The organism is Streptomyces sp. NPDC091682, from assembly GCF_044756625.1.
Classification (GTDB): domain Bacteria; phylum Actinomycetota; class Actinomycetes; order Streptomycetales; family Streptomycetaceae; genus Streptomyces.
Genome location: NZ_JBIVTH010000001.1, coordinates 1 through 54,892, shown reverse-complemented (window position 1 = coordinate 54,892; position 54,892 = coordinate 1). Strand labels below are relative to the sequence as shown.

Annotated in this window: 57 protein-coding genes and 1 rRNA gene (1 of these 58 cut by a window edge); 25 read left to right on the top strand and 33 right to left on the bottom strand. The window is 71.2% G+C overall.

Translation table 11 applies throughout. The features are described from left to right. Positions 1-312: the 5' portion of a class I SAM-dependent methyltransferase gene (locus ACIQK6_RS00290; protein ID WP_329100545.1), read on the bottom strand. The gene continues 618 nt to the left of window position 1, outside the view; the window shows 312 of its 930 coding nt (coding positions 1-312); its start codon is at positions 310-312; its stop codon lies beyond the left edge, outside the window. 110 nt (positions 313-422) lie between these two features. Between ACIQK6_RS00290 and ACIQK6_RS00285 the strand changes: the two genes are divergently transcribed. After that, positions 423-995: a hypothetical protein gene (locus ACIQK6_RS00285; RefSeq protein ID WP_329100544.1), complete on the top strand. Its 573-nt coding sequence runs from the start codon at positions 423-425 to the stop codon at positions 993-995. An 85-nt stretch (positions 996-1,080) separates the two neighbouring features. Here ACIQK6_RS00285 and ACIQK6_RS00280 read toward each other — a convergent pair whose 3' ends face one another. From ACIQK6_RS00280 to ACIQK6_RS00270, 3 genes are read right to left on the bottom strand one after another with little or no spacing between them, the layout of a single operon-like run. Then, positions 1,081-1,851, bottom strand: a complete 771-nt coding sequence (locus ACIQK6_RS00280; protein WP_329107808.1) for a putative protein N(5)-glutamine methyltransferase — start codon at positions 1,849-1,851, stop codon at positions 1,081-1,083. A gap of 57 nt (positions 1,852-1,908) precedes the next feature. Then, the gene (locus ACIQK6_RS00275; RefSeq protein WP_329100542.1) at positions 1,909-3,153 is read right to left on the bottom strand and encodes a GNAT family N-acetyltransferase; all 1,245 of its coding nucleotides are present in this window, start codon (positions 3,151-3,153) and stop codon (positions 1,909-1,911) included. Between the two features lie 59 nt (positions 3,154-3,212). Continuing rightward, positions 3,213-3,788: an AmfC protein gene (locus ACIQK6_RS00270; RefSeq protein ID WP_329100540.1), complete on the bottom strand. Its 576-nt coding sequence runs from the start codon at positions 3,786-3,788 to the stop codon at positions 3,213-3,215. Positions 3,789-3,923: 135 nt separating this feature from the next. Here ACIQK6_RS00270 and dtd point away from each other — a divergent pair, with 135 nt between their 5' ends. Beyond that, positions 3,924-4,349 (top strand): D-aminoacyl-tRNA deacylase, encoded by a 426-nt coding sequence (dtd, locus tag ACIQK6_RS00265; protein WP_030011201.1) that lies wholly within the window; start codon positions 3,924-3,926, stop codon positions 4,347-4,349. 12 nt (positions 4,350-4,361) lie between these two features. Here dtd and ACIQK6_RS00260 read toward each other — a convergent pair whose 3' ends face one another. The 13 genes from ACIQK6_RS00260 to ACIQK6_RS00200 form a co-directional block, all read right to left on the bottom strand. After that, the gene (locus ACIQK6_RS00260) at positions 4,362-5,336 is read right to left on the bottom strand and encodes a folate-binding protein (protein ID WP_329100538.1); all 975 of its coding nucleotides are present in this window, start codon (positions 5,334-5,336) and stop codon (positions 4,362-4,364) included. A 21-nt stretch (positions 5,337-5,357) separates the two neighbouring features. After that, positions 5,358-5,813 (bottom strand): Fur family transcriptional regulator, encoded by a 456-nt coding sequence (locus ACIQK6_RS00255; protein WP_328789840.1) that lies wholly within the window; start codon positions 5,811-5,813, stop codon positions 5,358-5,360. 117 nt (positions 5,814-5,930) lie between these two features. Further along, positions 5,931-6,503, bottom strand: a complete 573-nt coding sequence (locus tag ACIQK6_RS00250; RefSeq protein ID WP_030659031.1) for an FABP family protein — start codon at positions 6,501-6,503, stop codon at positions 5,931-5,933. A gap of 292 nt (positions 6,504-6,795) precedes the next feature. After that, entirely contained in the window at positions 6,796-7,887 is a 1,092-nt protein-coding gene (locus ACIQK6_RS00245) for a hypothetical protein (protein ID WP_329100534.1), read from the bottom strand. Further along, the gene (locus ACIQK6_RS00240; protein ID WP_402694035.1) at positions 7,884-8,804 is read right to left on the bottom strand and encodes a hypothetical protein; all 921 of its coding nucleotides are present in this window, start codon (positions 8,802-8,804) and stop codon (positions 7,884-7,886) included. The genes ACIQK6_RS00245 and ACIQK6_RS00240 overlap by 4 nt, the downstream gene beginning before the upstream one ends. Then, positions 8,801-9,589 carry a hypothetical protein gene (locus tag ACIQK6_RS00235; RefSeq protein WP_329100531.1) on the bottom strand — a complete coding sequence of 263 codons (789 nt, stop codon included), beginning with the start codon at positions 9,587-9,589 and terminating at the stop codon, positions 8,801-8,803. The genes ACIQK6_RS00240 and ACIQK6_RS00235 overlap by 4 nt, the downstream gene beginning before the upstream one ends. A gap of 113 nt (positions 9,590-9,702) precedes the next feature. After that, on the bottom strand, positions 9,703-9,966 hold the full coding sequence (locus ACIQK6_RS00230) for a DUF3099 domain-containing protein (RefSeq protein ID WP_402694034.1): 264 nt from the start codon (positions 9,964-9,966) through the stop codon (positions 9,703-9,705). Positions 9,967-10,102: 136 nt separating this feature from the next. After that, on the bottom strand, positions 10,103-10,393 hold the full coding sequence (locus ACIQK6_RS00225) for a DUF1416 domain-containing protein (RefSeq protein WP_030011783.1): 291 nt from the start codon (positions 10,391-10,393) through the stop codon (positions 10,103-10,105). A gap of 61 nt (positions 10,394-10,454) precedes the next feature. Then, positions 10,455-11,300: a sulfurtransferase gene (locus tag ACIQK6_RS00220; RefSeq protein ID WP_329100527.1), complete on the bottom strand. Its 846-nt coding sequence runs from the start codon at positions 11,298-11,300 to the stop codon at positions 10,455-10,457. A 176-nt stretch (positions 11,301-11,476) separates the two neighbouring features. Next, complete coding sequence (locus tag ACIQK6_RS00215) at positions 11,477-11,560, bottom strand: putative leader peptide (protein ID WP_350206375.1); 84 nt, start codon at positions 11,558-11,560, stop codon at positions 11,477-11,479. 161 nt (positions 11,561-11,721) lie between these two features. Further along, positions 11,722-12,435 (bottom strand): DUF2993 domain-containing protein, encoded by a 714-nt coding sequence (locus tag ACIQK6_RS00210; RefSeq protein ID WP_329100525.1) that lies wholly within the window; start codon positions 12,433-12,435, stop codon positions 11,722-11,724. Between the two features lie 63 nt (positions 12,436-12,498). Beyond that, positions 12,499-13,839: a hypothetical protein gene (locus ACIQK6_RS00205; protein WP_329100523.1), complete on the bottom strand. Its 1,341-nt coding sequence runs from the start codon at positions 13,837-13,839 to the stop codon at positions 12,499-12,501. A 10-nt stretch (positions 13,840-13,849) separates the two neighbouring features. After that, on the bottom strand, positions 13,850-14,104 hold the full coding sequence (locus ACIQK6_RS00200; RefSeq protein WP_030011762.1) for a MoaD/ThiS family protein: 255 nt from the start codon (positions 14,102-14,104) through the stop codon (positions 13,850-13,852). A 460-nt stretch (positions 14,105-14,564) separates the two neighbouring features. Between ACIQK6_RS00200 and ACIQK6_RS00195 the strand changes: the two genes are divergently transcribed. Then, positions 14,565-15,362: a response regulator transcription factor gene (locus ACIQK6_RS00195; protein ID WP_329100521.1), complete on the top strand. Its 798-nt coding sequence runs from the start codon at positions 14,565-14,567 to the stop codon at positions 15,360-15,362. 99 nt (positions 15,363-15,461) lie between these two features. Continuing rightward, positions 15,462-16,484, top strand: a complete 1,023-nt coding sequence (locus ACIQK6_RS00190) for a LacI family DNA-binding transcriptional regulator (RefSeq protein ID WP_329100519.1) — start codon at positions 15,462-15,464, stop codon at positions 16,482-16,484. A 7-nt stretch (positions 16,485-16,491) separates the two neighbouring features. On the opposite strand, the gene ACIQK6_RS00185 is transcribed toward ACIQK6_RS00190, so the two are convergent. Further along, a complete protein-coding gene (locus ACIQK6_RS00185; RefSeq protein WP_329100517.1) occupies positions 16,492-17,547 on the bottom strand; it encodes a MerR family transcriptional regulator in 1,056 nt (351 codons plus the stop codon). 141 nt (positions 17,548-17,688) lie between these two features. Here ACIQK6_RS00185 and ACIQK6_RS00180 point away from each other — a divergent pair, with 141 nt between their 5' ends. The 3 genes from ACIQK6_RS00180 (at position 17,689) to ACIQK6_RS00170 (ending at position 21,235) form a co-directional block, all read left to right on the top strand. After that, a complete protein-coding gene (locus ACIQK6_RS00180; protein ID WP_402694033.1) occupies positions 17,689-18,987 on the top strand; it encodes a S1C family serine protease in 1,299 nt (432 codons plus the stop codon). Positions 18,988-19,061: 74 nt separating this feature from the next. Then, complete coding sequence (locus tag ACIQK6_RS00175) at positions 19,062-19,793, top strand: response regulator transcription factor (RefSeq protein ID WP_329100513.1); 732 nt, start codon at positions 19,062-19,064, stop codon at positions 19,791-19,793. Continuing rightward, a complete protein-coding gene (locus ACIQK6_RS00170) occupies positions 19,790-21,235 on the top strand; it encodes a HAMP domain-containing sensor histidine kinase (RefSeq protein WP_329100512.1) in 1,446 nt (481 codons plus the stop codon). The genes ACIQK6_RS00175 and ACIQK6_RS00170 overlap by 4 nt, the downstream gene beginning before the upstream one ends. Here ACIQK6_RS00170 and ACIQK6_RS00165 read toward each other — a convergent pair. Together ACIQK6_RS00165 and ACIQK6_RS00160 are read right to left on the bottom strand one after the other, a co-directional pair. Continuing rightward, complete coding sequence (locus ACIQK6_RS00165) at positions 21,215-22,159, bottom strand: phosphatidylinositol-specific phospholipase C (protein ID WP_402694269.1); 945 nt, start codon at positions 22,157-22,159, stop codon at positions 21,215-21,217. The genes ACIQK6_RS00170 and ACIQK6_RS00165 overlap by 21 nt on opposite strands. Before the next feature lie 81 nt (positions 22,160-22,240). Further along, positions 22,241-22,810 (bottom strand): TetR/AcrR family transcriptional regulator, encoded by a 570-nt coding sequence (locus ACIQK6_RS00160; protein ID WP_329100510.1) that lies wholly within the window; start codon positions 22,808-22,810, stop codon positions 22,241-22,243. Between the two features lie 126 nt (positions 22,811-22,936). On the opposite strand from ACIQK6_RS00160, the gene ACIQK6_RS00155 reads away from it, so the two are divergent. Next, entirely contained in the window at positions 22,937-23,725 is a 789-nt protein-coding gene (locus ACIQK6_RS00155) for an alpha/beta fold hydrolase (protein WP_402694032.1), read from the top strand. A 98-nt stretch (positions 23,726-23,823) separates the two neighbouring features. Here ACIQK6_RS00155 and ACIQK6_RS00150 read toward each other — a convergent pair whose 3' ends face one another. Next, a complete protein-coding gene (locus ACIQK6_RS00150) occupies positions 23,824-25,641 on the bottom strand; it encodes a bifunctional metallophosphatase/5'-nucleotidase (protein WP_402694031.1) in 1,818 nt (605 codons plus the stop codon). Between the two features lie 170 nt (positions 25,642-25,811). On the opposite strand from ACIQK6_RS00150, the gene mshD reads away from it, so the two are divergent. The 7 genes from mshD to pstB all read left to right on the top strand — a co-directional run bounded on the left by mshD (position 25,812) and on the right by pstB (position 34,715). Beyond that, positions 25,812-26,738 carry a mycothiol synthase gene (gene mshD / locus ACIQK6_RS00145; RefSeq protein WP_329100503.1) on the top strand — a complete coding sequence of 309 codons (927 nt, stop codon included), beginning with the start codon at positions 25,812-25,814 and terminating at the stop codon, positions 26,736-26,738. A 377-nt stretch (positions 26,739-27,115) separates the two neighbouring features. Further along, positions 27,116-29,380, top strand: coding sequence for an RNA degradosome polyphosphate kinase (locus ACIQK6_RS00140; protein ID WP_329100501.1), 2,265 nt, complete (start codon positions 27,116-27,118; stop codon positions 29,378-29,380). Then, a complete protein-coding gene (locus ACIQK6_RS00135) occupies positions 29,361-30,326 on the top strand; it encodes a CHAD domain-containing protein (RefSeq protein WP_402694030.1) in 966 nt (321 codons plus the stop codon). Before ACIQK6_RS00140 ends, ACIQK6_RS00135 begins: the two co-directional genes overlap by 20 nt. Before the next feature lie 247 nt (positions 30,327-30,573). Continuing rightward, positions 30,574-31,710, top strand: a complete 1,137-nt coding sequence (gene pstS / locus ACIQK6_RS00130; RefSeq protein WP_402694029.1) for a phosphate ABC transporter substrate-binding protein PstS — start codon at positions 30,574-30,576, stop codon at positions 31,708-31,710. Between the two features lie 128 nt (positions 31,711-31,838). Next, complete coding sequence (gene pstC, locus ACIQK6_RS00125; protein WP_030009314.1) at positions 31,839-32,828, top strand: phosphate ABC transporter permease subunit PstC; 990 nt, start codon at positions 31,839-31,841, stop codon at positions 32,826-32,828. Continuing rightward, the gene (pstA, locus tag ACIQK6_RS00120; protein ID WP_329100496.1) at positions 32,828-33,910 is read left to right on the top strand and encodes a phosphate ABC transporter permease PstA; all 1,083 of its coding nucleotides are present in this window, start codon (positions 32,828-32,830) and stop codon (positions 33,908-33,910) included. The genes pstC and pstA overlap by 1 nt, the downstream gene beginning before the upstream one ends. Positions 33,911-33,938: 28 nt before the next feature. Further along, positions 33,939-34,715: a phosphate ABC transporter ATP-binding protein PstB gene (pstB, locus tag ACIQK6_RS00115; protein ID WP_402694028.1), complete on the top strand. Its 777-nt coding sequence runs from the start codon at positions 33,939-33,941 to the stop codon at positions 34,713-34,715. Positions 34,716-34,832: 117 nt separating this feature from the next. Here the strand turns inward: pstB and ACIQK6_RS00110 are convergent, their stop codons facing one another. Next, positions 34,833-35,831 (bottom strand): inorganic phosphate transporter, encoded by a 999-nt coding sequence (locus ACIQK6_RS00110; RefSeq protein ID WP_329100492.1) that lies wholly within the window; start codon positions 35,829-35,831, stop codon positions 34,833-34,835. 5 nt (positions 35,832-35,836) lie between these two features. Beyond that, positions 35,837-36,457: a DUF47 domain-containing protein gene (locus tag ACIQK6_RS00105; protein ID WP_307621268.1), complete on the bottom strand. Its 621-nt coding sequence runs from the start codon at positions 36,455-36,457 to the stop codon at positions 35,837-35,839. A 205-nt stretch (positions 36,458-36,662) separates the two neighbouring features. On the opposite strand from ACIQK6_RS00105, the gene ACIQK6_RS00100 reads away from it, so the two are divergent. Beyond that, positions 36,663-36,977 carry a metal-sensitive transcriptional regulator gene (locus ACIQK6_RS00100; RefSeq protein WP_301369574.1) on the top strand — a complete coding sequence of 105 codons (315 nt, stop codon included), beginning with the start codon at positions 36,663-36,665 and terminating at the stop codon, positions 36,975-36,977. Positions 36,978-37,041: 64 nt separating this feature from the next. Here the strand turns inward: ACIQK6_RS00100 and ACIQK6_RS00095 are convergent, their stop codons facing one another. Together ACIQK6_RS00095 and ACIQK6_RS00090 are read right to left on the bottom strand one after the other, a co-directional pair. Next, entirely contained in the window at positions 37,042-37,188 is a 147-nt protein-coding gene (locus ACIQK6_RS00095) for a hypothetical protein (protein ID WP_181382593.1), read from the bottom strand. A 182-nt stretch (positions 37,189-37,370) separates the two neighbouring features. Beyond that, positions 37,371-38,201 carry a hypothetical protein gene (locus ACIQK6_RS00090; protein WP_402694027.1) on the bottom strand — a complete coding sequence of 277 codons (831 nt, stop codon included), beginning with the start codon at positions 38,199-38,201 and terminating at the stop codon, positions 37,371-37,373. 405 nt (positions 38,202-38,606) lie between these two features. On the opposite strand from ACIQK6_RS00090, the gene ACIQK6_RS00085 reads away from it, so the two are divergent. Both ACIQK6_RS00085 and ACIQK6_RS00080 read left to right on the top strand, forming a co-directional pair. After that, positions 38,607-38,819, top strand: coding sequence for a hypothetical protein (locus ACIQK6_RS00085; protein WP_329100485.1), 213 nt, complete (start codon positions 38,607-38,609; stop codon positions 38,817-38,819). After that, complete coding sequence (locus ACIQK6_RS00080) at positions 38,819-38,956, top strand: hypothetical protein (protein ID WP_329100483.1); 138 nt, start codon at positions 38,819-38,821, stop codon at positions 38,954-38,956. Before ACIQK6_RS00085 ends, ACIQK6_RS00080 begins: the two co-directional genes overlap by 1 nt. 23 nt (positions 38,957-38,979) lie before the next feature. On the opposite strand, the gene ACIQK6_RS00075 is transcribed toward ACIQK6_RS00080, so the two are convergent. From ACIQK6_RS00075 to ACIQK6_RS00055, 5 genes are all read right to left on the bottom strand, one after another. Beyond that, the gene (locus tag ACIQK6_RS00075) at positions 38,980-39,708 is read right to left on the bottom strand and encodes a phosphatase PAP2 family protein (protein WP_329100481.1); all 729 of its coding nucleotides are present in this window, start codon (positions 39,706-39,708) and stop codon (positions 38,980-38,982) included. A gap of 205 nt (positions 39,709-39,913) precedes the next feature. Continuing rightward, on the bottom strand, positions 39,914-40,933 hold the full coding sequence (locus tag ACIQK6_RS00070; RefSeq protein WP_329100479.1) for a bifunctional lytic transglycosylase/C40 family peptidase: 1,020 nt from the start codon (positions 40,931-40,933) through the stop codon (positions 39,914-39,916). A 59-nt stretch (positions 40,934-40,992) separates the two neighbouring features. Continuing rightward, the gene (locus ACIQK6_RS00065; protein WP_329100477.1) at positions 40,993-42,750 is read right to left on the bottom strand and encodes a serine/threonine-protein kinase; all 1,758 of its coding nucleotides are present in this window, start codon (positions 42,748-42,750) and stop codon (positions 40,993-40,995) included. Positions 42,751-42,814: 64 nt separating this feature from the next. Then, positions 42,815-43,606, bottom strand: a complete 792-nt coding sequence (locus ACIQK6_RS00060; protein WP_329100474.1) for a thioesterase family protein — start codon at positions 43,604-43,606, stop codon at positions 42,815-42,817. A gap of 51 nt (positions 43,607-43,657) precedes the next feature. Then, the gene (locus ACIQK6_RS00055; RefSeq protein WP_266594954.1) at positions 43,658-44,266 is read right to left on the bottom strand and encodes a LysE family translocator; all 609 of its coding nucleotides are present in this window, start codon (positions 44,264-44,266) and stop codon (positions 43,658-43,660) included. A gap of 65 nt (positions 44,267-44,331) precedes the next feature. Here ACIQK6_RS00055 and ACIQK6_RS00050 point away from each other — a divergent pair, with 65 nt between their 5' ends. After that, the gene (locus tag ACIQK6_RS00050) at positions 44,332-45,174 is read left to right on the top strand and encodes a pentapeptide repeat-containing protein (RefSeq protein ID WP_402694026.1); all 843 of its coding nucleotides are present in this window, start codon (positions 44,332-44,334) and stop codon (positions 45,172-45,174) included. 174 nt (positions 45,175-45,348) lie between these two features. Here the strand turns inward: ACIQK6_RS00050 and ACIQK6_RS00045 are convergent, their stop codons facing one another. Then, complete coding sequence (locus tag ACIQK6_RS00045) at positions 45,349-46,503, bottom strand: alpha/beta fold hydrolase (RefSeq protein WP_402694025.1); 1,155 nt, start codon at positions 46,501-46,503, stop codon at positions 45,349-45,351. A 398-nt stretch (positions 46,504-46,901) separates the two neighbouring features. On the opposite strand from ACIQK6_RS00045, the gene ACIQK6_RS00040 reads away from it, so the two are divergent. From ACIQK6_RS00040 to ACIQK6_RS00015, 6 genes are all read left to right on the top strand, one after another. Further along, a complete protein-coding gene (locus tag ACIQK6_RS00040) occupies positions 46,902-47,210 on the top strand; it encodes a hypothetical protein (RefSeq protein WP_008742356.1) in 309 nt (102 codons plus the stop codon). Positions 47,211-47,312: 102 nt separating this feature from the next. Further along, complete coding sequence (locus ACIQK6_RS00035) at positions 47,313-48,149, top strand: hypothetical protein (RefSeq protein WP_402694024.1); 837 nt, start codon at positions 47,313-47,315, stop codon at positions 48,147-48,149. Next, positions 48,139-49,482 (top strand): hypothetical protein, encoded by a 1,344-nt coding sequence (locus tag ACIQK6_RS00030; RefSeq protein ID WP_402694023.1) that lies wholly within the window; start codon positions 48,139-48,141, stop codon positions 49,480-49,482. Before ACIQK6_RS00035 ends, ACIQK6_RS00030 begins: the two co-directional genes overlap by 11 nt. Next, a complete protein-coding gene (locus ACIQK6_RS00025) occupies positions 49,479-51,041 on the top strand; it encodes an SCO6880 family protein (protein ID WP_329100463.1) in 1,563 nt (520 codons plus the stop codon). Before ACIQK6_RS00030 ends, ACIQK6_RS00025 begins: the two co-directional genes overlap by 4 nt. Before the next feature lie 19 nt (positions 51,042-51,060). Further along, positions 51,061-52,479, top strand: a complete 1,419-nt coding sequence (locus ACIQK6_RS00020) for an ATP-binding protein (protein ID WP_402694022.1) — start codon at positions 51,061-51,063, stop codon at positions 52,477-52,479. Between the two features lie 2 nt (positions 52,480-52,481). Next, positions 52,482-53,981, top strand: a complete 1,500-nt coding sequence (locus ACIQK6_RS00015; RefSeq protein ID WP_402694021.1) for a type VI secretion protein — start codon at positions 52,482-52,484, stop codon at positions 53,979-53,981. Between the two features lie 91 nt (positions 53,982-54,072). On the opposite strand, the gene ACIQK6_RS00010 is transcribed toward ACIQK6_RS00015, so the two are convergent. After that, the gene (locus ACIQK6_RS00010; protein ID WP_402694020.1) at positions 54,073-54,663 is read right to left on the bottom strand and encodes a GNAT family N-acetyltransferase; all 591 of its coding nucleotides are present in this window, start codon (positions 54,661-54,663) and stop codon (positions 54,073-54,075) included. A 133-nt stretch (positions 54,664-54,796) separates the two neighbouring features. Further along, positions 54,797-54,892, bottom strand: a 5S ribosomal RNA gene (rrf, locus tag ACIQK6_RS00005); the annotation flags it as partial.

The window sequence follows — 54,892 nt, the reverse complement described above, 5'->3', positions numbered from 1 at the left end:
TCGCAGCGGGCCGGTGGCCGTCGCGCGGACGGCCTCGAAGAGCGGGCCGAGCACGTGGACGAGCCGCTCCCCGAGGCGCAGTTCCTCGCTGAGCCGCTGCAGTTCGGTGTGCACGCCGATCATGAGCCGGTCCACGGCGCGCGGGTCGAGCACGTCGTACGGGTCGGCGGGAAGCGCGGCGACGATGCGTGCGGCGCGCCGGTCCCCGGCCTCACGGAGCCTGCGCACGACGTCGCCCCGGTGCACGGGCAGGCGCGCTCCACTGCGCGGGTCCGTGACGGTGATCAGGTCGGATATTTCGAGGTGGAGCACGGTCGAGACCCTAGCCGCTGGCGCCCGGCCCCCACCGGTCCGCAACCACCGGCCACAGCCGCGGCGATACTCGGTGGATCCGGTCGGGCGGACGCCACAGGATGGGGCGCATGAATCCGTCGAACGTCCCGACCGGCCCGAACGTCCCGACCGCCCCGCACCGGGTGGAGTTCCTGCACCACCCCCACCCCGGTTACCCGCACCTCACCGCCTGGGGCATCCGCATCGACGACACCGACCTGCGCGTCCTCGTCGCGGAGGCGACGCGCGAGCTCTGGGACCAGGAGCTCGACGAGGACGACGACACCCCGCAGGAGCGCGAGGAGTTCCTGCTGGGCCACTTCGCCCCGCTGTACCTGGACGACGACGCCGACGCCGACGGCGCCCGGGCCCGGGCCCACTTCCTGGGCGAGGCGCCACCGGAGCTCCGCGACCGCTTCACCGGCGCCCTGTGCCTCCTGAGCTGCCCCTGCGGGATCGACGCCTGCAATCCCCTGCTCGCCACGGTCCGCGTCACGCAGAGCGAGGTCACCTGGTCCGGCTTCTACAAGATGAACCGGCCGCAGTGGGGCGAACTGCCCCTGGGCCCGTACGTCTTCGCGCGCCCGGCCTACGACGAGGCCCTCGCCGCGCCGGTCCCGCTCGCCGAGGACCCGCTCGCCCCGCTGCTCGGGAAGGACTAGCCCTACGGGGCCGAGGGCCGTACCTCCGGCAAGCAGCCGGAACGGGTCGACGCCGTGGAGGACCGCCGGAAGCCGGCGGGCCGCGTCAGGCCGTGCCGATGACCACCGTCGCGTACAGCTCCTCCGAGGTCACCGCGCGGACCGCGAGGCCCGCCGAGGTCAGGGCCGAGGCCGTCGACGGGGACTGGCGGGCGCTCGTCTCGATCAGCAGGCGGCCGCCCGGGGCCAGCCAGGGCAGGGCCCCCGCCGCCACCCGGCGGTGGATGTCCAGGCCGTCGGCCCCGCCGTCCAAGGAGACCAGCGGCTCGTGGTCCCGTGCCTCCGACGGCATGAGGACGATCTCCTCCGTCGGCACGTACGGGGCGTTGACCACCAGCACGTCCACCCGGCCGCGCAGCGAGGACGGGAGGGCCTCGTACAGGTCGCCCTCCCACACCCGGCCGCCGTACGGGGCCACGTTGCGCCGCGCGTACACCAGCGCCGCCGGGTCGATGTCCGCCGCGTGCAGCTCCACGCCGCCCGGCAGGTGCGCGGCCACCGCCGCGCCCAGGGCGCCGACCCCGCAGCACAGGTCCAGGACCACCGCGCCGGGCCGGGCCAGGGCCACCGCCTCCCGCACCAGGAACTCGGTGCGCCGGCGCGGTACGAAGGCTCCCGCGCCGACCTCCAGGCGCAGCCCGCAGAACTCCGCCCAGCCGACGACGTGTTCCAGCGGTTCACCGCCCACCCGGCGGGCCAGCAGCTCCGCCAGGTGGTCCGGGTCGGCGGCGGCCCCGGTCAGGAGCTCCGCCTCCTCCTCCGCGAAGACGCAGCCCGCCGCGCGCAGGGATTCCACAAGTGATGTCACAGGGTTCAGTGTCCTCGGTACTCGGTACTCGGTACTCGACTAGGGGCCCGCAGTCGTCCGGGGCGCTCAGAAGACGTCCGGGCACCACGGGCGGCGCGCCGTACGGAACACCGCGTCCGCCAGCACGGCCGCCCCCGGGCGTTCCTCCGTGACCCGTCCCAGCGCGGCCAGCCGCACCGCGGACGCGTCCCCCAGGTACAAGGAGCCCAGCTCGGCCACGTCCAGCCGCAGGTCAGGCGCCTCCTCGGTCCGCTCGCACGCACCGGTGCCCGCGTCCAGCCGGTAGCGGCCGGCCGCCGGCCCCCTCTCGTCCGCGACCTCCAGGACGAGCACCCCGGGCACCTCGTACGTCCGCGCGCCCAGCGCCCGTACGACGTCCAGCACCCGTACCCACATGAAGTCCGAGGCGGTGACGATCCGGGCCGAGCGCGGGTCGGGCAGCAGCTGCGGGGCGAGGTCGTCGGGGGCCCGGTAGCCGGTGCGGACCTTCAGCACCCAGTCGATCGAGCACAGGAACTGCCACAGCGCCCGCTCCGCCTGCGGAGTGACCGCCAGCAGGTCGCTGACCTGCACGGTGCTCTGCGGAACCTTCGCATCCGTCCAGTGGTCGTCGGCGCTGTAGACGGCGAGGCCGGCCACCTCCCCCTCCGCCGTCCGGTACACGGCGTGGAACTTCTCCTGATAAGTGCGGTACGACCACTGCTCCAGTCCGGTCTGCAGGCTCCACCAGCGCTCGTCCCGGTTCACGGCCCCGGGCGTGCGCGCCCGCAGCCGCTCGTGCAGCTCGGGCCCCACGCGCCGCAGCTCCTCCACGTCCACCAGCTCGATCCGGCCGCCGTCCACGGGCGCCGACAGCCGCCGGTCGAGCCCGGTGCGCGCGACGTCGATCTCCCACTCCACGAGGGAGGTGGCGGGCCCGAACCCGTACCGCCCGTAGATCGGGTACTCGGCGGCGATCAGCGTCGCGAGCGCGTCGCCGCGCGCCTTCGCCGCGGCGAACTCGGCGGCCATCATCCGGGTCAGCAGGCCCTGGCGGCGGTGGGTGGGCAGCACGCCCACGTTGGAGATCGCGGTGGCGCGGACGGCCGCCCCGCCCGGCACGGTCAGCTCCTGCGGGAAGGAACGCAGGGCGGCCACGCAGCGACCGCTGTCGGCGTCGAACGCCCCCTGCATCCGGGAGAAGTCGCAGTACTTGGCGCGCTGGGCTATGTCGGCCTCGGTCACCCGGTGGGTGGTCAGGAAACCGGTGTGCACGGCGCGCACCCAGTCGGGGAGTTCGGATTCGGCGATCGGCCGGACGTCAGCACTCATAACTGCCCACGCTAATCTCCCGGCCGCCGCCGGTCGCCCGAATTTTCCGCGCCCGTCCGCTACGCCAGCAGGTCGTCCACCTGCGCCTCTCCCTCCCGGTACCGCCGGGTGATCTCCGTACTGCAGTCGTCCACCGTGCGCTGGAGCTGCTGGCGGCGCCGCGAGACCTGCTGCTCGTAGCGCACCAACCGCCCCAGCCCGTCGTGCAGTTCGCCGTCCGTGCGGGCGCCCAGGTCAGAGAGCTCCACGTCGGCCAGCATCTCCGCGGCCAGCAGCCGGTACTCCTCGCTGTGCGGGGTGCCGAGCGTGACGTGCCGGGCGGAGGCGCTGCGGCTGGAGGGGGCGTCGGCGAGGATCACCGAGAGCCGGTCCACCACCGGCGCCTCGGGGTCCGTCCGCCGGGCCAGCTCCGCCCGCAGGATGTCGATGCGGCCCTGGAGCAGTCTGCGCACGTAGCTCAGATCGGCCTCGTCGCGCTGCGCGTCACGGCGCAGCGCGCGCAGTTCCGGTAGCCCGAGCGCGGTGGTCGGGCTCGGCGGCCCCTGCGTCTCGGCCGTGCGCTGCGCGGGCGGTCGTACCGCGGCAGCTGCGACGGAAGCGGGTGATGCAGGTACGGAGGTACCAGATGTATTCATACGAACGGGTCCGTCCCCTCGACCGGTGCGGCCACCCGCACCGCCTGCTTGCATCGTGCCACTCCCCGTAGCCCCCACGCAGTCCCACTCCACCCGATCGGCCCCGGACGGGTGCAAGCCTGATACACAGGTGGTATGCGAGCAGTGGTGCAGAGGGTGGACGGCGCGAGCGTCGTCGTGGGCGGCGAGACCGTGGGCGAGATCGTCGGCGAGGGGTTGTGCGTGCTGGTGGGGGTGACCCACGACGACACCCCGGAGAAGGCAGAACTGCTGGCCCGCAAACTGTGGTCCGTACGGATCCTGGAGGGCGAGAAGTCCTGCAGCGACAACGGCGCACCGCTGCTGGTGATCTCCCAGTTCACGCTCTACGGCGACGCCCGCAAGGGCCGCCGCCCCACCTGGAACGCGGCGGCCCCCGGCCCGGTGGCCGAGCCGCTGGTCGACGAGGTCGTGGCGCAGTTGCGCGCGCTGGGTGCGACGGTGGAGACGGGCCGGTTCGGAGCGGACATGCGGGTCTCGCTGACCAACCACGGCCCGTTCACCATCGTCATCGACATCTGACGGCGGCGGCGGTCAGGGGGCTACGACGACCTCCTGCGCGGCGGCCGTCTTCCCGGCCAGCAGCGGCGCGTCGACCGGCACGTTCCGCTTGACCAGCGCGAGCGCGATCGGACCCAGCTCGTGGTGACGGACGGCCGTGGTCACGAAGCCCAGCTGACGGCCCTCCTCCCCGTCCGCGGCGAGCCGCACCGGCGTGCCGTGCGCCGGGAGCAGCACCTCCGAGCCGTCCAGGTGCAAGAAGACCAGGCGGCGCGGGGGCTTCCCCAGGTTGTGGACGCGGGCGACCGTCTCCTGGCCGCGGTAGCAGCCCTTCTGCAGGTGCACGGCGGTACCGATCCAGCCCAGCTCGTGCGGGATGGTGCGGTGGTCGGTCTCCTGGCCGAGCCGCGGCCGGTGCGCCTCGACGCGCAGGGCCTCGTACGCGAGCAGGCCCGCGGCCGGGCCGTGCGCGGCGGCGAACGGCTCCAGCTCGCCGCGGGGCAGGAAGACGTCCCGGCCGTACGCGGTCTCCCGGACGATGTGCTCCTTGTCCGGGGTGACCTCGGCGATGGATCCGGCCGGCAGGTGCACGACCGCGAACTCCTCGGTGCGGTCGGCGACTTCGACGCGGTAGAAGAACTTCATGGACTCCAGGTAGGCGATCAGCTCGCCCTGGGTACCCGGCTCCACGTGCGCCCACGTGGTCTCGCCGTCGTCGACGAGGTAGAGCGCGTGCTCGATGTGCCCGTTGGCGGAGAGGATCAGCGCCTCGGTGGCCTGCCCGGCCGGCAGCTCGGTGAGGTGCTGGGTGAGCAGCAGGTGCAGCCAGCTCAGGCGCTCCGGCCCGCTGACGGTGACGACTCCGCGGTGCGAGAGGTCGACGAAGCCGCGCCCCTCCGCGAGGGCGCGCTGTTCGCCGTACAGCTCGCCGTAGTGGGCGGCGACGCCCTCGTCACGGCCTTCGGCCGGTACGGCGCCGGGGAGATGGAGCAAGGGGCTGCTGGTCATGGGACCAAGCGTACGACCCTGCTACGACTGCGCGGCACGCTGTTTGGCAGCGCACTTGCGGCACAGACCGAAGATCGCGAAGTGCTTCATGTCGGTCTCGAAGCCGAAGGTGCTGCGGAGCTTCGCCGTGAACTCGGCGGCGATGTCCACGTCCGCCTCGATGACCTCGGCGCAGTCCCGGCAGACCAGGTGGATGTGGTGGTGCCGGTCGGCGAGGTGGTAGGTGGGGGCCCCGTGCCCGAGGTGGGCGTGCGAGACCAGCTTGAGCTCTTCCAGGAGCTCCAGGGTGCGGTAGACGGTGGAGATGTTGACCCCGGAGGCGGTCTTGCGCACCTCGACGAGGATCTCGTCCGGGGTGGCGTGCTCCAGGGCGTCGACCGCTTCGAGCACGAGCTGGCGCTGCGGTGTCAGCCGGTATCCGCGCTGCCGCAGGTCGCTCTTCCAGTCAGAGCCTTCGGTGTCCACGCTGCTCCCCACCCGGCCAGTGTATGCGCGCGAAGGGGACCGCGGGCGATCCCGCGGTCCCCTTTCGCACAGCCTTGCGCACTGCTCGGCGCATTGCTTCGCGTACTGCCTCGTGTACAGCCGGTGGGCTCAGCGGAAGAAGGCGATGCCGTCGTCCGGCATGTCCGGGAGGTTGCGCGCCATCTCGGCGACCTCCTCGGGCGTGACGACCTTCTTCAGCTGGGCCGACATGTACGGGCGCAGCTCGACGTCCGGGGTGGCCTTCTCGCCGACCCACATGAGGTCGCTCTTCACGTAGCCGTAGAGCCGCTTGCCGCCGCTGTACGGGCCGGAGGCCGCGGTGCGGGCGACCGCGTCGGTGACCAGGTCGATCTGGGGCTTCTGGTCGGCGAGCTCGCCGTACCAGACCTCGACGACGCCCTGGTCGCGGACCATGACGATCTCGACCTTGCGGTCCTTGTCGATGCGCCAGTAGCCCGACTCGGACTCCAGCGGGCGCACCTTGTTGCCCTCGGCGTCGAGCACCCAGGTGTGGGAGGTGTACTCCAGGAAGTCCCGGCCGTCGTGGCTGAAGACGACCTCCTGGCCGAAGTTGCACTTCTCCTCACCGGGGAAGTCGAAGACTCCCGCACCCTCCCAGTTACCGAGGAGGAAGGCGAGGGGGACGAGGCCCGGGTTCAGGTCGGACGGGATCTGGATCATGAATGGCTGCTCAGGCGATCTGTCGGAGGGGTTCCGGGGCGGTCTGCTGGGCGGATGCTCAGCGCTGACCCTGGTACAGCTTCTTGACGGCCAGGCCGGTGAAGGCCATGACGCCGACGCAGACCAGGACCAGCAGGGAGGTGAAGACTGCCTCAAGCACGGGGTGCTCCTCGGAATTCGTTCGGGGGGTACGGGCCGGTTCCCAAGCCTACTGTCCCGGGGCCGGGCGCACCGTGTGAGGTGGCCCGTAGCCCCGGTCCGGCCCGGGACCGGCCCGGGACCGGCCCGGCGGTCAGCTCAGCAGCTGGCTCTGCAGGATCACCGACTGGTGGAAGGGGACGGGGGCCACCTCGCCCTTGCGGGTCTGGATGACCATGCCCAGGACATCACCTGTCCGGAGGCACCCGATCTTGGTCTGCTCGTCCCCGAGGACGGGCTTCACTTCCTGGTAGATGCTGAGTTCGGTGCCGTCGAAGTTGGCCGCCCCCGGGAAGTCCAGCGTGGTGCTGTTCATCTGGGTGTTCTTGGCCTTGCTCCAGACGTCGTCCAGGTCCAGGGCCGAGACGCCGTTCAGCTGCGCGTTGCTGTCGCAGCCCTTGAACGCGTCCACGAAGCCCGAGGAGTGGAAGCGCAGCAGGTACACGTGGGTCCGCGTGCCGTCCGCCGTCGTCCAGCCCCGGCCGGTGATCTGCCGCAGCCCGTCCCATTCGAGGGACTGCTTCAGCTTCTCGCGGGCCTCGGACGTGTACTCCTCCAGGAAGGCGTCGACCGACACCGCCCCGTCCTTGTCCGCCTTGACCGTGTCGTCGGCCTTGGCACCCACGGGGGCGGGCAGCAGCAGGCCGTTGAGCTTCGCGTAGTGCGTCCCGTCCCTGTTGTCCGGGCCCTGGGGCACCGGGGCGCCGGCGGGCAGCGCGGGCCGGGACAGCTCCGGGAACGTCCAACGGCCGTCGCTCTCGGTGGCCAGGCCGGGGATGTCGGTGCGCTCGGGCACCGTGATCCCGAGCGCGACCCCCGTGCCGACGGCGGCGAAGACGACGACGGCGGCGGTCCAGCGCAGGGCGGCGAACAGACGCCGCCGGTCCTTGGGCGGGGCGGGCGGGGCCGGCCAGGGGCTGGCTCCGCCCTCGGCCGCGGCCGCGGGCGCGGTCCAGGGGTTGGCGCCGGGCTCGGGCGTGGCCCCGGGGGCCTGAACGGCGGGCGCGGGCTCCGGGGCACCGGCGGCCTCCGCTACCGCGGCGACTGCCTCGGTGGCCTCCGGCTCGGGCGCGGGCTCGGGCTCGGGCGCGGGCACGTGCTCGGCCCCGGCCCCGGCCTCGGAGGTCTGCGCGGCGGGCGCGGGCACGGCCGCCCCCTCGCCGCCGGTGGTGGTCTGCTCGCTCACGCGGACTCTCCGGGGGACTTGAGGTGGTCGAGTTGCTGCTTGAACAGGCCCGCGGCGTCCTTCACCGCGAATCCCTTGCTCCCGTACATGCGGAAGGTCACGAGGACGTCCCCTTCGACCGCCACGCAGTCGAGGGCGTCGATCTTCTCCTTGCCGTCCTTCCCGCCCTTGAGCGAGTCGTCCAGCCCGCACTTGGCCTGCGGATAGCCCTCGACCTGGGGCGCCTTGCCGTCGGCGCCGGTGAACTCGATGAGCTTCTTGGCGAACTCGCCGAACTTGGCGAGCTGCTGCGGATCGGCCTGGACGAGCCGGATCTCGGCGACCGCACCGCCGTAGCCTTCGCCGCGGGCATAGCTGCGCCCGGCCATGCCCTTGAGCTTCATGTCCGCCAGCGCCTTGTCCCGCTCGGTGCGTTCGCTGCTGGAGAGACCCGTACGGGCGTCCTTGAAGCTCTGCAGCGCCTTGTCGCTCGGGAGGTAGTAGAAGTTCCCCTCGGGGTCGACGTCGGGGCCGGGCCAGTAGTCGACGGGCATGGGCAGCAGCTTGCCCGTCAGCTCGTTGGGGGGCACCGACGGCACCGGGGCCGCCGAGCCGCCGGTCGTGTGGTTCTCGGGCACCCAGTACCGCGTCGGTGCGGTCCGGTCGGCGTTCGCGAACGCGGCCGTGGCGGCGACGCCGGCGCCCGCCAGGACGACGACGGCCACGGACGCCGCGACCAGGGCGAGCGTCCTGCGGTTCCGCTTGCGCGCGGGCGCGGCTGCGGGCGTCGGCGCGGCTGCGGGCTCGACCGTCTCGGCCGCCGCGATCACGGGCTGGGCCTCGGGCACGGGCTGGGCCTCGGCCGCGGGCGCGGAGTCGGGATCGGTGTGCTGCGCGGGCTCCGGCACGGCGTCGGTTGCGTTCTGCTGCTCGCTCACAGCCGCTCCATCTGTCGCTTGGCCAGCTCGACCACGGTCTTCTCGTCGATCTCGCCGCGGTTGTTCGTGTACTCGATGACCGCCACGATGTCGCCGCGGCGGATCAGCGCGCGGCCCTGGCGGATCGGGTGGTAACCGGGCTCCTCATGCGCTTCGGAGTCGATCCACAGGTGCCCGAAGTCCCCCGGTACGCCCGGGAGTTCCTTGCCCGTGTTGCCCGCGAAATCCTTGCCGGGCATGTACTTCACCATGCCCGCGTAGAAGTCCTCGGCGCCGCCGCGCTCACGGAACTGGAGCAGGTTGATGTCGACGAAGTTCCGGTCGTTCTCGGCCCAGTGGGCGGAGGCGAGGCGCTTGACGTGCCTGGCGAGCGAGCCGACGCCCTCGGAGGGGTCGAGGAAGTAGCCCGCGGAGAAGTTGTCCGGGGATTCGGGCCCCGAGACGCTGTCCTGCGCGCCGCCGGGAACGTCCAGCAGCTTCTTGGCCAGGTCCTCGTCCGCCTTGTGCCAGCGATTGGCGTTGATCGAGCGCCGGCTCGACGCGTCGTTCATGGCGGCCGGCGACGGCGCGGCCATCTTCTGCCGGGCCAGCGGCGGCAGCGGGGTGGGCTCGCGGTGGTACTGGACCGCGTAGCCGGTGATCGTCCCGGCGAGGACGCCGAGCGCTACCGCGCCCGCGATCAGAAGAGCCGTGCGCCCCGCCCGGCGGCGCGGGACCGAAGTGTCCGGCTCCGGTGCGCTCTCCCCCTCTTTCTGCGGCTCCGGGATGGTCTGTTCGTGTTCCAAAGGGGTCCCCCACAGGCCTGCGAGCGCGAGCTGGTTACCCGCGCGTACCCCTTGACCCACACCGCGACGGAGCAGTTGTACGAGGGAAGATCACATTCTCGTCTCGTGAGGTTTCAGTCGTCGTGGCGCCGTTTTCCATCCAGTTCGTCCCACCACTCGTCGGACTTCGGGTCGCCCGAGGGGTCGTCCCACCAGCGGTCGTCCGGGCCGCGCCGGTTGGCGATCATCGCGGCGACCGGCGGGATGACCATGGCGACCACGCACATGGCCACGGCAGCCTCCACCGACAGCAGGCGCACGAAGGTCCAGGCGGACACGAAGAGGACCAGGCATCCGCCCATGAGCAGGAAGTAGACGCGCCGGCGCCGGGCGTACATGCCTCCAGCGTAGATCCGGCGCCCCCGCCCGCAAGGGACGCGGACGGCACGAAGGGCCGCACCCCGTTCCAGTGGCGTCCAACCCCCGGGGGTGCGGCCCTTCGGCCGTTCGATCAGGCGATCACACGTGCGGTGCTCAGACCGCGATCGCCACGTCCGTCACGCCGCCGGCCTCGGCGACGACCACGGCACGGTCCGCCTGGGCACCCGGGACGAGCGCCCGCAGCGTCCAGGAGCCGGTGGCGGCGTAGAAGCGGAACTGGCCGGTCGCCGAGGTCGGGACCTCCGCGGTGAACTCGCCGGTCGAGTCCAGCAGGCGGACGTAGCCGGACACCGGCTCGCCGTCCTTGGTGATCTGGCCCTGGATGGCGGTCTCACCGGGCTTCAGCGTCGCGAGGTCGGGCCCGCCGATCTGTGCTCCACACATGTTCTCTGTCCTGTCCTAGAGAGGTCGTACTACGAGGGCCGTCGCGTGCCCGGTGGTCTGCTTACTTGTTGGCGCCGAGCTCGATCGGCACGCCGACGAGCGAGCCGTACTCGGTCCACGAACCGTCGTAGTTCTTGACGTTCTCCTGGCCCAGGAGCTCGTGCAGCACGAACCACGTGAGCGCGGAGCGCTCACCGATGCGGCAGTAGGCGATGGTGTCCTTCGCCAGATCGACCTGCTCCGCCTGGTAGAGGGCGGTCAGCTCGTCGTCCGACTTGAAGGTGCCGTCGTCGTTGGCGTTCTTCGACCACGGGATGTTGCGGGCGCTCGGCACGTGACCGGGGCGCTGCGACTGCTCCTGCGGGAGGTGCGCCGGGGCGAGCAGCTTGCCGGAGAACTCGTCGGGCGAACGGACGTCGACCAGGTTCAGGGAGCCGATCGCGGCCACGACGTCGTCGCGGAAGGCGCGGATGGAGGTGTCCTGGGGCTTGGCCTTGTACGCGGTGGCCGGGCGGTTCGGGACGTCCGTGCCGTCGACCAGGTCGCGGGAGTCGAGCTCCCACTTCTTGCGGCCGCCGTCGAGGAGCTTCACGTCCTGGTGGCCGTAGAGCTTGAAGTACCAGTAGGCGTAGGACGCGAACCAGTTGTTGTTGCCGCCGTAGAGGACGACGGTGTCGTCGTTGGAGATGCCCTTGGCGGAGAGGAGCTTCTCGAAGCCCTCCTGGTCCACGAAGTCGCGGCGGACCGGGTCCTGGAGGTCGCTCTTCCAGTCGATCCGGACGGCGTTGGTGATGTGGTTCTTGTCGTACGCGGACGTGTCCTCGTCCACCTCGACGATGACGACGTTGGCGTCGTTCAGGTGGGCCTCGACCCAGTCGGCGTCTACGAGGACGTCGCTGCGGCTCATGGTGTTCTCCTCCGGGGCAGTGTGCGGCGGGGCTGTGCTGGTAACGCGTGCTGCGTGCCTACGGGTGCGCTCGAGGTCCTGCGCGGGGAGGCGTCAGGGAATCAGGAGGCTGGTGCGGTCACGCGGGAAGGGCCGTGGGGCCGTCGTCCGGTCGATGGAGCGGATGCGCTCACAGTTCACATGGATCGACAGAGCATGGCGGCGACGCGACACAGGTCTACTGCCCGTCGCTTCGTGAGGTCCGCCTGCTGATGCTTCATAGCCATGGATCGTAGGGACGAATCAGCCGCCCTGTCACCGGCGTGTCATATATCGAGACAGGATCGTCCGAATGTTGGGATGCGAGAGCCCGGGGCGGCCGCTGCGGCGCCCCCGGGACCTGCCGTGCGGCCCGTCCTTCTGCGGATCGGACCGCGCCGTCTCACGATCCGGCCACCACCACGTTCGTGCCGCCCAGCGCGAGGTGCACGCCGGCCTCGTCCGAGGTCAGGGACGAGAGCTGGAGTCCGGCCGGCATGCCGCTGCCGAGATCGCGGTCGAAGTCGGTCTTCTTGCGGATCATCCCCTCGACCCCGGGCAGGCTCGCGCCCGGCACCTCGTCGGCGCGCACCCGGACGATCTTGCCCTTTCCGCCGGTCGCGTCCTCCAGGGTGACGGTCGACACCACGCTGTGCGACAGCTTCTTGCCGGCGAGGTCCACTGTCGCGGTGACCTTCACCTTGCCCGGCGCCCCGCCGTAGGAGAGGGTCGCGCCGGTCTGCGAGGCCGCCGTCAGGTCGGCGTACGTGATGAGCGCGGTGCCCTCGGCCCGGTCGGCGGTGCCGCCGCTGTAGTCACCGTTCAGCTTCACCCCGTGGAAGCTCGCGTCCAGCTCCGACAGCCGCGTCTTGCGGCCCTCGGCGGTGACCTCCACGCCCCGCAGCTTCAGGTCGACCTGGTCGAGGTCGCGGCTGAGCACCTGGGTGAGGAAGGGGAAGCCGTGGACCTCCACCTCCGAGGAACCGGCCAGGCCCTGCCGCGCCTGTATTCGCTCGGCCAGCCGGTTCTCGACGTAACCCGCGGCCCAGCGGTCCACCCCCACGAACAGGGCCCCCAGAACCACTCCGACGATCACAACGACACGTAGGAAACGCACGTTCCCTCCCCCTACTAATCGGTACGTGCGTTCTAGTTGACCATGACCGTCGTCAGGCAGGGATCAGCCCACCACCCGGCCGATCAAGTACACGGCGGGGGCGGCCGCCGCGAGCGGCAGGGCCACACCGGCCGTCATGTGCACAAACTTCGACGGGTAGTCGTACGCCGCCACGCGCAGCCCGACCAGCGCGCACACCCCGGCCACGAGACCGATCAGCGCCCCGCCCGCACCGACCGAGGTCAGCCCGCCGACCGCGATGCCGGCACCGGCGGCCGCGGCCAGCGAGACGCCGACCGAGGGGGCGGTGGGCAGCGGCAGCGCACGGGCGAAGACGGCGACCGCGACGGCGACCGCACCGACCGTGGCGGCGGCGGAATCGGCCGCGAGATAGCCCGCACAGATGATGGCGAGGGCGGCCGAGGCCACCGAGGCCATCAACCCGTACATCCGCTCGTCGGGATCGGCGTGGCTGCGCAGCTGCAGGACGAGCGTGAGCAGCACCCAGGCACCGAGGGTGCCGACGATCGCACCGGCTCCGTAGAGGGGATCGACGGCGAGCACGGCCGCATCGGCGACGACGGCTCCGGCGAAGGCGAGGGCGATGCCCTGACGGGCGGGCCACATGCCGTTGAGGCGGAACCAGCCGGCTGCCGTGAGGCCCTGCAGGGCGATCAGCGGCAGGAGCAGGGCGTACTGCCCGAAGGCGGCGGCCACGGCGAGCAGCAGCCCGAGGGCAGCGGTGAGTATGGCGGACTGCGGACCGGGGTCGATGATCGGCGACCGGCCCTCGGCGCGCGCCTGGGCGGGGTCGACGGCGCGCAGGGTGTTGCCGGCGAGGGTGGGCGGGGACCAGGAGGTGATCTCCTGCGGCTCGGCGGCGGACACGTCGGCCACCGGCGGCATGTACGCCGTCTCCTCGACCGGCAGCGGCTGCCGGTGCTGCTGGTGCTGGTTCGGGGGCTGGTGCTGCTGGTCGGGCCCGGGGCCCGGGTAGGGCGGCAGGTAGGCCGTCTCCGCACCCTGCGGCCACTCCTGGACCGGAGCAGCGGCGGGCGCCGGAGCCTGGGCCCCGTCCCGGTACCAGCCCTCGGGAACCACCGGCTGCGGGTACGCATCCGGGGCCGGGGCGTAGCCGCCGACGGCTCCGGAGCCGTCCGGCCAGGAGCCCGGGGCCGCCGGGGCCGCCGGGGCCTCGTCGCGGAACCAGCCCTCGGGCGCCGCCGGCTGCCCGGGCACCGCGCCCAGCGGCGGGTGCACCGGCTGGTAGCTGGTGTCCCAGGTGTCGGACTGCCAGGTCTGGGTCCCGTACGGGTCCTCCTGGTGCTGCTGGTGCTGCTGCGCGTACTGCTGGTGCTGCTGCTGCGCGTACTGCTGGCGCTGCTGTTCTTCAGGCGTACTCATCGGCTCCCGCTCACCCGCCCGCGAACGGCGGGAGCACCTCGACGGTGCCCCCTTCGGTCAGCGGGACGGAATCATGCGGGCGCTTGCCCACAGGCTCGTCGTTCACGAGGAAGGAGCAGCGCAGCAGGACCCGGGTCAGCTCCCCGGGGTGGCGCTCCCGCACGGCGTCGAGCGCCTCGGCCAGTGTGCGCGCCGAGTACGGCTCCTCCGCCGTCTTGGCCGCGGCCTTGGCCGCCGCCCAGTAGCGGATGGTTCCGGTTGCCACTGCTGCTCCTATCGTCGGCTCTCTACCGTCGGCCTCCATGATGGCCCCTCCCGCCGCCGACCCCCGCGTGCCCCGACGCGCCGGGTGTGCGCCCGTCGGCCCCGAGTTACCGCTCGGCGGGCCCCCGATCCGGTGAAACCCGGGCTTACGCAGGGCGGGGGCGTGGCATGAACCACAGAAGTGGAAGCGGAAGAAGCCTCGGCCACGCATCGACGGGTGGGCTATTCTGCTTGGCGAGAGGATCCGGGCAACGTTGCCCCCGGGTCCTTTTGTGCTTTCAGCGCGTTGAACGAACCGAGAACAGTGGTATCCATGCGGACCCCAGGGCGCGGGGATCGCGGGGACGCCGGGCAAGACGTACGAAGCAGTACCACGCATGTCCTCGACGGGACCGAGGAGGAACCGACGTGATGGACCAGCGAACCGTGCACCACCGTCCGACCCGGGCAGGTGGTCGGTCGTGAGCTCACTCCTGCTGCTCACCAACGCCCTGCAGCCGTCGACCGAGGTGCTGCCCGCCCTCGGCCTGCTGCTGCACAACGTCCGGGTCGCCCCGGCCGAGGGCCCCGCCCTGGTGGACACCCCGGGAGCCGATGTCATCCTCGTAGACGGCCGCCGCGACCTGCCGCAGGTGCGGTCGCTGTGCCAGCTGCTCCGCTCCACCGGACCGGGCTGTCCGCTGATCCTGGTCGTCACCGAGGGCGGCCTGGCGGCCGTCACCGCCGACTGGGGCATCGACGATGTCCTCCTGGACACCGCGGGTCCGGCGGAGGTCGAGGCACGGCTGCGCCTGGCCACCGGCCGTCAGCAGCTGGGCTCGGACGACTCCCCGATGGAGATCCGCAACGGTGACCTGTCGGTGGACGAGGCCACGTACTCCGCCAAGCTCAAGGGGCGGGTGCTCGACCTCACCTTCAAGGAGTTCGAGCTGCTCAAGTACCTCGCCCAGCACCCGGGCCGGGTCTTCACGCGCGCCCAGCTGCTCCAGGAGGTCTGGGGCTACGACTACTTCGGCGGCACCCGGACCGTCGACGTGCACGTACGGCGGCTGCGCGCCAAGCTCGGCCCCGAGCACGAGTCCCTGATCGGCACGGTCCGCAACGTCGGCTACCGCTTCGTCACGCCGGAGAAGGTCGAGCGGGCGGCGGCGGAAGCCGCGGCCCAGGCGGCGGCCAAGGCCGCGGCCAGGACCGCCGGTCAGCCGGCTGCGCAGCCGGCGCAGACGGCCGCGCAGCCGGCTTCACAGACCGCCTCGTAGTCGGCTCCGGCCGTCACCCGATCGGCCGAAGACGGTGTGAGCATCCACTTGGCAGTACGCCCTGCCCAGAGGTAGGTCACCCCGCGTAGACTGCCGCGCGTGGCCAAGGTGACGCGGGATGACGTTGCACGACTTGCGGGTACGTCGACCGCCGTCGTGAGCTACGTCATCAACAACGGACCCCGGCCGGTCGCCCCGGCCACGCGCGAGCGTGTCCTCGCCGCGATCAAGGAGCTGGGCTACCGCCCGGACCGGGTCGCCCAGGCGATGGCCTCGCGGCGCACCGACCTCATAGGCATGATCGTCCCGGACGCCCGGCAGCCGTTCTTCGCCGAGATGGCGCACGCGGTCGAACAGGCCGCCGCCGAGCGCGGAAAGATGGTCCTGGTCGGCAACTCCGACTACCGCACCGAGCGCGAGGTCCACTACCTGCGGGCCTTCCTCGGAATGCGGGTCTCGGGCCTGATCCTGGTCAGCCAGGGCATGAGCGAGCAGGCGGCCAGCGAGATCGAGGCGTGGGACGCCCGGGTCGTGCTGCTGCACGAACGCCCGGAGGCGATCGACGACGTCGCCGTCGTCACGGACGACATCGGCGGCGCCCAGCTCGCCACCCGCCACCTGCTGGAGCACGGGCACGAGTACGTCGCCTGCATCGGCGGCATCGAGAACACCCCCTCGGTCGGCGACCCGGTCGCCGACCACGTCGAGGGCTGGCGCCGGGCCATGCTGGAGGCCGGCCGCTCCGTCGAGGGCCGGCTCATCGAGGCCCCGTACAACCGCTACGACGCGTACACGGTCGCCCTGGAGGTCCTGGCGCGGCCCGACCGGCCGACGGCCATCTTCTGCGCCACGGACGACCAGGCGATCGGTGTGCTGCGCGCCGCGCGCGAGCTGCGCATCGACGTGCCCGGGGAACTGGCCGTCGCGGGCTTCGACGACGTCAAGGAAGCCGCCCTCACCGACCCGCCGCTGACCACGATGGCCTCGGACCGCACGGCGATGGCCCGCGCGGCCGTGGACCTGGTCCTGGACGACGGCCTGCGGGTGGCCGGCTCCCGACGGGAACGGCTCAAGCAGTTCCCGTCGGCGCTGGTGATCCGCCGCTCCTGCGGCTGCCGCTGAGCGCAGGTCACGCGTCCAGCGTGCACGGCATCAGCAGGGAGAAGGCGTCCTCGGTGTCGGGGCGCAGGAGCACCAGCGGGGCCTTGGGGCCGACGTACTCCAGCAGCGCGTCGTCGCCCACGGCGAGCGCGTCGAGGAGGAAGGCGGGGTTGACCCCCACCCGGTCCCCGTCGGAGGCGGCGCCGCTCTCGTAGGCGTCGTCGGCGACGGTCACGGTGTCCGTCAGGACCAGGGCGCACCGTTCGCCGTCCTGCCCGGCCAGGACCTTCCGCAGGGCCTTCCGCAGGGCCGGCACGTCCAGCGGGATGCGGCGGCCCTCGGGGAGCTGCATCAGGCGGCGGTGGTCGGGGAACTCCTCGCCCAGTCCCCGCCCGGCGACCCGGCGGCCCTGCGTCTCCAGCTCGACCGCGTCGCCGTCCACGGTGAGCCGGGCCGGGGAGCCGTCGGTCAGCAGGGCCCGCATGGCGTCCGCGAGCGGGGCGGGCACGGTCAGCTGGACCCGCCCGCCGCCGTGGCCGGTGGTGGACGCGCGGGCCACGGCCATCCGGTAGCGGTCGGTGGCCACGACGTGCAGGTCCGAGCCCTCCGCGTCGAAGAGGATCCCGCCGAGCACCGGCAGCTCGGGGTCGGTCCCGACGGCGAAGCGTACGGAGTCCAGCGCGGCCGCGAACTCCGGGGCGGGCAGGGTCAGCCGGGCGGTGCGGGTGGTGGTGGTCATGGTGCTCTCCTTGTGTCCGAGTCGTGCGCGTACCGCGGAGAGCGCGCCGCGCGCATCGGCGAGCTCGCGTTCGAGCCGGCGCAGGTGCCCGTCCAGCAGCCGGGGCACCAGGCCGGTGTCCCCGCCGGACCAGGCCGCCAGGACCAGCCGGACGTCCGCGAGCGGCATCCCCGCCTGCCGGAGCCGGGCCAGCAGCCGGGCCTCGTCGAGCTGTTCGGGCGCGTACCAGCGGTATCCGGTCGCCGGATCCACCCGGGCGGGCGGCAGGACGCCCGCCCGGTCGTAGAAGCGCAGCGCGCTCACGCCCAGCCCGCTGTCGCGGCCCATCTCACCAATGCTGTGCATCTCGCTCTCCACACCCGTGACTCTGGGACCTCCACCAGGTCGAGGGTCAAGGCCGGTTCTCAGGTCGGTCGTAGCAGGTTCTGTCGGGCTTCTCAGGCCTGACTCAGGAAGCTCTCATGATCTGCGGCCAGAGTCGGTGCCATGACCGACAGCTTCCGCCGCGAAGGCGAGTACCCGCAGGAGAACAGCCCGGCCCAGCACGCGCCGTTCGGCGAGGACTGGCAGCGCGGGCACGACAGGCTGACGCAGGAGGCCGGAGCCGGGACCGGGACCGCAGCGGGGGCCGGAGCCGGGGCGGCGGCCCCCGCGGCCTACCCGCCGCCGCCCTCGTACCCGCCGGCCGCGCCCGGCTGGCACGAGGCGCACCTGCCGCCGGTCATCCGGGGCGAGACGGTCCCGGCGGCCGCGGGCGGCGTCGGCGGGGGCGAGGGCGGCGGCCCCCGCCAGCCCGCCCACGCCGCGCCCCCCGCACCGCGGGCCAAGCGGCCCGTCGCCCTGCTGGCCGCCGTCGCGCTCGCCGCGGCCCTGGTCGGCGGCGGCACCGCGGCCGCCGTCCAGCAGCTGATGGAGCGGCAGGCCGGCAGCACCGGGGGCGGGGTCAACGGCACCAACGTCTCGCAGTCGAACTCCGGCACCGTCACGGGAGTCGCCGAGCAGGTCAGCCCTTCGGTCGTCCGCATCGACGTCCGCACCGGCTCCGGCCAGGGCACCGGCTCCGGCATCGTCCTCACCGCCGACGGCGAGGTCGTCACCAACAACCACGTGGTGAGCGGCGCCTCCCAGATCCAGGTGACGATGAGCGACGGCAAGAAGTACCCGGCCAAGATCGTGGGCACCGACCCCGACAAGGACCTGGCCCTGATCAAGCTCCAGGGCGCCTCCGGGCTGAAGCCCGCCGCGCTCGGCGACTCCGGCGGCGTCAAGGTCGGTGACCAGGTCGTCGCCATCGGCTCGCCCGACGGCCTCACCGGCACCGTCACCAGCGGCATCGTCTCCGCGCTGAACCGCGAGGTGAAGGTGCCGAAGTCGGAGCAGCAGTCCCCGCAGGGCCGGCAGCAGGGCGAGGACAGCTGGCCGTTCTCCTTCGGCGGCCGCCAGTTCAACGGGGACACCGGCTCCGACACCACCTCGTACAAGGCCCTCCAGACGGACGCCTCCCTCAACCCCGGCAACTCCGGCGGCGCCCTCGTCGACATGAACGGCCGGATCGTGGGCATGCCGTCGGCGATCTACTCGCCCGCCTCCGGCAACTCCGCCGCCGGCAGCGTCGGCCTCGGCTTCGCCATCCCGGTCGACACGATCAAGGCCGACCTGGACTCCCTGCGCAAGGGCGGCCCCGGCGGCGCGGGCTCCTCCGGTACGGGCTCCGGCTCCGGCGCCGGCTCCGGCTCCGGCTCCGGCGCCGGCTCCGCCGCAAACGGCTTCGGCACCAGCTTCTGACCCACCCGTGCGAGGCTGGAGGCGGCCCACCGGGCCGCCTCCACGGCCGACCACCATCCCTGGGAGACCCATCCATGAACGCCGCCGAAGGCGAAGCGCGGATCCTCGTCGTCGACGACGAACCGGCCGTTCGCGAGGCCCTGCGCCGCAGTCTCGCCTTCGAGGGGTACGCCGTGCAGACCGCGGTCGACGGGCTCGACGCCCTCGACAAGGCGGCCTCGTACGCCCCCGACCTGATCGTCCTGGACATCCAGATGCCCCGGATGGACGGGCTCACGGCCGCCCGCCGGCTGCGCGCCTCCGGCAGCGTCACCCCGATCCTGATGCTCACCGCCCGCGACACCGTCGGCGACCGCGTCACCGGCCTCGACGCGGGAGCCGACGACTACCTCGTCAAGCCGTTCGAACTCGACGAGCTCTTCGCCCGGGTCCGCGCCCTGCTGCGCCGCAGCTCCTACGCCGCCGCACGGGCCGCCGGCGAGAGCCACGAGGACGCCCTGACCTTCGGCGACCTGCGCATGGACCTCGCGACCCGCGAGGTCACCCGGGCCGGGCGGCCGGTGGAGCTGACCCGGACCGAGTTCACGCTGCTGGAGATGTTCCTCGCGCACCCGCGCCAGGTCCTGACCCGCGAGCAGATCCTCAAGACCGTCTGGGGCTTCGACTTCGAGCCCAGCTCCAATTCCCTGGACGTGTACGTGATGTACCTGCGCCGCAAGACGGAGGCCGGCGGCGAGCCGCGCCTGGTGCACACCGTGCGCGGGGTCGGCTACGCCCTGCGCGCCGGCGAGAGCGGGCCCGAGTGAGCCCGACGGCCAGATTCCGCGCGCTGCCGCTGCGCTCCCGCCTCGCACTGCTGGTCACGGTGGCGGTGGCGCTCGCGGTCGCGGCCGTGGCGGCGGTCTCCTGGGTGATGGTCCGCACCCAGCTGCGCGAGCAGCTCGACCGCTCCCTGATGGCGACGAACGTCGGCGCCGAGGTGAGCCGGACCCTGGTGCAGAACGACTGCCTCCCGCCGCCGCAGCAGCCCCTGCAGCAGATCGCCGGGAACCTGGGCGCGACCGTCCAGATCGTCCGGCCCGACGGCAGGCACTGCTGGGTCGCCGGGCCCACCGCCCTGCCGGTGACCGGGGCCGACAAGGAGATCGCGGCGGGCACGCGGGGCAAGACCCTGCAGACCGTGACGACTTCCGACGGCGTCGAGATGCGCGTCTACACGATCCCGGTGGTGGTCCCCAACACCGGCCAGGTCTGTTGCGGCGTCTCCATCGCCAAACCGCTCGCCGACATCGACAAACCCCTGTCCACCCTGGCCTGGGTGCTGCTCCTGGTCTCCGGGATCGGCATCGTCGGCGCCGGGGTCGCCGGCCTGTGGGTGGCCCGTACCGGACTCCAGCCCGTCGACGAGCTGACCGACGCCGTCGAGCACATCGCCCGCACCGAGGACCTGACGGTTCGGATCCCCGACGCCGGGGACGACGAGATCGCCCGCCTGTCGCGGTCCTTCAACTCGATGACGGCGGCCCTCGCCTCCTCCCAGGAACGCCAGGCCCAGCTGATCGCGGACGCCGGACACGAGCTGCGCACCCCGCTGACCTCGCTGCGCACCAACATCGAGCTGCTCGCCCGCAGTGAGGAGACCGGCCGGGCCATCCCGCCCGACGACCGGCGGGAGCTGCTGGCCTCGGTCAAGGCGCAGATGACGGAGCTGGCCTCGCTGATCGGCGACCTGCAGGAGCTGTCGCGGCCGGACGCCGGAGCGGGGGGCCCGCTCCAGGTGGTCGCCCTGCACGAGATCGCCGGGGCCGCGCTGTCCCGGGCCCGCCTGCGCGGTCCGGAGCTCCGCTTCGACTCGGACCTGCGGCCCTGGTACGTACGGGGCGAGGCGGCGGCGCTGGAGCGGGCGGTGGTCAACGTCCTGGACAACGCGGTGAAGTTCAGCCCGCCGGGCAGCACGGTCGCGGTGACGCTGCGGGCGGGCGAGCTGACCGTACGGGACCACGGTCCGGGCATCCCGGCCGAGGACCTGCCGCACGTCTTCGAGCGGTTCTGGCGGTCCGAGTCGGCCCGCGCCCTGCCCGGCAGCGGATTGGGCCTGTCGATCGTGGCCCGTACGGTGGCGCGCGCGGGCGGCAGCGCCGAGCTCCGGGCGGCGGCCGACGGCGGCCCGGGCACGGAGGCGGTGCTCCGCATCCCTGGGGCGCCGACCCCGCCGCCCTCCGATCCGTCAGTTGTGCCCGATCAGTGAGGCGACCAGGCCGGAGCGGGTGTTCGGGAAGTCCATCGGGACGACGCCCAGCCCGGTCCGGCCGGCCAGCTCCCCGCCGTCGACGAACGAGTGCACCTGCGGGTTCAGCCGGTCGGAGTTCCAGCGCGGCGGCATGTACGCCGCGGTGCTGACGTAGTTCACGAAGAGCTTGCCCGGCTGCTGGACGGCCTTGCGGAAGTGGTTCTCGATCCGGCCGCGCTTGGCGAAGGGCTCAGTGTTGTAGTCGTCCTGGATGTCGAAGACGTTGCCGTCGCCGTAGCGCAGGCCCGGCAGGCCGCCGTTGTCGGCGAGCAGGACCACCTTGCCGCGGGCCTGTCCGAGGGTGGGCAGGGTGTCGGAGATCCGGAACAGGGGTCGCCAGCCGCGGTTGTCCAGGTAATCGTCGAAGACGGCGCGGAAGGTGGTGTCGCTCTCCCCGGAGTACTCCTGCTTGACGCGCATCAGGACGGTCTCACCGGGGTGCGCGGCGAGGAAGTTCCAGCAGGCGACGAGGACGTCCCCGAACATCAGGTCCTGGAAGAAGGCCGCGTGGTGGATGGCGAAGGAGCCGCCCGTAACCCGGCAGCGGACGTCGAGGAAGCGGATGCCGGAGTCGAGCTGCTGGGCGATCGAGGTGTTCTGACAGGCGACGTAGAGGCCGCCCTTGGTGGCGCCGGAGTCGTGGGTGCCGGGGATGGTCATGCGCTGGAGGACGGTGGAGTCGCCGAGGCCGGCCATCCAGTCCTGGGTGCCGAGCGTCGCGGCCGAGGCGGGTGCGGTCCCCAGTCCCAGGGTCGTGCCGGCGGCCAGTGCTCCGGCCAGGAACGCCCGCCGGCCCAAGCCCGTGCGCCGGCCCGAGCCCGTGTCCGTGTGCAGGCCCGTGTCCGCGTCCCTGTCCGTGTCCGTGCGCGTGCCGATGCCCATGGCCATGCCCGCCCCTTCGCCGACCCGATGATGGCCGGATTATGGCGTGCACACGTCAGCTATACTACCTGTCGGTAGCGGTCAGCTCTCGAGCAGCTCGACCATGGACCGCAGCCCCTGGAGGAGCTCGCGGCCGTCGGGGGCCTGCTCCGGATCGGTCAGGGTCTGCACCATCACCCCGCTGAGCAGCGCGATGTGCATCGAGCCGAGGGCCCGTACGTCCGCCTCGGAGACCTCCTCCTGCGGCACCCCGCGCAGGGCCGCGGCCACCATCCGCCGGTTGCGGCGCTGCCCCTCGGCGAGGATCGCGAGCAGTTCGGGCGAGGACTGCGCATGGACGAAGGCCTCGACGGAGGCCAGCCAGAGCCAGCGCATCTCGCCGAAGTCGCGGATCTTGCGGTCCCAGGTGTCGGCGTAGCGCTCCCCCGCGGTCTCGCCCTCACCGGTGAGCCGACCGGACCCCGCGGCCCACTCTTCCATGGCGGCGAACAGGGCCTGGTTGAGGAGGGCCTCCCGGGATCCGAAGTGGTAGCCGATCGCGGCCATGCTCACCCCCGCGGCCGTGGCGACGTCCCGCACGGTCGTGCGCAGGTAGCCCTTCTCCTCCAGGCAGCGCCGCGCTCCGGCCAGCAGGTCCTCGCGATTTCCCATGCGGGGATCGTAGCCGCGGCAGATCTTGCGCAAGCGCCCAATACATCTGTATTGCGCGCTTGCCTAAATCCTGGCAGGCTTCAGGCACCGTCAGATCAGAAGACCGACGAAACGGGGAGGAACACCATGCAGCGCCACGAGATGAAGATCGACGACCGCACCCTGTCCTACGTGGACTCCGGCGGCACCGGCCGCCCACTGCTGGCCCTGCACGGTGGCCTGTCCGAGGGCCTCGCCTTCGCCGGACTCGCCGCGCACCTCGGCGACGCCTGGCGGGTCATCGCCCCCGACCAGCGCGGCCACGGCGGCTCGGACCGGGCCCCGCACTACCGCCGCGAGGGCTACGTGTCCGACGCCGTCGCCCTCCTCGACCACCTCGGCCTGGACGCCCCCGTGGCCCTCCTCGGCTACTCCCTCGGCGGCCTCAACGCCTACCACCTCGCCGCCGCCCACCCCGATCGGATCTCCGCACTCATCGACGTCGACGCCACCGTCGAGATCCACCCCACCACCGAGGGCCCCCTCTTCGACTTCCTGCACGGCATGCGGTACACCGCCCCCACCCGCGAGGAACTCCTCGAAGCCGCCGGGCCGGTGGGCGCCCAGTTCGTCGAGCAGGCCCTGCGCCCGCTCCCCTCCGGCGAGGGCTGGCGGCTACCGTTCCACCCGCAGGACATGCTCGACTCCATCGAGGCCTGCCGGGGCGACCACTGGGACGCCTGGCTCGCGAGCACCTGCCCGGCCGTACTGATCCACGGGGTCCACAGCCAGGCCCTGCGCCGGGACACCGCCGACGCGATGGTCGCGCGCCGCCCCAAGACCTCGTACACCCCCCTGAACGGCGACCACTTCGTGCCCTTCACGGACCCGGACGCCTTCCACACCGCGGTCGGGACGTTCCTGGCCGCCCTCTGATCCGTCCGGTCCCCGCGCCACGGGGGTGCACGGGGAAACGCCGAAGGGGCGGCGGGCCGACCGGCCCACCGCCCCTTCGGGCGCGCTGTGTGCGGGGGTTACTTGATGACGGTGATGCGGTTCGCCGCCGGCGGGGCGATCGGGGCGGCCGCCGAGGAGTTCTTCGTCAGGTAGGCGTTGAAGCAGTCCAGGTCGGACGCGCCCACGAGCTTGTTCTTGTGCTCCTTCAGGACGGTGAAGCCGTCACCGCCGCCCGCGAGGAACTCGTTCATCGCGACTCGGTAGGTCTTGGCGGGGTCGAGCGGCACGCCGTTCAGCTTCACCGAGTCCACGACGATGCGGTCCGCGCCCGCCTTGGTCGAGTCCAGGGTGTACGTGAAGCCCTTCGACACCTGCAGGATCTTCGGGTTCGGTCCGTTGACCGGACCGCTGACCTGCTGCTGGAGCGCGGTGATCAGCTGTGCGCCGGTCAGGTCCACGATGTTCATCATGTTGGTGAACGGCTGGACCGTGAAGGACTCGCCGTACGTCACCACACCGTCGCCCTCGTCGCCCGAGGCCTTGTAGGCGAGGTCCGAGCGGATGCCACCCGGGTTCATGAGGGCCAGCTGCGCACCGCCCTTGTCCGCCGGGGCGAGCGCTTCGAGCTGCGCGTCGGCGATCAGGTCGCCGAGCGGCTTCTCGGGGGCCTCGGAACCGCGGCCGGGGATGTCGGCCGAGATGAAGCCCTGCGGACGGTTGGCGATCGGGGCCGCCAGCGCCTTCCAGCGGTCGATCAGCTCGGTCATGTCCGGGGCCTTCGGCTGGTCCCGGCCCACGATCTTGTTGATCGGCTTCGGCGAGGTGACCGGCGTACGGACGATGTCCTTGGTCTGCCGGTCGTAGGTGAGGGTGGTGTCGGTGAACAGGCGGCCGATGGAGGCGGCCGAGGTCACCGTGCGCGGGTTGCCCGCCGGGTCCGGGATGTTGCAGGCGTACGCCTGGTGCGTGTGGCCGGTGACCAGCGCGTCGACCTTGGAGTCCACGTTCTTGGCGATGTCCACGATCGCGCCCGAGATGCCGGCGCCGGCGCCCGGGACGTTGCAGTCGTAGTTGTAAGCGCCACTGGCGGGCAGGCCGCCCTCGTGGATCAGCGCGACGATCGACTTCACGCCCTGCTTGTTCAGCTCGGCGGCGTACTTGTTGATCGTCTCGATCTCGTCGCCGAACTTGAGGCCCTTGACGCCCTCGGCGGTCACGACGTCCGGAGTGCCCTCCAGGGTGACGCCGATGAAGCCGATCTTCACGTCCCCCTTCTTCCAGACGTAGGTGGGCGACATCAGCGGACGCTTGGTCTTCACGTCCGTGACGTTGGCCGCGAGGTACTGGAACTGGGCGCCGGTGAACTCCTTGCCGAATTCGAAGCAGCCCTCGACCGGGTGGCAGCCGCCGTAACCCATGCGGCGCAGCTCGGTCTTGCCCTCGTCGAACTCGTGGTTGCCGACGCTGGAGACGTCCAGACCGATCTTGTTCAGCGCCTCGATGCTCGGCTCGTCGTGGAAGAGCCCGGACAGCATCGGGCTGCCGCCGATCATGTCACCGGCCGCGGCCGTGACGGAGTACTCGTGACCCTTGCGGGCCTCGCGCAGGCTGGTCGCCAGGTACTCGACACCGCCCGCGGGTATGGCCTTGGTGGTGCCGTCGGCCTGACGCTCGGTCACGGTGCCGGACGAGCCCTGCGGGGGCTCCAGAGTGCCGTGGAAGTCGTTGAACGACAGCATCTGCACGTCGACGGTCCGGCTCTTGGCCGCACCGCCACCACTCGCGGCACCGGCCGGCAGTGCGGCGGCGACCATGGCCCCGGCGCCGGCGGTGACGGCGAGGGCGGTGAGGGTCAACCGGCGGGTTCGGCGGTGCCGTTGTGGCGTCACTGACATTTAATCCCCTTATGTGGCAGCGGGAGAATGTGGGAGGTCCGCCGAAGCCTATGGTCAACGCGCGTAGCTCTACCAGTGGGTAGGAGTATCGCGTTGGTTACGTGCAGAAGAACGACCGACCCCCCAACCCGCACTCCGCCCGTCACCCGCGGCGGTCGTAGGCTCGTGCCATGACTGACGCAGCAGCGGCCCTCGAGCCGGGACGGCAGATTCAGACCCTCGACGAGCTGACGGAGGAACAGGCGATCGCCGTGCTCGACCTGATCGAGGACGCGGCACGCACCGACGGCACCACCGCCGTGTCCGAACAGGGCCGGCTCCAGCTGCGCGGCGGACCGCGCGAGGGGATCCGGCACTTCCTGCTCACCGAAGGCGGCCGGCTCTCCGCCTACGGGCAACTGGAGGACACCGACCCGGTGGAGGCCCCCGCCGCCGAACTCGTCGTGCACCCGGCCCTGCGCGGCCGCGGACACGGGCGCGCCATGGGCACGGCCCTGCTGGCCGCCTCCGGCAAGCGGCTGCGGGTATGGGCGCACGGCGGCAAGTCGGCCGCACGGCACCTCGCGCAGGTACTCGGCCTGACCCTCTTCCGCGAGCTGCGCCAGCTGCGCCGGCCACTGGCCGGCGGGGACCCGCTGCCGGAGCCGGTGCTCCCGCCGGGGGTGACCGTACGGACCTTCGTGCCCGGCACCGACGACAAGGCCTGGCTCACGGCGAACGCGGCCGCCTTCGCCCATCACCCCGAGCAGGGCTCGCTGACCCAGCGCGACCTGGACGACCGGATCGCGCAGCCCTGGTTCGACCCCAAGGGCTTCTTCCTCGCGGAGCGCGACGGCGAGCTCGTCGGATTCCACTGGACGAAGGTCCACGCGGCGGAGCAGCTGGGCGAGGTCTACGTGGTCGGCGTACGCCCGGGCGCCCAGGGCGGCGGCCTCGGCAAGGCCCTCACCGCGATCGGCCTGCGCCACCTGGCGACCCAGGGCCTGCCGACGGCCATGCTCTACGTGGACGCCGACAACCCGGCGGCCCTGGCCGTATACGAGGGCCTCGGCTTCACCACCCACGAGGTCGACCTGATGTACCGCACGGAAAGCTGATCCGCCTGCGGCGCCGCTCCGGGTCCACGCCCAGCCCCGCCGGCGATTGAGGCGCGACAAAACCAGCCTCGCCGGCGTTTGAGGCGCGGGTCCGGGCAGCGCCCGGCGGGGGCCCGGGGGCGGAGCCCCCGCAACGGCGCCGCACCCGCGCACGCCGGGGCGCACCGCACCGCCACCCCCGCCGGGAGGCAAACCGCACCGGCCCCCGCCACCCCCGCCGGGAGGCGACTCGTGCGCCATCCGGACCCGGGAAGCCACACGCCATTAACCAGGCATTCAGAAGCGCTTGCGACTCTCCCCCAATGCAGCCCCGACTCCGACTGACGGCGAACCCTTCCGACGCGCCTGTCCTGCCGCTTGCGCGGAACAATGGAGTCATGAGCCACCAGCCCAGCGCAGGCCCCACCGAGGTCCCCGCCCAGCACCCGTCTCACACCCCCGCCGCCACCCCCGGCCGGTCCGCCACCGGAGCCCACGCCCGCATAGGCTCCATCTCGGCGCACCGCCCGCACGTCGACCTGGAGCCCGATCTCGACGCGGATCTGGACGCCTACGACGACAAGGACGGCGACGAGCTCCCGCCGGGACGCTTCCTCGACCGGGAGCGCAGCTGGCTCGCCTTCAACGAACGGGTGCTGGAGCTCGCCGAGGACCCCACCACGCCCCTGCTGGAGCGCGCCAACTTCCTGGCGATCTTCGCGAGCAACCTCGACGAGTTCTTCATGGTGCGCGTGGCCGGCCTCAAGCGGCGCATCGCCACGGGCGTCGCCACCCGCTCGGCCTCGGGCCTCCAGCCCCGCGAGGTGCTGGACCTCATCTGGACGCGCTCGCGCGAGCTCATGGCCCGGCACGCCGCCTGCTTCCAGCAGGACATCTCCCCGGCCCTCGCCGAGGAGGGCGTGCACCTGATCCGCTGGCCCGATCTCACCGAGAAGGAGCAGGCCCGCCTCTTCACCCTGTTCCGCAACCAGATCTTCCCGGTGCTGACCCCACTGGCCGTGGACCCCGCGCACCCCTTCCCGTACATCTCCGGCCTCTCCCTGAACCTGGCCGTGGTCGTGCGCAACCCCGTCAGCGGCCACCGCCACTTCGCCCGGGTCAAGGTCCCGCCGATCCTCTCCCGCTTCCTGGAGGCCTCCCCGCAGCGCTACGTCCCGCTCGAGGACGTCATCGCCGCGCACCTGGAGGAGCTGTTCCCCGGCATGGAGGTGCTCGCGCACCACATGTTCCGGGTCACCCGCAACGAGGACCTGGAGGTCGAGGAGGACGACGCCGAGAACCTGCTCCAGGCCCTGGAGAAGGAGCTCATGCGGCGCCGCTTCGGCCCGCCCGTGCGCCTGGAGGTCGAGGAGTCCATCGACCCGGGCGTCCTGGACCTGCTGGTGCAGGAACTGAAGGTCAACGCCTCCGAGGTCTACCCGCTGCCCGGCCCGCTGGACCTGACCGCCCTCTTCGGGATCGCCTCGCTGGACATCCCCGAGCTCAAGTACCCGAAGTTCGTCGCCGGCACCCACCGCGACCTCGCCGAGGTCGAGTCCGCGTCCGCGCCCGACATCTTCGCCGCGCTGCGCGAGCGGGACGTCCTGCTGCACCACCCGTACGACTCCTTCTCCACCTCGGTGCAGGCCTTCCTGGAACAGGCCGCCGCCGACCCGGACGTCCTCGCCATCAAGCAGACGCTCTACCGCACCTCCGGCGACTCCCCGATCGTGGACGCCCTGATCGACGCCGCCGACTCCGGCAAGCAGGTCCTCGTACTCGTCGAGATCAAGGCCCGCTTCGACGAGCAGGCCAACATCAAGTGGGCGCGCAAGCTGGAGGAGTCCGGCTGCCACGTCGTCTACGGGCTCGTCGGCCTCAAGACCCACTGCAAGCTGTCGCTCGTCGTCCGCCAGGAGGGCGAGACGCTGCGCCGCTACTCGCACGTAGGCACCGGCAACTACCACCCCAAGACGGCCCGGCTCTACGAGGACCTCGGCCTGCTCACCGCCGACCCGCAGGTCGGCGCGGACCTCTCCGACCTCTTCAACCGGCTGTCCGGCTACTCGCGCCGCGAGACCTACCGCCGGCTGATGGTGGCGCCCCGCTCGCTGCGGGACGGACTGATCGCGCGGATCGACAAGGAGGCCGCCCACCACAAGGCCGGCCGCCCCGCCTACGTCCGGCTCAAGATGAACTCGATCGTCGACGAGGCCCTCATCGACTCGCTCTACCGGGCCTCCCAGGCGGGAGTGCCCGTCGACATCTGGGTGCGCGGCATCTGCGCGGTGCGCCCCGGGGTCCCCGGGCTCTCGGACAACATCCGGGTCCGCTCGATCCTCGGCCGCTTCCTGGAACACTCCCGGGTCTTCGCCTTCGGCAACGGCGGCGAACCCGAGGTGTGGATCGGCAGCGCCGACATGATGCACCGCAACCTCGACCGCCGCATCGAGGCCCTGGTCAGGGTCGCCGACCCGGCCCACCGCGCGGCACTGGACCGGATGCTGGAAACCGGGATGTCCGACGCCACCTCCTCCTGGCACCTGGGCCCGGACGGCGAGTGGACCCGGCACAGCACGGATGCGGACGGCCAGCCGCTGCGGCACGTACAGGAGACGCTCATAGACGCCCGGAGGCGCCGGCGTGGCTCAGCCAAACCATGACCCGATTACGGCGACGGCGGACGCAGGTGCCGTGCTCGGCGCGTACCTGCGCGCCCAAGCAACCGCTTTCCTCCGCGCGCTGCGCCTCCACGGTGAAGGCACGGCGGGCGGGGCCGATGCCGCCGAAGGAAGCGATGCGGCGCGCAGCCTGCGGGGGGCTGCGCGCCGCATCAGCGGATCCCTGGCCACCTTCCGGGTGGTGACCGAGTCCTCCTGGGCCGACGGGTTGCGCACCGAGCTGGTGTGGCTGTCCTCGACCCTGGCCGACGAGCACGCGTACGCGGCCCGGCTGACCCGGCTGATGGAGGCCCTGCACCGGCTGTCGGGGTCCCCGGAACTGCCGGCGCCGCGCGGCTCGGCCGGCGCGCTGACGGTGGGCTCGGCACGGGCGGGCGCGCTTTTGGAACGGCAGCTGACCCTGGCCCGTACGCGCGCCCACTCGGCCACCCTCCAGGCGCTCGGCTCCTCCCGCTTCCACGCGGTGGCGGACGCCGTGGCGGTGCTGGCCTCGGAGGTCCCGCTGGACGCGGTCGCGGCCCGGGGCCGGGTGACGGAGGTACTCGTCCCGCTGGCCGCCGTGGCCGAAACCCGACTGTCGGCGGCGGTCGCGGCGCTGCCCCCGGTCGACGGGGCCCATCCGTACAACGCGGACCACGACGGGCCCTGGCACGAGGTGCGCCGCCTGCTGCGGGTCCACCGGTACGCGCGGGAGGCGCTCGGCGAGGACGTGAGTCGGCCGGCGGCCGCGGGCGAGGCCCTGGACCGCCACCGTGACGCGGCCGAGGCGGCGACCGCCTCGGCGACGGCGGCCCGCACCCCGCGCATCGCCCCGGCGACGGCCTACGCCCTGGGCGTCCTGCACGCCGACCAGCGCCACGAGGTCGAGGCCGCCCGTCTCGAGTTCCAGCACATCTGGCTCCCCGAACCCGCGGTCACGCCGCGATAACGTGCGGGTAACGGATGATGACGGCCATGGGTGACCGGACCGGGATGCACCGGGTCGTCCGCCACGGTTCACCATCCGTTCACTCGGGCCGGTCGGCTGCTTCACCTGTTCTGCCTAATTTCGGTGATGCACGGAGCGAGTCGCCCGGAGGTCGAGCAGCTCAGCCGCGCACAACCGACGTAGTCCTCTTCGCACGCCGCCCCGATACAGAAAGCGGCCGGCGGCTTCTGGAAGGAACACCCGAAAAGTGAAGCTTCAGCGCAAGAACATGCTTCGTGCCTCCGCCCTCGGGGCGCTTGTCGTGTCCGGCGCCCTGGTCCTCACGGCGTGCGGCTCGGACGACAACACCAAGACCGCCGACGGCTCGGCGAAGCCCTCCACGGCCGCCGCGGGCGACATCAAGTGCGACGACGCCAAGGGCAAGCTCCTGGCCTCCGGCTCCTCCGCGCAGAAGAACGCCATCGAGCTGTGGATCAAGAACTACATGGCCGCCTGCTCCGGCGTCGAGGTGAACTACAAGTCCTCCTCCTCCGGTGAGGGCATCGTCGCCTTCAACCAGGGCACGGTCGGTTTCGCCGGCTCCGACTCGGCGCTGAAGCCGGAGCAGGTCGAGGAGTCGAAGAAGATCTGCACCGGCGGTCAGGGCATCGACCTCCCGATGGTCGGCGGCCCCATCGCCCTCGGCTTCAACGTCGCCGGCGTGGACAAGCTGAACCTCGACGCCGCCACGGTCGCCAACATCTTCAACGACAAGATCAAGAAGTGGGACGACGAGGCGATCAAGAAGCTGAACCCCGGCGTCACGCTTCCCTCCACCGCCATCCAGGCCTTCCACCGCTCCGACGACTCGGGCACCACCGAGAACCTCACCAAGTACCTCAAGGCCACCGCGGGCGACGCCTGGCCGTACGAGGCCGCGAAGAAGTGGGCCGCCCCGGGCGGCCAGTCGGCCTCCGGCTCCTCCAGCGTCGCCGCCCAGGTCAAGCAGGTCGACGGTGCGATCGGCTACTTCGAGCTCTCCTTCGCCAGCTCGCAGAACATCAAGACCGTCGACCTGAACACGGGCGCCTCCGCCCCGGTCAAGGCCAGCGGTGAGAACGCCTCCAAGGCCATCGCCGCCGCCAAGGTCGCCGGCACCGGCTCCGACCTGGCCCTCAAGCTCGACTACACCACCAAGGCCGAGGGCGCCTACCCGCTCGTCCTGGTGACCTACGAGGTCGTCTGCGACAAGGGCAACAAGCCCGAGACGCTCCCGACCGTGAAGTCCTTCCTGAACTACGCCGCCTCGGACGCGGGCCAGAAGGTCCTCCTCGAGAACGGCTACGCCCCGATCCCGGCCGAGATCAACACCAAGGTCCGCGAAGCCATCAACGGCCTCGGCTAAATCCTGACCCCGGGTCCGGTCCGCTCCCCCGTCCGGGAGCGGACCGGACCGGGACCCTTCCCCTTCACCCGGGGGAATCCGGTGCACCGCCGCCAGGGGGCCTGCCCCCCACACAGACCGGAAAGACCATGGCTTCCACCACACCCACCCAGATAGACACGGCTCCGCCTGTCACCCGTAGCGGAGGATCCACCGGCCGCGCCGGTGACAAGATCTTCGCCGGGCTCTCCAAGGGCTCCGGCATCCTGCTCCTGGTGATCATGGCGTCGATCGCCGCCTTCCTCACCTACCGCGCCTCGATCGCCCTGTCGAAGAACGAGGGGAACTTCCTCACCACCTTCGACTGGAACGCGTCGGCCAACCCGCCCGTCTTCGGCATCGCCGTCCTGCTCTTCGGCACCGTCGTCAGCTCGATCGTCGCGATGGCCATCGCCGTCCCGATCGCCGTCGGCATCGCCCTGTTCATCTCGCACTACGCGCCGCGCAAGCTGGCCGCGCCCCTCGCCTACGTGGTCGACCTGCTGGCCGCCGTGCCGTCGATCATCTACGGCATCTGGGGCGCCCTCTTCCTCGTCCCGCAACTCAACGGCCTGAACCTCTGGCTGGACGAGTACCTCGGCTGGACGTACGTGTTCGAGAAGACCCAGGTCGGCGTGGCCCGCTCGCTCTTCACCGTCGGCATCCTGCTCGCGATCATGATCCTGCCGATCGTGACCAGCGTCAGCCGCGAGGTCTTCCTCCAGGTCCCGCGCATGAACGAGGAGGCCGCCCTGGCCCTCGGCGCGACCCGCTGGGAGGTCATCCGCATGTCGGTGCTGCCCTTCGGCCGCTCCGGCGTCATCTCCGCCTCGATGCTCGGCCTCGGCCGCGCACTCGGCGAGACCATGGCCGTCGCGACCGTCCTCTCCCCGAGCTTCCTGATCTCCGGCCACATCCTGAACCCGGGCGGCGGCACGTTCGCGCAGAACATCGCCGCGAAGTTCGACGAGGCCAACGAGTTCGGCCGCGACGCGCTGATCGCCTCCGGTCTCGTCCTCTTCCTGCTCACCCTGCTGGTCAACGGTGCAGCTCGCCTGATCATCGCTCGCCGCAAGGACTTCTCGGGGGCGAACGCCTGATGAGCCACGCAATCCAGGACCAGCGGCCCACCCGGGCCCGCAAGTCCGCCGCCCCCGCCGGCCTCACCCGCGGCGGCCTGCCCCGCTGGGCCCCGGCGGCCATCGCAGCCCTCTCGATCGCCCTCGGCTGCGGCATCGGCCTCGCCTTCGGCCTCCAGAGCAAGATCCAGTGGGGTCTGCTCGCGGCACTGCTCTTCATCGCCGTCACGTACACCGCCAGCGCGGTGATCGAGAACGGCCGCCAGGCCAAGGACCGCGTCGCGACCTCCCTCGTGTGGGTCTGCTTCGTCCTCGCGGTCATCCCGCTGCTCTCGCTGATGTGGACCACGATCAGCCGCGGCCTGAAGCTCCTGAGCGGCAACTTCCTCAGCCACTCGATGAACGGCGTGACCAGCTTCGACGAGGGCGGCGGCGTCTACCACGCCCTGCTCGGAACCATCGAACAGGTCGCCCTCGCCACGCTGATCGCGGCCCCCATCGGCCTGCTGACCGCCGTCTACCTGGTCGAGTACGGCAAGGGCAGCCTCGCCAAGTCCGTCACCTTCTTCGTCGACGTCATGACCGGCATCCCCTCCATCGTCGCGGGCCTGTTCATCCTGACGACCTGGAACCTGATGCTCGGCTTCGGCCCGTCCGGCTTCGCCGGCGCCATGGCCCTGTCGATCCTGATGATGCCGGTCGTGGTCCGCTCCACCGAGGAGATGCTCAAGCTCGTCCCGAACGAGCTGCGCGAGGCCGCCCTCGCCCTCGGTGTGCCGAAGTGGCGCGTGATCCTCAAGGTCGTGCTCCCGACCGCGATCGGCGGCATCTCCACCGGCCTGATGCTGGCCGTCGCCCGCATCGCCGGCGAGACCGCGCCGATCATGCTGCTGGTCTTCGGCTCCCAGCTCATCAACGGCAACCCCTTCGAAGGCGCCCAGTCCTCGCTCCCGCTCTACATTTGGGAGCAGTACAAGGTCGGCAGTGAAGCCTCCTACGACCGGGCATGGGCCGCAGCGCTCGTCCTGATCGCCTTCGTCATGATCCTCAATCTGGTGGCCCGCGGCATCGCCCGCTGGAAGGCCCCGAAGACCGGTCGCTGACGCGACTCATGAAAGCGAAGTGACCCCCATGGCGAAGCGAATCGACGTCTCCGGACTGTCCGCCTTCTACGGCACCCACAAGGCCATCGACGACATCTCGATGACCGTGGAGCCCCGCTCCGTAACGGCCTTCATCGGCCCCTCCGGCTGCGGCAAGTCCACCTTCCTGCGCACCCTCAACCGCATGCACGAGGTCACCCCCGGCGGCCGCGTCGAGGGCAAGGTCCTGCTGGACGACGAGAACCTGTACGGCACCGGCGTGGACCCCGTCGCGGTCCGCCGCACGGTCGGCATGGTCTTCCAGCGCCCGAACCCCTTCCCCACCATGTCGATCTTCGACAACGTGGCGGCGGGCCTGCGGCTGAACGGCAAGTTCAAGAAGTCCGAGCTCACGGACATCGTCGAGAAGTCGCTCCAGGGCGCCAACCTCTGGAACGAGGTCAAGGACCGCCTGAACAAGCCCGGCTCCGGCCTCTCCGGCGGCCAGCAGCAGCGTCTGTGCATCGCCCGCGCCATCGCGGTCGAGCCCGCGGTCCTGCTGATGGACGAGCCCTGCTCCGCCCTGGACCCGATCTCCACCCTGGCGATCGAGGACCTGATCGGCGAGCTCAAGGAGCGCTTCACGATCGTCATCGTGACGCACAACATGCAGCAGGCGGCCCGCGTCTCGGACCGCACCGCCTTCTTCAACCTCTCGGCCGTCGGCCAGCCCGGCAAGCTCATCGAGCTCGACGACACGGACCGGATCTTCTCGAACCCGTCCGTCCAGGCGACCGAGGACTACATCTCGGGTCGCTTCGGCTAAACCGGGACAGGCGTCCTGCGGTGCTGCATGGCGGTGCCACCGCAAGGCGAAAGAAAGAAAGAAAGAGGGCCGGCTCCCCCTGGGTGGGGGGAGCCGGCCCGCTTTTCGTTCCGGGAACTACGCGAACGCCAGGTCCACGACCCAGAAGCACAGCGCAGCGACCACGGCCGCGGCCGGCATCGTGATGAACCAGCCCAGGATGATGTTCTTGGCGACGCCCCAGCGGACCGCGTTCACGCGCTTGGTCGCGCCCACACCCATGATCGCCGAGGTGATCACGTGGGTGGTGGAGATCGGCGCGTGGAAGAGGTACGCCGAGCCGAACATGATCGAGGCGCCGGTGGTCTCGGCCGCGAACCCCTGCGGGGGGTCCAGCTCGATGATCTTGCGGCCGAGCGTACGCATGATGCGCCAGCCACCCGCGTACGTACCCAGCGACAGCATCACGGCGCACACGACCTTGACCCAGACCGGGATCGGCGCATCCGCGCTCTGCACGTCGGCGATGACCAGGGCCATCACGACGATGCCCATCGTCTTCTGCGCGTCCTGCAGACCGTGGCCGAGCGCCATCGCGGCCGCCGAGACCGTCTGCGCGATACGGAATCCGTGCTTCGCCTTGTGCGGGTTGGACCGGCGGAACATCCACAGGATGGCCACCATCACCAGGTAGCCGACGACCAGACCGACGACCGGCGAGACGAACATCGGGATGACGACCTTGTCGAGGACCCCCGACCAGATCACCTCCGTGCCGCCGGCCAGGGCCGCGCCCACCATGCCGCCGAACAACGCGTGCGAGGAAGACGAGGGCAGCCCGAAGTACCAGGTGATCAGGTTCCAGACGATCGCACCGACCAGCGCCGCGAAGAGGATCCACATGCCCGTGGATCCGGTGGGCGTCTCGATCAGGCCCTGGCTGACCGTCTTGGCCACGCCGCTGCCCAGGAAGGCGCCGGCGAGGTTCATCACGGCCGCCATCGCCAGCGCCGCCCGCGGGGTCAGCGCCCTCGTCGAAACGGACGTCGCGATCGCGTTCGCCGAGTCGTGGAAACCGTTCGTATATGTGAAGCCGAGCGCGACACCGATGGTCACGACCAGAGCAAAGGTGTCCACGAGGTTCAGGACTCCTTGACCGCGATGGTCTCCACCGTGTTCGCAACGTGCTCGAACGCGTCGGCCGCCTCTTCGAGCACGTCGACGATCTGCTTGAGCTTCAGCACCTCGATGGCGTCGTACTTGCCGTTGAAGAGCTGGGCGAGCAGCTTGCGGTGGATCTGGTCGGCCTGGTTCTCAAGGCGGTTGACCTCGATCCAGTACTCGGTGAGGTTGTCCATCGTCCGCAGGTGCGGCATGGCCTCCGCGGTCAGCTCGGCCGCCCGCGCCAGCACCTCGATCTGCTGCTCGACACCCTTGGGGAGCTCCTCCACGTTGTAGAGGACGACGAGGTCGACGGCCTCCTCCATGAAGTCCATGATGTCGTCGAGCGACGAGGCCAGGTTGTAGATGTCCTCGCGGTCGAACGGCGTGATGAAGGAGGAGTTCAGCTGGTGGAAGATCGCGTGAGTGGCGTCGTCCCCCGCGTGCTCTGCTGCCCGCATCCGCTCCGCGATCTCGGCCCGGGCGGAGGCATCCGCTCCGAGCAGTTCCATCAGGAGCTTGGAGCCCGTGACGATGTTGTCCGCGGATGCGGCGAACATGTCGTAGAAGCTCGTCTCCCTGGGGGTCAGACGAAATCGCACGTGAGGTCCTCGGGGTGCATCGGATTCGGTCAGGCTGATGCTAGGCGCATCCCCCGGCCACGGCTAACCGGCCGTTCCCCAGTGTGCTCCATCGGGCAGAGTGAGGACCACGGGCCCCTGCCCCGCAGGGCAGAGCCCAGTATCCTATACCCATGAGGGGTATGCGTTCGGCATGCACCCCTCATTCCGGACCACGGGAGGACGTATGACGACCATCGAGGCGGAGGGCTCCGGAGCCGTCCACGGCTACCACCACCAAAAGGACGAGCACCTCAAGCGACTGCGCCGGATCGAGGGCCAGATCCGCGGCCTCCAGCGGCTCGTCGACGAGGACGTCTACTGCATCGACATACTCACCCAGGTCTCGGCGAGCACGAAGGCACTGCAGTCCTTCGCGCTCCAGCTGCTGGAGGAACACCTGCGGCACTGCGTCGCCGACGCCGCGGTCAAGGGCGGCGCCGAGATCGACGCCAAGGTCGAGGAAGCCACCAAGGCAATCGCCCGCCTCCTGCGCACCTGAGCGGCAGCCGACGGACAGGGCACACCCGCGAGCCCACGAGCCCCGCCGGGAGGTGAACGGCCGACTAGTGCCCGAGCAGGACCTCGTCGATCCGGTCCAGGCTGAGCCGCTCCTCCGCGGCCGCCGAGGCGGCGATGATCAGCTCACCGCACAACTCGATCTCGGCGAGAGCAACGTGGTCCTGCACCGTCGTACCGCCTGCGGGAGTCACGCGCGTGTCACCTCAATCTGCCACCGGCCACCGGCCGTCATCGGTCATACCGCACCGCACCACGCGCCGGCGCCCGGCTTCTCAGCGTAGGGAGGCCGGGCCGTCCCCCGCATGACACGGATGGACCATTTCCGGATACCGGGCCGTGGCCCGATCGCGCCGCCCACTCCCCGCCCGCCCCACTAGTCCGAGATCTTTCCGGCGTAAATGTCCCCGCTTGCGGGCAATACGACGGTCACCGGAGTCCCGAACCCGTACAGCAGCGTGGTGGAGGACACATCGATCACGCCATTGTTGACGTACGTGAACCGGTGTCTGACCTTCCGCAAGCGCCCCTCCTCGTCGAGGTAGGCGTCGAACGGCACCGTGTCCGTGCTGAACCCTTTCGCCGCCGCCTCCAGTACCCCCTTCACCTCCGGCGACGCGCTCCCCGCGGCCCGCCCGATGTCGGTGGTCCCCCGGTAGTGCCGCACCTTCGTGCCCGCCACCTCGGTCTCCCCCACGTACGTCACCTCCTGCGCGCCCTTCAGCAGCTCGGCCGCGACCAGCGGATCGGTGGCCCCGCCCGTGACCAGGTTCCCGTCGTTCAAGGTCGTCGTGTCGACCCTGACCCACTTGTCGTCCGGGACGCCCGCGCCGCGGTTCTTCATGTAGAGCGCGCCCGGCACGAGCAGCTCCGTGATGGGCCGGTGCTCGGCCTTGCCCTTCACATCGGCCGGGAGCATCACAAGGAGCTGGCCCATCCGCTTCTTGAAGTCGACCCCGCCCTCACCGCGGATCGTGACCCGGGTGCCGCCCGTGGCCATCTCCATGGCCGTACGGGCCCGGGCGCTGCCGGTTCTCGCCAGTGCGTCGGCGGCCCCGCGGACCACCGCCGCCGCGTCCACCGGAGGTCGGCCGTCGCCCGCGTCGCCCGCACACCCGGTCATCGTCGTGACCGCCAGGGTGACGCCGGCGGCGAGCACCGCCTCACCCGCACGCCCGCGCGGCCGCCTGAGCTGGTGATCCACCATCGCCTGCCAACCCCCAACGCATGACCGCTGCTTGCCCGAGGCCCCCACCCGCTCCGCTTAACGAGGTCAGGGGTTTCCCGTCACGGGGACGCACCCTCCCCGCGCGCCGCCCGCCCCGGTACCGTGGACCCGTGGAACCGCACACCGAAGCGAGGCCGGCCCCTCCGCTTGACTCCCTGCCGCTCCCGCGGCCGCACGCACAGCCGGAAGCACCGGCCGGCCACATCACATCCACCGCGGACCGCGGGTCGTTCTGTCTGGCCGTCTGCACCTGCGGCTGGAGGGGGCCGGCCCGCCGCTCCCGCGACCTGGCCCGCAGGGACGCGACCCGCCACACGGAGTCGTAGCTAGACCGTTCGGACCGCCCGGCTGGCCGGGGCGCGCCACAGCGGATGCCCTTGACCCATGCCAGGTTCCGCAGACCGCCTCGCGACCCTCCTCTGGGCCCTGCTCATCGTGTCCGCCCCGGCTTCCGCTGCCTGGGCCGGGCCCGTGGGCTCGGCGGACAGCCCTGCCGACGTGACCCTGGCCATCGGGCTCACCTCGGCCGCAGCCGCGGCGACCGGTTGGTGGCTGCGTTCCCGGTACCGCCGCGACACCGACGGCGGTGATCCCTGATGCCCCGCACCCGCACCCGCTCCGGCTCCCGGACGCGCTCGCGGCCGAAGGCGGTGCGGGTGTTCTTCGGGGCGGCGCTGCTGTGCCTGCTGGCCGCCGCGCTGCTCGCCGTGTGGAACGCGTACGCGCAGAGCTGATCCCGGCCGCACCGGGTGCGCCGTCAGGCGGCGAGGTCGCTCTCGTGCGTACGCTGCCCCGCGGGCGGGGTCGGTGCCTGCGGGAGGCCGACCGGCCGGGGCAGCGCCGGGTTCTCGGCCCGTACGAGCCAGCCACCGCGCCGGGAGCGGGCCACCGCCCGCACCACCGGGGTCAGCGCCGCCATCGCGAGCGGCGCGAGCAGGAGCACCACGGCGGTGCCGAGCGCGAGGCCGCCGATGACGTCGGTCGGGTAGTGGATGCCCATGTAGACCCGGCACAGGCCCTCGACGAAGGCCAACCCGATCCCTAGGAGGCCGAACTTCCGGTTCGCCACGAACAGGCCCACGCCCAGGGCCATCGCGAGCGTGGTGTGACCGCTGACGAAGGAGAACTCGGTGCGCCCGAGCCCCCACCCCCAGCCGGGATCGATCACTTGCAGGCCCTCGTGTTGGCGGAACGGCCGCTGCCGCCCCACGAATTCGCGCAGCGGCACGTTCACGAGCAGCGCCAGTACGGCGGCCAGCGGGGCCCAGACGAGTGCGGCGAAGGTCTCGACGGTGGTGGCCCCGTCCTGCCGGCGGGTCCCGTGCCAGCACCACAGGACCAGGAGCACCAGGGCCAGCAGGATCCCGTACTCCCCGGCCAGGCTCACGACCCGGTCCAGCCACGCCGGGGCGTGCCGGGCGGCTCCGTTGATCTCGTACAGCAGGCTGACATCCACGTTCGGCCCACCTGTTGTGAGTCCAGCCATGGTGATGCGGCCCCTTGCCCTTGCCGTGGTTCTCCTGCGGAACGCACCCCTGTGTGCGCCCCTCCGCCCCCCACTTGATCAACCCCCGCGTTCATGGAACGCCCGTTCTGGCTCCTGCGTTCCATTCTCCACGCAATGATCACTCCAACGTTATCGAAGAGTGACCCATCGTCGCAGCTCAGGGCCTTTGCATTACGGAGAGTTGCTAAGGCGCCGGAGTGGCGGCGGGGCGCGTCGGAAGGGCCTCCGCACCGTCCTTGGTCACGCGCGTCGCGCCGAAGTAGTCAGGGGTGTCGATCTTGTCGAACCGGATGACGGCGCCGGTGTACGGGGCGTTGATCATGTACCCGCCGCCCACGTAGAGCCCGACGTGCCGGATCTCCCGAGAGTTCGTCAGATCGTCGGAGAAGAAGACGAGGTCACCGGGCAGGAGTTGATCGCGGGTGGGGTGCGCCCCGGCGTTGTACTGGTCGTTCGCCACTCGCGGCAACTCGATCCCCACGGTCTCGTACGCAGCCTTGGTCAAGCCGGAACAGTCGAACCGCCCGTCCTGATCGGGCGTCCCGTTCCCACCCCACAGATACGGCGTCCCGAGCTGCTTCTGCGCGAAGTAGATCGCCCCGGCGGCCTGTTGCGAGGGCGCCACCCGCCCGACGGGCCGCGCGAAGCTCTTCTCCAGGGACCTGATGGACTTCACGTAGCCCTGCGTCTCGCTGATCGGAGGCACGCCCCCGGCCTTGATCACGCGATAGGGGCCGGCGTTGTAGGCGGCGAGCATATTGTCAGAACGATCCCCCGGTACTTGGGCGACGTCCTTGGCGAGTTGGCAGTCGTACGAAGCGGCCGAGGGAATGGCGTCCTTGGGATCCCAGATGTCACGATCGCCGTCACCGTCACCGTCGACACCGTAAGTGGCCCAGGTTCCGGGGATGAACTGGGCGATGCCGCGCGCGTCGGCGTGACTCACCACGTTCGGCTTCCAGCCGCTCTCCGTGTAGAGCTGCGCTGCCAGCAGCGCCGGGTTGAGAGCGGGGCAAAGGTTTCCCCACTTCTCCACCAGCGGCTGGTAGACCGCCGGAACCGACCCCTTGACCAGTCCAACGGCACCTTGCCTGCCGCCGTTCGCGATCCCTGCCGCCGCCGAATACGTGCCGACGACCAGCAGGGCCACGAAGGTCAGGCACGCACCGATCCCGAGCCCGCTTGCCATCCAGAACTTGCGCACTCGTCAACAGTGCCTCATCGAACGTCACCTGACAGTGGATTCGTCAGCCAGACCCGGCACTATTTCACCGGAAAGCCGGTGCAATAGACACTGCTGTACTCCTTGATCCCCCGGACCCGGTAGACGAGCACAGTCCAGTCGCCGGGGTCGTTGGCGAGCGGGATGGCCGGAAACTTCTTCTTCGTTCCCTCGTTGTCCACCAACTGCGTGGCGAAGTCGTCCGGATACGTGAGCTCCACCTCGCCCCCGGTGGCCGGGTCCTTCAGGTCGACCGGCTTGCTGGTGTAACCGATGCTGTGGTTGTAGTCCTTGACGAACTCGTAGGGGCGCTGGGTGGTCACGTCGATCTCGTGCGGGGCCTTGACCCCGACGGAGACCGCGTAGGCGCCCTTCTCCGTGTTGTACGGCTTCAGATACACACGGATCTTGACCTTGCCCGTGACCGTCTGCGCGGTCGGGTCGTCGGCGTCGACGACGGAACCCACGAGGAACTCCGCCCGCTCCTCCGCGGGCAGACTGCAGCCCCCACCACCCGGACCGCCTCCGGTCCACAGGTCCCGCGACACCTTGTTCGGCTCGATGTGGTCGGGCACGGCCTCCGAACCACCTGCTCCGCCCCCGGAGGAGGCGGAGGGGCTCGAAGCCGGCTGGCCGGCACCGGACGGTCCGGACGGTCCGCCCGGCGTGGCCGGGCTGCTCGGAGCACCCCCCGCCCGCGACCCTCCCCCGGCCTCCTCGCCGTCCCCGTCCTTGAGGAACAGGTACCCGCCGGTGACGAGGCCGCCCACCGCCAGACCGCTGACGGCCGCCAGCGCCCACCGCGGCGGACGCCGCCAACCGGCACCCTGGACCTGCCCCTGACCCTGGTCCTGGGTCTGGCCGGCGGGAACGTACGTCGGCACGTAGCCCGAGCCGACCGGCAGCCCCGGGCCGATCGTGGACGGCAGCCCCGGCACCTGCGCGGCCCCGCCCGCGGCCCTGGTCAACGCCGCGTACACCGGGTCGTCGACCAGGGCCGAGTCCACCGCACAGCGCCGGATGATCTCGGCGAGAACGGGCCGGGCCCCCGGCTCCGTCGCCACGCAGGCCTTGACCAGCGCGGCCAGGTCCGGCTCCACGCCCTCGACGTCGATCTCGCCGTGGACCGCACGGAAGTTGACGGTGGTCGGGTCCCCCACCCCGTACGGTGCCCGGCCCGTCGCCGCATAGGCGATCGTGGCGCCCAGCGCGAAGACGTCCGCGGCATCCGCCGCCTCGCCCCGCAACAACACCTCGGGAGCCGTGTAACCGGGAGTGCCCGGAGCAGTGCCGTCCTGCGTGAGAGCCGTCTCGGCCACGCCCTTGGCGATGCCGAAGTCGATCAGCTGCGGCCCCTGCGAGCCCAGGATGACGTTCTGCGGCTTGAGGTCCCGGTGCGTCACCCCGTACGCGTGCACACTGGCCAGGCCCTCCGCCAGCGCGGCGAACAGCCTGCGGCACGCGGCGGCGGGCAGAGCACCGTACGCACGCACCGCGTCGCTCAGGGTCGGCCCGGCCACGTACTCGGTGGCGAGCCAGTAGGGAGGCGCCGCCAGCGAGGCGTCGATCAGGTTCGCGGTGTACGCGGAGCGCACCGCGCGGACCGTCTCGACCTCCCGGCGGAACCGCGCGAGGGCCTCCGGATGCCCGGTGATCTCTTCCTTGATCACCTTGATGGCGACCAGCCGGCCACCCGGTGACCGCCCGAGGTACACCTGCCCCATGCCACCGGCGCCGAGCCGGGCCAGCAGTGCCTGCGCCCCGATGTGCGCGGGATCCGTATCTCTGAGGGCCTCCATCCGCACGAGCCTGCCACACCCACGCCCCCGCCCTGACAAGGGGGTTGGATTGTCCGGGCCGTCGTTACCGGGGTGCCACGAACAAACTCTGCGCGCTCCGCCCGATGGGCCCCTTCTCATCGTGCAGCAGCGCGTCCGCCAGCCCGATCCCGGCCGCGTCCACACTCGTACGGGCCTCCACGCACGCCCACTCGCCCACCGGATGGCGGTGCAGGTGGACGGTCAGGTCACCGTTGATGAAGACGTACCGCCCGAAGTCCATCACCGAACTGATCCCGTTCCCCGAATCGGCGGCGATCAGCACCCGGTCCAGCGGCCTGGTCTCCTCACCGGCGATGAGCGGCACCTTCATCCGCATCCAGCAGGTACCGGGACCCAGCTCGACGAAGGCGCCCTCGGTGAACCGGGTCTCCATGGCCGAGTGGTAGCCCGTCTCCCACGGCACCGGGAAGAACGGCGTCACCTCCACCTCCCCGGGCGGCGGCAACTGCGGCCCCGGGACCACGGCCGGAACGGCCTCCTCCGCGACCCGGATCCGCAGGGCCCGCGCCAGCATCACGGGCGCGCCGCCCGCCGGCGCGAGGGCCGCCTCGACCACCTCGGTCCCGCGCCCGGCCCGCAGCACACTGGTGGTGACCTCCAGCTCGCCAATCGGCACCGGGCGCAGGATCTCGTACGTGATCCGGGCGGTCCGCATGTCCGTCCGCGCACCCGGCCGCTCCTCGACGGCCCGCCCGAGCAGCGCGGCCGGCGGCCCGGCATGCTGCGAGCCCGGGTCCCACGGCCCCCGCGTGTACTCGGTGGCCAGGAACCGCCCGGCATCGACCCTCTCGAAGAACCCCTCGACAGCACCCATACCGGCCACGCTACCGACAGGTAACTCCGTGCACCAGACCCGGCGGTCCACTCAACGGGCGAACCCCAACCCCACCCCCAGCCCCACCAGCACCGACCCGATGGCCCGGTTCAGCGCCTTCTGCGCCTTCAGCATCCGGTCGCGCAGCCGTGAGACGGAGAAGAACAGCGCCACCGCCCCGAACCAGCCCAGGTGCGCCGCCGACATGAACAGCCCGTAGCCCACCTGCTGCCACACCGGCGTCTGCGGGTTCACCACCTGCGTGAAGGTCGACACCACGAACAGCGTCGTCTTCGGATTGAGCACATTGGTCAAGAACCCCGACCGCATCGCCCCCAGCCGGGTCAGCTGCGGCTTCGACTCCAGGTCGACGGTCACCTCGGCCCGCGCCCGGAAGGTGCGTATCCCGATCCACACCAGATAGGCCGCACCCGCCAGCTTGATCACGGTGAACAGCGCGGTGGAGGAGGCGATCAACAGACCGACCCCGAGCATCGTGTAGGAGACGTGGACCAGCACCCCGGCCGCGACCCCGGCGGCGGCGAACAGCCCGGTGGGGCGCCCGTAGAGATAGCTGTTGCGGACCACCATGGCGAAGTCGGCACCGGGACTGATCACGGCGAGGAGGGTAATAACAGCGACTGCAATCACTTCTGTCATACGGGGATGCTCACCGCCGCCGCCCCGTGGATCAAGACCCCGAGCACCCGACGCGACGGGGGACAATGGACAACGTGCCGAATACCCCCGCCGCCGACCTCCCCACCCCCCTGCCCGTCCTGCAGGCCGACTGCGCGAACTGCTTCGCGCTGTGCTGCGTCGCACTGCCCTTTGCCAAGTCCAACGACTTCGCCGTGAACAAGCCCGCCGGAACTCCCTGCAAGAACCTCCAGCAGGACTTCCGCTGCGGCATCCACACCCGGCTGCGCGACAAGGGCTTCCAGGGCTGCACGGTCTTCGACTGCTTCGGTGCGGGCCAGCAGACCTCCCAGGTCACCTTCGGAGGCCGCGACTGGCGCACCCACCCGGGCACGGCCCGCCAGATGTTCGAGGTCTTCCCCGTGCTGCGGCAGCTGCACGAGCTGCTGTTCTACGTCAGCGAATCCCTGACCCTCCCGGCCGCCGGCCCGGTCCACGCGGAGCTGCGCCGGACCCTGGCGGAGACGGAGGAATGGACCCGCGCCGACGCCCGGGCCCTGACCGACCTGGACGTCGGCCCCCTCCGCCAAAAGATCAACACGCTGCTCCTGAAGACCAGTGAACTCGTACGGGCGAAGGTGCCGGGCCGCAAGAAGAACCACCGCGGCGCCGACCTGATGGGCGCGCGCCTGGCGGGAGCCGACCTCCGCGGCGCGAACCTCCGCGGCGCCTACCTGATCGCCGCCGACCTCTCCCGCGCCGACCTCCGCACGGCCGACCTGATCGGCGCGGACCTCCGCGACACCAACCTGCGCGGAGCGGACCTCCGCGACGCCATCTTCCTGACCCAATCCCAACTCAACGCAGCCCAGGGCGACCCCACCACCCAAATCCCCCCCACCCTCACCCGCCCCACCCACTGGACCTAAGCCCCCAGCCCGGCAACCCCAGCCCCGCCGGCACTCGCGGCCCGGGGCCGGGGGGGCGGAGCCCCACTCCCTCCAGCCCCGCCGGCGTTTGAGGCCCGAGACCCGGAGGCGAAGCCCCGGCAACGGCGCCGCACCTGTCCGCCCTCACCGCGGCGACGGCGACGACGGCGGCCCTCACACCCGCTCCAAAAACCCCCGCACGGCAGCGCAGAACCCCTCCTGGTCCCCGACCCGCACCGCATGCCCCGCCGGCAGCTCCACCAACCGCACCCCCGCCCTCCGCACCGTCATCTCCCGCGCAAGCTCCGCCGACAACACCCCGCTCCGATCCCCCCGCACCAGCAGCGTCGGCTTCCGCACCTCCAGCCAGTCCCCCCAGTGGTCCCCGTTCAGCGCCCGCTGGGACTCCACCATGTCCTCCACCTCGAACGCGGTCCCCCACCCGTCCGGATACTCCTGCAGGGACCCCTCCAGATGCGGCGCCGCACTCCCCACCCCCGCCAGGAACCCGGCCCGGGTCGCGGCCCGTCTCGGCCACTCCCGCACGAACGACAGGTCGTCGTCGACCACCGCCCCGATGTCCTCGACCACCACCGCCCGCACCAGATCCGGCCGCCTCGCCGCGAGCTGGTACGCATTGACCCCGCCCAGCGAATGCCCCAGCACCACCGCCGGCCCCAGCCCCAGCTGCTCCAGCAGGGCCGCCGCATCCGCCACGTACCCCTCCCGCGTGTACTCCGCCGCCCGATCGGACCTCCCGTGCCCCCGCTGGTCCAGGGCGATCACCCGCCACGCCGGACCGAGCTCCCGGGCCAGGCGCTCGAAGGCCCCGGTTCCCTCCTGGAAGTGCCCGTGCAACGCCAGCAGCGGCGCCCCCGGCCCCCCGAAATCCGTATAGGCGAGCCGCCGCCCGTCCTGCATCACCAGCGTCCCCGGCAACGGCCCCAGCTTGTCGATGACCCGCTGCCGCAACAGCTGGTACTCCTCCCAACGCCTGCGCAACCGCCCGCCCGGCCGCTTCACGATCCGCCCCGGCGTAACCGTCTCCCCCCGCCGGAACTGCTCCCGCGTCAGATCGATCCGGATCCCCCCGGGCAACAGGTTCCACCAGTGGTAGCCCTCCTGCCGACCCTCGTGGAACACCTCGCCCAGCATCAGGTCCCCGCCCACGAGGTCCTGCACCACGAGGGCCGTGATGTCACAGTGCCCCCAAGCCGGATTCTCCGGAGTCCAGGGGATCTTGGTGATGTCGGAGGGCTCACAGGTCCCGGCCGACCATCCCGCCCGGATGGCCGCCTCGAGGTCCGCGAGAGTCCATGGAGTCGTCATGCTCCCCAGCCTGCCGCACCCCACTGACAACCCCACCGCCACGCCCTCGCGCACCGATGGAACGACTGGAAGAGGATCGGACGCATGTCGGCGGGCCGGCCCAACGACACGCCGTACCACTGCTCCGAACGGCGGCCCCTCACCCCACCCCCCGTACGTCGAGACGACAATCATTGCCCGGCGTCACCCTCCGTGATACACAGAGTGACCGCACGTTCTCGCGCATGCACGCCGCCCTCGCCCAGGTCAGAGCGCGGAAGCGGAGCACGGGCCGCGAGATCGAGTAAAGAGAGCCGTCAAGTCGACGACGGCGGCGGTTTCATCAGCGAAGATAGTGCGTGACCCCTGCCGTCGGGCGAGGGGCTTCCGGAACTACCCATACAGGGGCGGTGAGTTACATGATCCTGGCAGCCGAAAAGGGCGACATCACCACCATCATCGGCGGAATCGCCCCGAACTGGGGGCCTTTCGGCAGTCTCGGCAACGAAGCGAAGGTCATGATCGAGGTGGTCATGGCCGTCGCGATCCTGCTCTGCCTGGGCATCGCCATCTGGGGGGCGGCCAAACAGCGCATCGGAGCGACCGCCCTGCGCGACACGTTCAGCGCGGAACAGGGCAAGGGCCTGATCGTGGCCGGACTCACCGGAGTCTTCATCATCGGCTCCCTCGGGACGCTGTTCACGATCGTCTACGGGATGGCCGTCTAGCCGGGCCACGCGCCGGGCCCCGTAGCTGATGACGCATCACCACACCACATCCACGCGGGAACCAGCGCTACCGTCGTACGACGCGGAGGGGGCGGACAGGCAATGAGCAACGACGACGACCAGTACGGCGGCGCCGGCGGCTACGGCGAGGTCGGCGGCACCGGCCAGACCCGCACCCGCCTCCCGGACCCCCCGGCCGACCCCTACGGCCCCGTCCGCCGCACCCCCCGCACCTCCCGCAGCCTGATCACGGTGGTCGGCGTGGTGGTCCTCCTGATCGCCGCCATCGCCTTCGCCAACTCGACCCCGGACACCCCCTCGGACCCCGCCTCGGACAAACCCCCGACGGACTCCTCCACGGCGGCCTCGGGCACGAACCCGGTGACGGGCAAATCGGCGGGCATCCCCAAGGGCTTCGCCCAGGACGAACAGGGAGCCCAGTCAGCCGCCGCCAACTTCGCGGTCGCACTGGGTTCTGACGGCATGTTCAAGAAGAACTCCCGGCACGCCCTGGTGGACGGAATCTACACACCTGACGTGGCAGCCCGCATCAAGGGCCCGCAGGACGAGGCGTACTCGGCCGACTTCCTCGCGAAGCTGGGACTCGACGCCAACGGCAACGCCCCGCAGGGCAGCACCTTCGTCACCCGTACCGTTCCGATCGGCACCCGCGTCGAGAGCTACACGCCGACCACGGCCAAGATCGCCGTCTGGTACACCGGTCTGATCGGCATGTCCGGCCCCCAGTCCACCGACCCGGTGCGGACGCTCTGGAAGACCTGGACCTTCGAACTGAGCTGGATCGGCGAGGGTTGGAGAGTCCTCGACGACACCCAGCAGGACGGGCCCGCCCCGGTTCCCGGCGACGTCCCTGTTTCGACGTCGGACGACATGAGCAAGGCCATCAAGGAATTCGGGGGATTCACCTATGCCCGCTAGCCTCCGGCTCCCCGCCCGGCTGGGCCTGATCGCCTCCGCCCACCTCGCCGTCGTCGCCATGGCGTCCGCCGCACACGCCGCTCCCACGCCGACCCCGACAGCGACGCCGACACCGTCCCCCTCGGCACCGGCCGCGAACAAGAACTGCGATCTCCTGTTCGGCTCGGCCAAGGACTACTGCCTCAAGGGCGACGGCGCAGAATCCGGCGGAGCCTCCGGCAGAGGCCTCGACTCCACCGGCGGAGAGGCCCTCAACCCCCTAGCCTCCCTGGCCCGCGGCTGCGCCGACGCCGCCGCCTGGATCGTCACCAAACTCAGCGAAGCGGTCAAGGGCTCGGCCGAGGTCGACTTCACCAACCCCGCCTTCCTCAAGCAGTACTCCGTCGTCTTCGCCGCCTCCACCATCCTCACCCTCGTCCTGTGGCTCTTCGCCGTCGCCAAGCGAGCCGTCCGCGGCGTCCCCCTCACCACCGCCATGTCCGAAGCCATCGGCTTCCTCTGGCTCACCGTCCTCGCCTCCGCCTTCACCCCCCTCATCCTCTACACCGTCGTCTCCGCCACCGACGGCGTCACCGCCGTCATCGCCTCCACCACCGGCGGCCAGACCGACGTCTTCTTCGGCTCCTTCACCGAAGCCCTCAAGAAGGGCGACGACATCGGCGGCGGCCCGATCATGCTGATCGTCGTCGCGCTCGTCACCGTCCTCGCCGCCGGCGTGCTCTACCTGGAGCTGTTCATCCGGGCCGCCCTCCTCTACGTCGGCGCCCTCCTCGGCGTCGTCGTCTACTCCGGGCTCGTCGACCGCAACCTCTGGGGCCACGTCCGCCGCTGGGCCGGCATCATGATCGCCGTCATCCTCGTCAAGCCGGTCATCGTCATCGTCCTCGGCCTCGCCGGCGCCCTGACCGGCGAAAAGGGCCCCAACGCCTTCTCCGCCGTCGTCACCGGCCTCGCCATCATCCTCCTGGCGATCTTCGCCTCCGCGATGATCTACCGCTTCGTGCCCGGCTTCGGCGACGAAATCGCCTCCGCCCACTCCAACCGCAGCAAGGCCACCGACGGCGCCCAGGCGGCCGCCGTCATCAGCTCCCCGGCCTCCCTCGTCTCGCAGGGCATCAAGACCCACAGCAGCCGCGGCGCCCACCGCGGCGGCGACGGCAGCAGCAGCGGCAACCACGCGCCCCGCCCCGCCAACCCCCTCTCCGGAGGCGTGGCCGCCCACAGCAGCCGACCCACCTCCGGCGGCGGAGCCGGCGGCGGATCTGTCCCCTCCGCCGCACCCCCGCCCCGCACGAGCTCGAGCACGAGGAACACAGGAGGTGACGGGCGTTGACGACCCAGTCCCACCAGCTGCACCCGGTCGCGCCCCGCCGCACGTATCTCATCGGCCGCGCCCGGCCGAACGCGATCGTCGGCAAGAACCGCGAGACCGGCGAAATCGCCCTGATCATCGCCGGGGCGTTCCTCGGCATGATGAGCGGACTGCTCGTCCCCGACCTCACCCTGCGCATCGTCAGCCTCGCCGGCTTCCCCATGGTCGCGCTCGCCGCCGTGTACGTCCCGTACAAGGGCCGCACCTTCTACCGCTGGTTCGAGATCAACCGCAGCTACAAGCGGACCCTGCGCCGCGGTACGACCTACCGCTCGGGCGCCATGGAAGCCGGCATCCGCGGCTCCGACGGCCGCGAGGTCGAGGTCGGCCCGCCCCCCGGCATCGGCCGCATCAACTGGCTCGCCGCCCCCTTCGGCCCCGACGAGATCGCCGTCCTCCTCCACGCGGACCGCCGCACCGTCACCGCCGCCATCGAGATCGAGGGCCCCGGCGTCGGCCTGCGCGACAGCGAGGACCAAGAAGCCCTCGTCGACCGCTTCGGCACCCTCCTCAAGCACGTGGCCAACGGCGACGGCTTCGTCACCCGCCTCCAGATGCTCGCCCGCACCCTCCCCGCCGACCCCGACGCGCACGCCAAGGACGTCGCCCAGCGCGGCGACACCCAGGCCCCCGGCTGGCTCCGAGACTCCTACGACCAGCTCCAGTCGATGGTGTCCACCTCCTCCGAGCAGCACCGCGCGTACCTCGTCGCCTGCATGCACTACACGCGCGAACTCGCCGCCGAGGCCAACGCCATCGCCCGCGCCGGCACCCCCCACAAGGGCCGCAAGATCGACCGCGACACCGGCCTCGCCATCGTCATGGCCCGCGAACTCACCGACATCTGCGCCCGCCTCGCCGAGGCCGACATCCGCGTCCGCCAGCCCCTCGGCCAGGGCCGCCTCTCCTCCCTCGTGCACTCCATGTACGACCCGGACCACCCCATCGACCACATCCAGGCCATGACCAAGCGCAACGCCTGGCCCGCCGAGCTCGACGCCGTCGAGCCCACCTTCCTCCAGGCCAAGACCCGCGAATCCTCCACCCGCGCCCCCTGGTGCCACGCCACCGCCTGGGTCAAGGAATGGCCGATGACGCCCGTCGGCGTCAACTTCCTCGCCCCACTGCTCGTCCACACCCCGGACGTGATCCGTACGGTCGCCGTCACCATGGACCTGGAGCCCACCGAGGTCGCCATCGAGCGCATGCTCACCGAGAAGACCAACGACGAGGCCGACGCCTCCCGAGCCGCCAAAATGAACCGGACCGTCGACCCCCGCGACATCGCCGCGCACGGCCGGCTCGACCAAAGAGGTGAAGATCTCGCCAGCGGTGCGGCGGGAGTCAACCTCGTCGGGTACATCACGGTGTCCTCGCGTTCGCCGGAGGCCCTCGCCCGCGACAAGCGGACGATCCGCGCCTCCGCCGGCAAGTCCTACCTGAAGTTGGAATGGTGCGACCGCGAGCACCACCGCGCCTTCGTCAACACCTTGCCGTTCGCCACCGGCATCCGACGCTAGCTGGAGGGAAGTGCCGCCCATGCGAGATCCCATGTCCGCCCTGACGGACGCCTTCACCAGCTTCCTCTTCGGCAAAGTCGAAACCACGCGCCTGCCCGTACGCACCTCCACCGGGCAGGCGCAAGCCGTCTACCTGCCCACCGCGGCCCCCGGCCTCGGCGACTCCGGTGTCATCATCGGCCGCGAGGTCTACAGCGGCAAGGGCTACATCTACGACCCCTTCCAGCTGTACGGCCAGCAGCTCCCGGCCCCCCACTGGCTGGTCCTCGGCGAATCCGGAAACGGAAAGTCAGCCCTCGAAAAGACCTACGTCCTGCGCCAGCTCCGCTTCAAGGACCGCCAGGTCGTCGTCCTCGACGCCCAGGGCGAGGACGGCGTCGGCGAATGGAACCTGATCGCCCAGCAGCTGGGGATAACCCCCATCCGCCTGGACCCCATCGCCGCCAACGACGACGGGATCCGCCTCAACCCCCTCGACCCGGCCATCACCGCGACCGGCCAGCTCGCGCTGCTCCGGACCATCATCGAGGTGGCCATGGGCCACGGCCTCGACGAGCGCGCCGGCTTCGCCCTCAAGGTCGCGCACGCCTACGTCGTCGACACCATCCGCGACCGCCAGCCCGTCCTCACCGACATCGTCGAGCAACTGCGCCACCCCGAGGCCGAATCCGCCCTCGCCATGAACGTCGACATAGACGATGTCCGGGCCTGGGGCCTCGACGTCGCGCTCGTCATCGACCGACTCGTCGACGGCGACCTGCGCGGCATGTTCGACGGCCCCACCACCGTCGGCATCGACCTCGACTCGCCCCTCATCGTCTTCGACCTCTCCCACATCGACCGCAACTCCATCGCGATGCCGATCCTCATGGCGATCGTCGGCGTCTGGCTCGAGCACACCTGGATCCGCCCCGACCGGAAGAAGCGCATCTTCCTCGTCGAGGAGGCCTGGCACATCATCAACAGTCCCTTCGTCGCCCAGCTGTTCCAGCGCCTGCTGAAGTTCGGCCGCCGCCTCGGCCTGTCCTTCGTCGCCGTCGTCCACCACCTCTCCGACGTCGTCGACGGCGCCGCCGCACGCGAAGCCGCGGCCATCCTCAAGATGGCCTCGACCAGAACGATCTACGCCCAGAAGGCGGACGAGGCCCGCTCCACCGGCCGCGTACTGGGCCTCCCGCGCTGGGCGGTGGAAATCATCCCGACCCTCACCCCCGGCATCGCGGTCTGGGACGTCAACGGCAACGTCCAGGTGGTCAAACACCTGATCACCGAAGCCGAACGCCCCCTCGTCTTCACCGACCGCGCCATGACCGAGTCCTCCACCCCCAGCCACCTCCCCGCCGACCTGCTCGCCGCCGAACTGGAGGCGGAGGAACGGGCCCTGTCCATCGAACGCCGCCGCGGCGGCGGTCCCGGATCCGCGACCACGGTGGCCTGACCATGCACGAGGCACGACGTACGGAGCCCCCCGCACGCGGCGGCGGCATCCCGGACGGCCTCCTGGTCGGCCTCCTGGCCTTCCTCCTGGGCCTCGCCGTCCTCGTCTGGTCGGCCACCGGCCTCGCGGCCCTCTTCGCGAACGGCACCTGGCCCGACACCGTCACCTTCACCCGGACCCCGGGAGCCGTCCGCGCCCTGATAGCGCAACCGCACGACATCCCCGCCGCCTGGCCGGACACCGACCCGGCAGCCCTGTCGGGCTGGGGCCTGTTCTGGGGCCTGTTCGTCAGCCAACTCCTGGTGATGTTCGTACTCACCGTCTTCGCCATCGGCGTGATCGCCCGCACCAAATCCCGCCGCGCCCTGGCCAAGCAGGCGGCACAGGTCCCCGCACCGGCACCAGCACATCCAGCCCCGCCGGCATTTGAGGCGCGGGGGCCCGGGGGCAGCACCCCCGGCGGCTCGCCCGCACCAGCGGCCACCGCACCAGCCGCCACCGCCCCGGCGGACGAGGCCTACCGCTACGGCTTCGGCTACGCCCCCCGGCCGGCCGCCACCGCCACCACCCTCACGCCCACCGATACGGCAGCGAACGGGATCGCGTACGGCGGCCCGAACGACCGCCTGCGCGCCGCGGCCCACCGCATCGGCGAAGTCGAGGGGGCGGCGCTCGTCGTCACCTCCTCCCCCACCCTCTGGGCCGAAACCAAGGACGCCCGCGCCAAACTCGGCCCGGTCCTCCTCTACGACCCCTCCCACCTGTGCGACACCCCGGCCCGCATGCACTGGAACCCGGCCGAGGGCTGCACCGACCGCGACACCGCCGCCGCCCGCGCAATCGCCCTGCTGGCCCCCGTACGCCCCCAGGCCCGCATGGACGCAGCGGTCGCCGACACCGCGGAGACCCTCCTGCGCAGCTGGCTCCAGGCCGCCGCCCTCGAGGGCCGCCCGTTCAAACTGCTCCACCGCTGGGCCCAGGGCAACAGCGCCCAGGAACCGGTCCGCGTCCTGCGCACCCACCCCCAGGCCGCCCCCGGCACGGCCGGCGAACTGGAGAGCGCCCTCACCGCCCACCCCGAACGCCGCGAGCTCGCACTGAACCTGACGGCCCGTGCCCTCTCCTGCCTGACCTCGATCCACATCCGCGAGGCCTGCAACTCGAACCGTGCCGATGCCCTCGCCCTGGCATCATTCGTCGCCGAAGGGGGCACCCTCTACCTGGTGGGTGAAGCTCTGGAGGATCCCCGCACCCACCCGGGTGCGATGCCCCTGCTCACCGCACTCGCCTCTCACGTGGTCGAGCACGGCCGCCGCATGGCCGCACGGTCATCCCACGGTCGGCTCGACCCACCACTGACCCTGGTGCTGGACGACGTGGCCGCCGTGGCCCCGATCCCCCAGTTCCCGGAACTCCTGACCGAGGGAACGCTCCCCCTGCTCGCCCTCTGCCGCAGCCGCGAACAGGCCCGCTCCCGCTGGCCGGAAGCCGCCCTCACCTAGAGGACCCACTCCCCGGCGACGAGCGTTCCCCACGTGTCCGTGTCGAAGCAGCACGCGCGCCGCCTTCCCACCGGAGCGTGCTCTTCCTTCCTCACGCGCCTGACGCGCCTGACGCGCCTGCGCCGGGCCCGGCCGGCCGCACGTAGACGTACTCCCGTTCCTTGGCGCCCGTCTCCAGTGGTATCAGCAGGCCGCTCGCCTCGAAGCCGTACCGCCGGTAGAAGCTCTCCGCCCTCGGGTTGTCCTCGTGCACGAACAGCCGCACCCGCTCGGTCGCCGGCTCCTCCAGCGACCAGGCCCATTCGAGCCCGGCGTCGAACAGCCTCTCCACGAGCCCGCTCCCCCGCTGCTCGGGTCGTACGAACACCCCGACCACGTGGCCCTGCTGCTGCTCGATGGGCTCGCCGAAGTAGTCGGCGCCACCCTGCGCCTCGATGAGCACGGTCACGGACCCGACCCACCGTCCGTCCGCGGCCTCGGCGATGAACTGCCGGGCGCCCCGCCCCTCGGCGGCCCCCGCGGCACGCTGCTGCCAGTACGCGTCGCCCTGGGCGAGGGCCCCCTCCTCGGTCTCCAGGAATGCCACGGCCGCAGCCGGATCCCGGAGCGCCACCAGACGCAGCTCCTTGACCTTTTCCCACTCGTCGCCCCGCACGGCCCTGATCACATAGTCATCGCTCATGCCCGGGATCTTAACGACGTACCATCACCGGCTCACCTGCGTTTCCCGGCTCCGACATCCGATCCGGCCGGTGAACGCAGAAAAGCCCCGCACCGAACCCATAAAGGGCTGGTGCGGGGCTTCCGCAATAATTGTTCGGCGGCGTCCTACTCTCCCACAGGGTCCCCCCTGCAGTACCATCGGCGCTGAAAGGCTTAGCTTCCGGGTTCGGAATGTAACCGGGCGTTTC

What these genes read in the sequence shown, in the direction of transcription:
- ACIQK6_RS00035 (WP_402694024.1), top strand. Translation starts at nt 47,313, where the DNA reads ATGAGCAACGACGACGACCAGTACGGCGGCGCCGGCGGCTACGGCGAG.
- ACIQK6_RS00100 (WP_301369574.1), top strand. Translation starts at nt 36,663, where the DNA reads ATGACGACCATCGAGGCGGAGGGCTCCGGAGCCGTCCACGGCTACCAC.
- pstB (WP_402694028.1), top strand. Translation starts at nt 33,939, where the DNA reads ATGGCGAAGCGAATCGACGTCTCCGGACTGTCCGCCTTCTACGGCACC.
- ACIQK6_RS00205 (WP_329100523.1), bottom strand. Translation starts at nt 13,839, where the DNA reads ATGAGTACGCCTGAAGAACAGCAGCGCCAGCAGTACGCGCAGCAGCAG.
- ACIQK6_RS00060 (WP_329100474.1), bottom strand. Translation starts at nt 43,606, where the DNA reads ATGGGTGCTGTCGAGGGGTTCTTCGAGAGGGTCGATGCCGGGCGGTTC.
- ACIQK6_RS00065 (WP_329100477.1), bottom strand. Translation starts at nt 42,750, where the DNA reads ATGGAGGCCCTCAGAGATACGGATCCCGCGCACATCGGGGCGCAGGCA.
- pstC (WP_030009314.1), top strand. Translation starts at nt 31,839, where the DNA reads ATGGCTTCCACCACACCCACCCAGATAGACACGGCTCCGCCTGTCACC.
- ACIQK6_RS00180 (WP_402694033.1), top strand. Translation starts at nt 17,689, where the DNA reads ATGACCGACAGCTTCCGCCGCGAAGGCGAGTACCCGCAGGAGAACAGC.
- ACIQK6_RS00165 (WP_402694269.1), bottom strand. Translation starts at nt 22,159, where the DNA reads ATGGGCATCGGCACGCGCACGGACACGGACAGGGACGCGGACACGGGC.
- ACIQK6_RS00275 (WP_329100542.1), bottom strand. Translation starts at nt 3,153, where the DNA reads ATGAGTGCTGACGTCCGGCCGATCGCCGAATCCGAACTCCCCGACTGG.
- ACIQK6_RS00090 (WP_402694027.1), bottom strand. Translation starts at nt 38,201, where the DNA reads ATGGTGGATCACCAGCTCAGGCGGCCGCGCGGGCGTGCGGGTGAGGCG.
- ACIQK6_RS00250 (WP_030659031.1), bottom strand. Translation starts at nt 6,503, where the DNA reads ATGATCCAGATCCCGTCCGACCTGAACCCGGGCCTCGTCCCCCTCGCC.
- ACIQK6_RS00010 (WP_402694020.1), bottom strand. Translation starts at nt 54,663, where the DNA reads ATGAGCGATGACTATGTGATCAGGGCCGTGCGGGGCGACGAGTGGGAA.
- dtd (WP_030011201.1), top strand. Translation starts at nt 3,924, where the DNA reads ATGCGAGCAGTGGTGCAGAGGGTGGACGGCGCGAGCGTCGTCGTGGGC.
- ACIQK6_RS00225 (WP_030011783.1), bottom strand. Translation starts at nt 10,393, where the DNA reads ATGTGTGGAGCACAGATCGGCGGGCCCGACCTCGCGACGCTGAAGCCC.
- ACIQK6_RS00020 (WP_402694022.1), top strand. Translation starts at nt 51,061, where the DNA reads ATGCGAGATCCCATGTCCGCCCTGACGGACGCCTTCACCAGCTTCCTC.
- ACIQK6_RS00040 (WP_008742356.1), top strand. Translation starts at nt 46,902, where the DNA reads ATGATCCTGGCAGCCGAAAAGGGCGACATCACCACCATCATCGGCGGA.
- ACIQK6_RS00270 (WP_329100540.1), bottom strand. Translation starts at nt 3,788, where the DNA reads ATGAATACATCTGGTACCTCCGTACCTGCATCACCCGCTTCCGTCGCA.
- ACIQK6_RS00260 (WP_329100538.1), bottom strand. Translation starts at nt 5,336, where the DNA reads ATGACCAGCAGCCCCTTGCTCCATCTCCCCGGCGCCGTACCGGCCGAA.
- ACIQK6_RS00085 (WP_329100485.1), top strand. Translation starts at nt 38,607, where the DNA reads ATGCCAGGTTCCGCAGACCGCCTCGCGACCCTCCTCTGGGCCCTGCTC.
- ACIQK6_RS00015 (WP_402694021.1), top strand. Translation starts at nt 52,482, where the DNA reads ATGCACGAGGCACGACGTACGGAGCCCCCCGCACGCGGCGGCGGCATC.
- ACIQK6_RS00080 (WP_329100483.1), top strand. Translation starts at nt 38,819, where the DNA reads ATGCCCCGCACCCGCACCCGCTCCGGCTCCCGGACGCGCTCGCGGCCG.
- ACIQK6_RS00215 (WP_350206375.1), bottom strand. Translation starts at nt 11,560, where the DNA reads ATGAAGCATCAGCAGGCGGACCTCACGAAGCGACGGGCAGTAGACCTG.
- ACIQK6_RS00075 (WP_329100481.1), bottom strand. Translation starts at nt 39,708, where the DNA reads ATGGCTGGACTCACAACAGGTGGGCCGAACGTGGATGTCAGCCTGCTG.
- ACIQK6_RS00150 (WP_402694031.1), bottom strand. Translation starts at nt 25,641, where the DNA reads ATGTCAGTGACGCCACAACGGCACCGCCGAACCCGCCGGTTGACCCTC.
- ACIQK6_RS00030 (WP_402694023.1), top strand. Translation starts at nt 48,139, where the DNA reads ATGCCCGCTAGCCTCCGGCTCCCCGCCCGGCTGGGCCTGATCGCCTCC.
- ACIQK6_RS00230 (WP_402694034.1), bottom strand. Translation starts at nt 9,966, where the DNA reads ATGTACGCCCGGCGCCGGCGCGTCTACTTCCTGCTCATGGGCGGATGC.
- ACIQK6_RS00045 (WP_402694025.1), bottom strand. Translation starts at nt 46,503, where the DNA reads ATGACGACTCCATGGACTCTCGCGGACCTCGAGGCGGCCATCCGGGCG.
- ACIQK6_RS00160 (WP_329100510.1), bottom strand. Translation starts at nt 22,810, where the DNA reads ATGGGAAATCGCGAGGACCTGCTGGCCGGAGCGCGGCGCTGCCTGGAG.
- ACIQK6_RS00175 (WP_329100513.1), top strand. Translation starts at nt 19,062, where the DNA reads ATGAACGCCGCCGAAGGCGAAGCGCGGATCCTCGTCGTCGACGACGAA.
- ACIQK6_RS00050 (WP_402694026.1), top strand. Translation starts at nt 44,332, where the DNA reads ATGGACAACGTGCCGAATACCCCCGCCGCCGACCTCCCCACCCCCCTG.
- ACIQK6_RS00185 (WP_329100517.1), bottom strand. Translation starts at nt 17,547, where the DNA reads ATGCACAGCATTGGTGAGATGGGCCGCGACAGCGGGCTGGGCGTGAGC.
- ACIQK6_RS00285 (WP_329100544.1), top strand. Translation starts at nt 423, where the DNA reads ATGAATCCGTCGAACGTCCCGACCGGCCCGAACGTCCCGACCGCCCCG.
- mshD (WP_329100503.1), top strand. Translation starts at nt 25,812, where the DNA reads ATGACTGACGCAGCAGCGGCCCTCGAGCCGGGACGGCAGATTCAGACC.
- ACIQK6_RS00155 (WP_402694032.1), top strand. Translation starts at nt 22,937, where the DNA reads ATGCAGCGCCACGAGATGAAGATCGACGACCGCACCCTGTCCTACGTG.
- ACIQK6_RS00055 (WP_266594954.1), bottom strand. Translation starts at nt 44,266, where the DNA reads ATGACAGAAGTGATTGCAGTCGCTGTTATTACCCTCCTCGCCGTGATC.
- ACIQK6_RS00220 (WP_329100527.1), bottom strand. Translation starts at nt 11,300, where the DNA reads ATGAGCCGCAGCGACGTCCTCGTAGACGCCGACTGGGTCGAGGCCCAC.
- ACIQK6_RS00140 (WP_329100501.1), top strand. Translation starts at nt 27,116, where the DNA reads ATGAGCCACCAGCCCAGCGCAGGCCCCACCGAGGTCCCCGCCCAGCAC.
- pstA (WP_329100496.1), top strand. Translation starts at nt 32,828, where the DNA reads ATGAGCCACGCAATCCAGGACCAGCGGCCCACCCGGGCCCGCAAGTCC.